General features: G+C 34.8%; 67 protein-coding genes (1 of these 67 running past the window's edge). 7 read left to right on the forward strand and 60 right to left on the reverse strand.

Annotated elements, in window-relative coordinates; translation table 11 throughout:
- Positions 1-1028: 1028 nt before the first annotated feature.
- From xpt to AABL87_RS00015, 3 genes are all read right to left on the reverse strand, one after another.
- Positions 1029-1595 carry a xanthine phosphoribosyltransferase gene (gene xpt / locus AABL87_RS00005; protein WP_006259458.1) on the reverse strand — a complete coding sequence of 189 codons (567 nt, stop codon included), beginning with the start codon at positions 1593-1595 and terminating at the stop codon, positions 1029-1031.
- 153 nt (positions 1596-1748) lie between these two features.
- Complete coding sequence (locus AABL87_RS00010; RefSeq protein WP_006266962.1) at positions 1749-3083, reverse strand: MATE family efflux transporter; 1335 nt, start codon at positions 3081-3083, stop codon at positions 1749-1751.
- A 70-nt stretch (positions 3084-3153) separates the two neighbouring features.
- Positions 3154-3816 carry a class I SAM-dependent methyltransferase gene (locus AABL87_RS00015; RefSeq protein WP_006266961.1) on the reverse strand — a complete coding sequence of 221 codons (663 nt, stop codon included), beginning with the start codon at positions 3814-3816 and terminating at the stop codon, positions 3154-3156.
- A 130-nt stretch (positions 3817-3946) separates the two neighbouring features.
- On the opposite strand from AABL87_RS00015, the gene AABL87_RS00020 reads away from it, so the two are divergent.
- On the forward strand, positions 3947-4915 hold the full coding sequence (locus AABL87_RS00020; protein ID WP_006264741.1) for an AraC family transcriptional regulator: 969 nt from the start codon (positions 3947-3949) through the stop codon (positions 4913-4915).
- Here the strand turns inward: AABL87_RS00020 and AABL87_RS00025 are convergent.
- From AABL87_RS00025 to rpsL, 40 genes are all read right to left on the reverse strand, one after another.
- Entirely contained in the window at positions 4912-5790 is an 879-nt protein-coding gene (locus AABL87_RS00025; protein ID WP_341276747.1) for a hypothetical protein, read from the reverse strand. The two genes, AABL87_RS00020 and AABL87_RS00025, sit on opposite strands and share 4 nt — an antisense overlap.
- A 172-nt stretch (positions 5791-5962) precedes the next feature.
- Positions 5963-7405 (reverse strand): HmuY family protein, encoded by a 1443-nt coding sequence (locus AABL87_RS00030; protein WP_341276748.1) that lies wholly within the window; start codon positions 7403-7405, stop codon positions 5963-5965.
- Positions 7405-9528, reverse strand: a complete 2124-nt coding sequence (locus tag AABL87_RS00035) for a TonB-dependent receptor plug domain-containing protein (RefSeq protein WP_286384204.1) — start codon at positions 9526-9528, stop codon at positions 7405-7407. Before AABL87_RS00035 ends, AABL87_RS00030 begins: the two co-directional genes overlap by 1 nt.
- A 144-nt stretch (positions 9529-9672) precedes the next feature.
- Positions 9673-10611 (reverse strand): citrulline utilization hydrolase CtlX, encoded by a 939-nt coding sequence (gene ctlX / locus AABL87_RS00040; protein WP_016650415.1) that lies wholly within the window; start codon positions 10609-10611, stop codon positions 9673-9675.
- Positions 10612-10621: 10 nt separating this feature from the next.
- Positions 10622-11536, reverse strand: a complete 915-nt coding sequence (locus tag AABL87_RS00045) for a dimethylarginine dimethylaminohydrolase family protein (RefSeq protein ID WP_006262065.1) — start codon at positions 11534-11536, stop codon at positions 10622-10624.
- A 108-nt stretch (positions 11537-11644) separates the two neighbouring features.
- Complete coding sequence (locus AABL87_RS00050) at positions 11645-12931, reverse strand: citrate synthase (RefSeq protein WP_006266956.1); 1287 nt, start codon at positions 12929-12931, stop codon at positions 11645-11647.
- A gap of 339 nt (positions 12932-13270) precedes the next feature.
- Complete coding sequence (gene eno, locus AABL87_RS00055; protein WP_006259468.1) at positions 13271-14563, reverse strand: phosphopyruvate hydratase; 1293 nt, start codon at positions 14561-14563, stop codon at positions 13271-13273.
- Positions 14564-14659: 96 nt separating this feature from the next.
- Entirely contained in the window at positions 14660-15784 is a 1125-nt protein-coding gene (carA, locus tag AABL87_RS00060; protein ID WP_016650413.1) for a glutamine-hydrolyzing carbamoyl-phosphate synthase small subunit, read from the reverse strand.
- A gap of 105 nt (positions 15785-15889) precedes the next feature.
- The gene (gene rplQ / locus AABL87_RS00065; RefSeq protein ID WP_006259470.1) at positions 15890-16366 is read right to left on the reverse strand and encodes a 50S ribosomal protein L17; all 477 of its coding nucleotides are present in this window, start codon (positions 16364-16366) and stop codon (positions 15890-15892) included.
- 32 nt (positions 16367-16398) lie between these two features.
- Entirely contained in the window at positions 16399-17391 is a 993-nt protein-coding gene (locus tag AABL87_RS00070) for a DNA-directed RNA polymerase subunit alpha (RefSeq protein WP_006259471.1), read from the reverse strand.
- A gap of 25 nt (positions 17392-17416) precedes the next feature.
- A complete protein-coding gene (gene rpsD / locus AABL87_RS00075; RefSeq protein WP_006259472.1) occupies positions 17417-18022 on the reverse strand; it encodes a 30S ribosomal protein S4 in 606 nt (201 codons plus the stop codon).
- Between the two features lie 89 nt (positions 18023-18111).
- Positions 18112-18495, reverse strand: coding sequence for a 30S ribosomal protein S11 (gene rpsK, locus AABL87_RS00080; RefSeq protein ID WP_006259473.1), 384 nt, complete (start codon positions 18493-18495; stop codon positions 18112-18114).
- An 11-nt stretch (positions 18496-18506) separates the two neighbouring features.
- Positions 18507-18881 (reverse strand): 30S ribosomal protein S13, encoded by a 375-nt coding sequence (rpsM, locus tag AABL87_RS00085; RefSeq protein ID WP_006259474.1) that lies wholly within the window; start codon positions 18879-18881, stop codon positions 18507-18509.
- A gap of 2 nt (positions 18882-18883) precedes the next feature.
- Positions 18884-19000: a type B 50S ribosomal protein L36 gene (gene ykgO / locus AABL87_RS00090; protein WP_002987490.1), complete on the reverse strand. Its 117-nt coding sequence runs from the start codon at positions 18998-19000 to the stop codon at positions 18884-18886.
- A gap of 13 nt (positions 19001-19013) precedes the next feature.
- Entirely contained in the window at positions 19014-19229 is a 216-nt protein-coding gene (infA, locus tag AABL87_RS00095) for a translation initiation factor IF-1 (protein WP_002987492.1), read from the reverse strand.
- 5 nt (positions 19230-19234) lie between these two features.
- Positions 19235-20581 (reverse strand): preprotein translocase subunit SecY, encoded by a 1347-nt coding sequence (gene secY, locus AABL87_RS00100; protein ID WP_006259476.1) that lies wholly within the window; start codon positions 20579-20581, stop codon positions 19235-19237.
- A gap of 16 nt (positions 20582-20597) precedes the next feature.
- A complete protein-coding gene (gene rplO, locus AABL87_RS00105) occupies positions 20598-21050 on the reverse strand; it encodes a 50S ribosomal protein L15 (RefSeq protein ID WP_006259477.1) in 453 nt (150 codons plus the stop codon).
- Positions 21051-21061: 11 nt separating this feature from the next.
- On the reverse strand, positions 21062-21244 hold the full coding sequence (gene rpmD / locus AABL87_RS00110) for a 50S ribosomal protein L30 (protein ID WP_006259478.1): 183 nt from the start codon (positions 21242-21244) through the stop codon (positions 21062-21064).
- A 12-nt stretch (positions 21245-21256) separates the two neighbouring features.
- On the reverse strand, positions 21257-21781 hold the full coding sequence (rpsE, locus tag AABL87_RS00115) for a 30S ribosomal protein S5 (protein WP_006259479.1): 525 nt from the start codon (positions 21779-21781) through the stop codon (positions 21257-21259).
- A gap of 6 nt (positions 21782-21787) precedes the next feature.
- Positions 21788-22138, reverse strand: coding sequence for a 50S ribosomal protein L18 (gene rplR / locus AABL87_RS00120; RefSeq protein ID WP_006259480.1), 351 nt, complete (start codon positions 22136-22138; stop codon positions 21788-21790).
- An 11-nt stretch (positions 22139-22149) separates the two neighbouring features.
- Entirely contained in the window at positions 22150-22692 is a 543-nt protein-coding gene (gene rplF, locus AABL87_RS00125; protein ID WP_006259481.1) for a 50S ribosomal protein L6, read from the reverse strand.
- 17 nt (positions 22693-22709) lie between these two features.
- Positions 22710-23108, reverse strand: coding sequence for a 30S ribosomal protein S8 (gene rpsH / locus AABL87_RS00130; protein WP_006259482.1), 399 nt, complete (start codon positions 23106-23108; stop codon positions 22710-22712).
- 21 nt (positions 23109-23129) lie between these two features.
- On the reverse strand, positions 23130-23399 hold the full coding sequence (gene rpsN / locus AABL87_RS00135; protein ID WP_006259483.1) for a 30S ribosomal protein S14: 270 nt from the start codon (positions 23397-23399) through the stop codon (positions 23130-23132).
- Between the two features lie 2 nt (positions 23400-23401).
- Positions 23402-23953: a 50S ribosomal protein L5 gene (rplE, locus tag AABL87_RS00140; protein ID WP_006259484.1), complete on the reverse strand. Its 552-nt coding sequence runs from the start codon at positions 23951-23953 to the stop codon at positions 23402-23404.
- Between the two features lie 2 nt (positions 23954-23955).
- On the reverse strand, positions 23956-24273 hold the full coding sequence (gene rplX, locus AABL87_RS00145) for a 50S ribosomal protein L24 (protein WP_006259485.1): 318 nt from the start codon (positions 24271-24273) through the stop codon (positions 23956-23958).
- A gap of 12 nt (positions 24274-24285) precedes the next feature.
- Entirely contained in the window at positions 24286-24654 is a 369-nt protein-coding gene (rplN, locus tag AABL87_RS00150) for a 50S ribosomal protein L14 (RefSeq protein WP_006259486.1), read from the reverse strand.
- Between the two features lie 2 nt (positions 24655-24656).
- Positions 24657-24914 (reverse strand): 30S ribosomal protein S17, encoded by a 258-nt coding sequence (gene rpsQ / locus AABL87_RS00155; RefSeq protein ID WP_006259487.1) that lies wholly within the window; start codon positions 24912-24914, stop codon positions 24657-24659.
- Between the two features lie 17 nt (positions 24915-24931).
- Entirely contained in the window at positions 24932-25123 is a 192-nt protein-coding gene (rpmC, locus tag AABL87_RS00160) for a 50S ribosomal protein L29 (RefSeq protein WP_006259488.1), read from the reverse strand.
- Between the two features lie 13 nt (positions 25124-25136).
- Entirely contained in the window at positions 25137-25556 is a 420-nt protein-coding gene (rplP, locus tag AABL87_RS00165; RefSeq protein ID WP_006259489.1) for a 50S ribosomal protein L16, read from the reverse strand.
- 18 nt (positions 25557-25574) lie between these two features.
- Positions 25575-26294, reverse strand: a complete 720-nt coding sequence (gene rpsC / locus AABL87_RS00170; protein ID WP_006259490.1) for a 30S ribosomal protein S3 — start codon at positions 26292-26294, stop codon at positions 25575-25577.
- An 8-nt stretch (positions 26295-26302) separates the two neighbouring features.
- Positions 26303-26713 carry a 50S ribosomal protein L22 gene (rplV, locus tag AABL87_RS00175; protein WP_006259491.1) on the reverse strand — a complete coding sequence of 137 codons (411 nt, stop codon included), beginning with the start codon at positions 26711-26713 and terminating at the stop codon, positions 26303-26305.
- Between the two features lie 9 nt (positions 26714-26722).
- The gene (rpsS, locus tag AABL87_RS00180) at positions 26723-27001 is read right to left on the reverse strand and encodes a 30S ribosomal protein S19 (protein ID WP_006259492.1); all 279 of its coding nucleotides are present in this window, start codon (positions 26999-27001) and stop codon (positions 26723-26725) included.
- A gap of 11 nt (positions 27002-27012) precedes the next feature.
- Positions 27013-27837, reverse strand: coding sequence for a 50S ribosomal protein L2 (gene rplB / locus AABL87_RS00185; protein WP_006259493.1), 825 nt, complete (start codon positions 27835-27837; stop codon positions 27013-27015).
- 6 nt (positions 27838-27843) lie between these two features.
- Positions 27844-28134: a 50S ribosomal protein L23 gene (gene rplW / locus AABL87_RS00190; protein WP_006259494.1), complete on the reverse strand. Its 291-nt coding sequence runs from the start codon at positions 28132-28134 to the stop codon at positions 27844-27846.
- 7 nt (positions 28135-28141) lie between these two features.
- Entirely contained in the window at positions 28142-28771 is a 630-nt protein-coding gene (gene rplD, locus AABL87_RS00195; protein WP_006259495.1) for a 50S ribosomal protein L4, read from the reverse strand.
- On the reverse strand, positions 28771-29388 hold the full coding sequence (rplC, locus tag AABL87_RS00200; protein ID WP_006259496.1) for a 50S ribosomal protein L3: 618 nt from the start codon (positions 29386-29388) through the stop codon (positions 28771-28773). Before rplC ends, rplD begins: the two co-directional genes overlap by 1 nt.
- 112 nt (positions 29389-29500) lie before the next feature.
- On the reverse strand, positions 29501-29806 hold the full coding sequence (gene rpsJ, locus AABL87_RS00205; RefSeq protein WP_006259497.1) for a 30S ribosomal protein S10: 306 nt from the start codon (positions 29804-29806) through the stop codon (positions 29501-29503).
- Between the two features lie 12 nt (positions 29807-29818).
- Positions 29819-31954, reverse strand: coding sequence for an elongation factor G (gene fusA, locus AABL87_RS00210; RefSeq protein ID WP_006259498.1), 2136 nt, complete (start codon positions 31952-31954; stop codon positions 29819-29821).
- A gap of 21 nt (positions 31955-31975) precedes the next feature.
- Positions 31976-32452 carry a 30S ribosomal protein S7 gene (rpsG, locus tag AABL87_RS00215; RefSeq protein WP_006259499.1) on the reverse strand — a complete coding sequence of 159 codons (477 nt, stop codon included), beginning with the start codon at positions 32450-32452 and terminating at the stop codon, positions 31976-31978.
- A 25-nt stretch (positions 32453-32477) separates the two neighbouring features.
- Complete coding sequence (gene rpsL, locus AABL87_RS00220; protein ID WP_002987523.1) at positions 32478-32858, reverse strand: 30S ribosomal protein S12; 381 nt, start codon at positions 32856-32858, stop codon at positions 32478-32480.
- A 461-nt stretch (positions 32859-33319) separates the two neighbouring features.
- On the opposite strand from rpsL, the gene rlmB reads away from it, so the two are divergent.
- Both rlmB and AABL87_RS00230 read left to right on the forward strand, forming a co-directional pair.
- The gene (gene rlmB / locus AABL87_RS00225; protein WP_006259500.1) at positions 33320-34054 is read left to right on the forward strand and encodes a 23S rRNA (guanosine(2251)-2'-O)-methyltransferase RlmB; all 735 of its coding nucleotides are present in this window, start codon (positions 33320-33322) and stop codon (positions 34052-34054) included.
- 3 nt (positions 34055-34057) lie between these two features.
- Entirely contained in the window at positions 34058-35104 is a 1047-nt protein-coding gene (locus AABL87_RS00230) for a hypothetical protein (protein ID WP_006264736.1), read from the forward strand.
- Positions 35105-35126: 22 nt separating this feature from the next.
- Here the strand turns inward: AABL87_RS00230 and AABL87_RS00235 are convergent, their stop codons facing one another.
- Complete coding sequence (locus tag AABL87_RS00235; protein WP_006259502.1) at positions 35127-35870, reverse strand: rhomboid family intramembrane serine protease; 744 nt, start codon at positions 35868-35870, stop codon at positions 35127-35129.
- A 737-nt stretch (positions 35871-36607) separates the two neighbouring features.
- Here AABL87_RS00235 and AABL87_RS00240 point away from each other — a divergent pair.
- Positions 36608-37885, forward strand: a complete 1278-nt coding sequence (locus tag AABL87_RS00240; protein WP_036471834.1) for a replication-associated recombination protein A — start codon at positions 36608-36610, stop codon at positions 37883-37885.
- A gap of 14 nt (positions 37886-37899) precedes the next feature.
- Here the strand turns inward: AABL87_RS00240 and AABL87_RS00245 are convergent, their stop codons facing one another.
- The 3 genes from AABL87_RS00245 to AABL87_RS00255 form a co-directional block, all read right to left on the reverse strand.
- The gene (locus tag AABL87_RS00245; protein WP_006259505.1) at positions 37900-38598 is read right to left on the reverse strand and encodes a YjjG family noncanonical pyrimidine nucleotidase; all 699 of its coding nucleotides are present in this window, start codon (positions 38596-38598) and stop codon (positions 37900-37902) included.
- Between the two features lie 55 nt (positions 38599-38653).
- On the reverse strand, positions 38654-39346 hold the full coding sequence (radC, locus tag AABL87_RS00250; protein WP_341276749.1) for a RadC family protein: 693 nt from the start codon (positions 39344-39346) through the stop codon (positions 38654-38656).
- 165 nt (positions 39347-39511) lie between these two features.
- Positions 39512-40873 (reverse strand): UDP-N-acetylmuramate--L-alanine ligase, encoded by a 1362-nt coding sequence (locus AABL87_RS00255; protein ID WP_286395570.1) that lies wholly within the window; start codon positions 40871-40873, stop codon positions 39512-39514.
- 106 nt (positions 40874-40979) lie between these two features.
- On the opposite strand from AABL87_RS00255, the gene AABL87_RS00260 reads away from it, so the two are divergent.
- The gene (locus tag AABL87_RS00260; RefSeq protein WP_073145607.1) at positions 40980-41279 is read left to right on the forward strand and encodes a hypothetical protein; all 300 of its coding nucleotides are present in this window, start codon (positions 40980-40982) and stop codon (positions 41277-41279) included.
- Between the two features lie 49 nt (positions 41280-41328).
- Here the strand turns inward: AABL87_RS00260 and AABL87_RS00265 are convergent, their stop codons facing one another.
- The 13 genes from AABL87_RS00265 to hpt form a co-directional block, all read right to left on the reverse strand.
- Complete coding sequence (locus AABL87_RS00265; protein WP_341276750.1) at positions 41329-43650, reverse strand: hypothetical protein; 2322 nt, start codon at positions 43648-43650, stop codon at positions 41329-41331.
- Positions 43610-44614 (reverse strand): hypothetical protein, encoded by a 1005-nt coding sequence (locus AABL87_RS00270; protein WP_341276751.1) that lies wholly within the window; start codon positions 44612-44614, stop codon positions 43610-43612. The genes AABL87_RS00265 and AABL87_RS00270 overlap by 41 nt, the downstream gene beginning before the upstream one ends.
- 85 nt (positions 44615-44699) lie before the next feature.
- Positions 44700-46853, reverse strand: a complete 2154-nt coding sequence (locus AABL87_RS00275) for a S46 family peptidase (protein ID WP_006259510.1) — start codon at positions 46851-46853, stop codon at positions 44700-44702.
- Between the two features lie 65 nt (positions 46854-46918).
- Positions 46919-47320, reverse strand: coding sequence for a monovalent cation/H(+) antiporter subunit G (gene mnhG, locus AABL87_RS00280; protein ID WP_006259511.1), 402 nt, complete (start codon positions 47318-47320; stop codon positions 46919-46921).
- Positions 47313-47588 carry a cation:proton antiporter gene (locus tag AABL87_RS00285; RefSeq protein WP_006259512.1) on the reverse strand — a complete coding sequence of 92 codons (276 nt, stop codon included), beginning with the start codon at positions 47586-47588 and terminating at the stop codon, positions 47313-47315. Before AABL87_RS00285 ends, mnhG begins: the two co-directional genes overlap by 8 nt.
- A complete protein-coding gene (locus tag AABL87_RS00290; protein WP_006262079.1) occupies positions 47585-48067 on the reverse strand; it encodes a Na+/H+ antiporter subunit E in 483 nt (160 codons plus the stop codon). Before AABL87_RS00290 ends, AABL87_RS00285 begins: the two co-directional genes overlap by 4 nt.
- A 7-nt stretch (positions 48068-48074) precedes the next feature.
- Positions 48075-49586, reverse strand: coding sequence for a proton-conducting transporter transmembrane domain-containing protein (locus AABL87_RS00295; protein WP_006264730.1), 1512 nt, complete (start codon positions 49584-49586; stop codon positions 48075-48077).
- Complete coding sequence (locus AABL87_RS00300) at positions 49583-49936, reverse strand: Na+/H+ antiporter subunit C (protein ID WP_006259515.1); 354 nt, start codon at positions 49934-49936, stop codon at positions 49583-49585. The genes AABL87_RS00295 and AABL87_RS00300 overlap by 4 nt, the downstream gene beginning before the upstream one ends.
- Before the next feature lie 11 nt (positions 49937-49947).
- Positions 49948-50391: a Na+/H+ antiporter subunit B gene (locus tag AABL87_RS00305; protein WP_006259516.1), complete on the reverse strand. Its 444-nt coding sequence runs from the start codon at positions 50389-50391 to the stop codon at positions 49948-49950.
- Positions 50381-52687, reverse strand: a complete 2307-nt coding sequence (gene mbhE / locus AABL87_RS00310) for a hydrogen gas-evolving membrane-bound hydrogenase subunit E (RefSeq protein WP_341276752.1) — start codon at positions 52685-52687, stop codon at positions 50381-50383. Before mbhE ends, AABL87_RS00305 begins: the two co-directional genes overlap by 11 nt.
- Positions 52688-52850: 163 nt before the next feature.
- Positions 52851-53852, reverse strand: coding sequence for a GTPase ObgE (gene obgE, locus AABL87_RS00315; protein WP_006262082.1), 1002 nt, complete (start codon positions 53850-53852; stop codon positions 52851-52853).
- Between the two features lie 88 nt (positions 53853-53940).
- Entirely contained in the window at positions 53941-54516 is a 576-nt protein-coding gene (locus AABL87_RS00320; RefSeq protein WP_006259519.1) for an adenylate kinase, read from the reverse strand.
- A 30-nt stretch (positions 54517-54546) separates the two neighbouring features.
- Complete coding sequence (gene hpt / locus AABL87_RS00325) at positions 54547-55080, reverse strand: hypoxanthine phosphoribosyltransferase (RefSeq protein ID WP_006259520.1); 534 nt, start codon at positions 55078-55080, stop codon at positions 54547-54549.
- Positions 55081-56102: 1022 nt separating this feature from the next.
- Between hpt and AABL87_RS00330 the strand changes: the two genes are divergently transcribed.
- Both AABL87_RS00330 and purE read left to right on the forward strand, forming a co-directional pair.
- Positions 56103-57257: a 5-(carboxyamino)imidazole ribonucleotide synthase gene (locus AABL87_RS00330; RefSeq protein ID WP_286415803.1), complete on the forward strand. Its 1155-nt coding sequence runs from the start codon at positions 56103-56105 to the stop codon at positions 57255-57257.
- A 5-nt stretch (positions 57258-57262) separates the two neighbouring features.
- Positions 57263-57671, forward strand: the 5' portion of a protein-coding gene (gene purE, locus AABL87_RS00335; RefSeq protein ID WP_341276753.1) for a 5-(carboxyamino)imidazole ribonucleotide mutase. It continues 71 nt past the right edge of the window; the window shows 409 of its 480 coding nt (coding positions 1-409); it begins with the start codon at positions 57263-57265; its stop codon lies off the right edge, out of view.

The following is a 57671-nucleotide window of genomic DNA, read 5'->3' on the forward strand; positions in this document are numbered from 1 at the left end:
TATTTGTATGCTGTCAATCCAATATGTTTATGAACGTTGTCTTCTTATTTCTAAGTCTCACTTGTTTTTCAAAGCGAGTGCAAAAGTAAAAACTTATTTCGAATTAGCAAAACTTTTCTAGAAAATATTTCTCTTTATTTTTTCGCTCAACTCCCGTTTTTACTGAAGCGGACTGCAAAGATACCACCTTATTTTTTACTTATCCAAATTTATTTATATAAATTTTTTAAAGCTTATTTTTAGTCGTTCTTGCTTCACTTTTTGTTTATGATCGTCTGCTCTTCGAGACATTGTTACCGTAGCAACTACTTCTCTAATGCGGATGCAAAAGTAGTATCTTTTCTCTTACTTCCAAACTTATCTTTGTCTTTTTTTCAATGTTTTTAAAAAGTATTTCATAACTCATTATTATACCACCTTTTACAAGCGAAAGTTTTTTTGTCTTTTTTTAATGGTTATAGCGTTATGGCGTCTCTATACTATATATACGTAAGGTTGGACGGTAGAATGTATTTAATATTATACTCTATTATATATATGTAATAATTGAGAATATACCTTCTTATACCCTTTCTGTCTATTTCTAAATGTTACTTTATCCTATATAGAGGTGTTTTATCTACTTTTTACAGTTGATCTACTTATATAGGTATGCTTTTTTAGAAGAAAAGTCCCTTATTATATGGCTATTATCTTGTTTCGAAGAAAAACAGATGTACTTTTTTTATTCTCACATTGAGCAATTACCACCACAAACAACTGTTTATCAACAAGTAAGGTATATTACCTGTATTATCTTTCTAAAACCAAAACACTTCTGTATCCCAGTAATAGCAAGCCTTTATGCCTACTTCTTCAACACCGCTTCAACATTTCTCCAAGATTGCTCTATCTGAGCACCTCTTTCTTGAAGCAATATTGAAGAGGTCTTGTCGCACTCTTGAAGAGGGGTAACTTATGATGACAATAAAAAAGCCCTAGACTATATGATCTAGGGCCGTATATGAATATAAAACTATTCTAAAATATTATCTAATCGTAATCGTGCAGTTAGACAGATCTTCTATTATTGCTAAAGATTCTACTCTTACTCCTTGCTCTTCTATTAACTTACGTCCGTCTTGAAATGCTTTTTCTATAATGAATCCCATTCCTACTAAATTAGCACCAGACTGTTTTATTAAATCTAGTACTCCTAAAGCAGCATTACCATACGCTAAAAAGTCATCTACAAATAAAACATTGTCTGTAGGCTGAAGAAAATCATTACTTATAACCACATCATACGTTCTATCCTTAGTAAAAGAGTGTATCTGTGTATGTAACATATTCTCCATTGTGCTAGGTTTTTTCTTCTTAGCAAATACCACAGGAAGATTTAATAAATATCCTGTCATAATAGCTGGAGCAATCCCACTAGCCTCAATAGTCATAATTTTATTCACATTAGTTCCTGCAAATCTTCTTACGAATTCTACTCCAATAGATTTCATTAGTACAGGGTCCATCTGATGGTTGATAAAACTGTCTACTTTTAAAATTCCTCCTTCAAAACATCTTCCATCTTGCAAAATTCTCTCTCTTAATAATTCCATATATGTTGTGTTGTATAATTATAAAATGAAAAGGACGACTAAACTTCCTTTGAAAATTGCAAGCGAATTTACGCATAATCCTTTTATCCCTATCCTAGTTCCTTTAAATTCTTTACTCAAGCAAGAAAAAACAGTCTCTATTCTTCTATTAATTTATACCATCCTCTTAAAACTACGTCTTAACACAAAAATCACGACAATAAAAATAGCCCAATCGATCAAAGCACTTGCCCAATAAATACCATTAATCCCAAAAATACGGGGCACAACTAACATAATAGGAACATACAACACTAGCTGTCTAAAAAGCGCAACCAAACTAGCTGGCCTCGCATTCTCTACAGATGGAAACCAAACCATACCCATGAATATAGCTGGCAACACCAACAAAACACTCATATATACACGAAAATTAATCAATTGATCTATTGAAAATAATTGGTTTGGTATCATTAAGGATAAGACATCCTGAGGAAAAAACATTACTAAACACCAGAAGGGTAATAATAGCCCTACTCCAGTCCAAGTAAATAATACATATGATCGCTTAGTACGAACATAATTCTGGACACCATAATTCATCCCTGCTACTGGCTGAAGTGCACGCATCAATCCGAACATAGGTGTACACAATAATAAATAAAAACGATTAACAGCAGTAAAGAAGGTAATGTCACTATCTGTACCATACTTAGACAAGGCATTAAAAATGACTATATTCTGAATGACAACCATCACCATCATAATCATGGCAGGCATTCCTAGCTTAATAATAAGTCTAGTAATCTGCTTATCATTAAAAAATGACCAAACATTAGTCTTAAAAGAAGATTTAGAAAAATGATAATACCCTATACCTAGAATAGTATAAACAATCATCGATACATTAGTAGCCCAAGCAGCACCTACTACCCCACCTCCTAATATAGATATAAAAATAGGCTTAAGTACTATATCGATTATTAACCCTATCGCTATCATTAGAGCTGCAGTCTTCATCTTTCCTTCTGCGCGAATCATCATATTCAACGCTAAACCATGTACCCAAAAGAAAGTACCTAATAGAATAACCTTATAATACTGGGAAGCTAAAATAGCTATCTCCCCTCTGCCTCCCATCAAATAGATTAGTTCATCGGCAAAAATATAGGCGGGAAGCATAAAAGCCACGGAGAATAAAATGCTAAGAAAATTAACTGAACCTAAACATCTAGCCAAATTACTCTGATCATCTGCTCCTATCCAAATACTAATAGCGGCACCTGCACCCGTGCCTATAAGGCTACCGATAGCTTGTCCAATCTGTGCTAAAGGAAAAGCGATCCCAACAGCTGCCAATGCTGTATCATTAATCAGGTGCCCAACAAAGACACCGTCTAAAAAGTTATTTAGCCCAAATAAGACCATCGCTATAATAGCTGGCCAAGACATCTGCCACATCACATTAGACAAATTGCCTTTTAAAATCAATTGTTTCTGTTTATCCATATTTATAAGTGAATGATTTAATAATTTTCACTGATAAACATTAGAAACAAGGATAAGAAGATTTCTCTCTTTACAACTTAGTCGCTTTTAGAATAACAAATGGACGCACAACAGCTTGTCCTAGCTTATTAGTTGTATTCTCCATATACTGCCATTGTTCTATATTATAGAAACCAATATTAGTCAATAAACGAATAAGCCACTCTGTCTTATGAAAATGGAAGACTTCTTCTGTAGCGAAAGCTTGTTTTAGAGCAAAGTCCTTCTGAATATACGATAAAGTTAATTGTCCTTCTGAACGTAAAATACGATATATCTCTTGAAAATACTTATTTGGCTCTTCCCAAAAATAAATAGTATTAACCGAAAAGAAACCGTCAAAAGATTTGTCTTCAAAATCCATTCTTCCTGTATCATTCCCTAAAGACAATTTGACTTTACTTTCTTTTATTAGCTCTTTATTGAATTCTGTTGCTTCACTTAACATGACATCAGATAACTCAATACCTTCATAACTCAAGCTTTTTTCTTTAGAAAACAAATATGGCAAATGGCGACCATTACCAAATCCTAATTCTAGAATATGCATCCCTGCTTTAATGTTTAAACGGTCAATAGTTTTATAAATCATATTGTTATTGGATGCATACATCCTATTTCCAACCCTAACTCCATCATCTCCACTAGGACATCTAAGCTGTTTTGCTAATTCAATATTATCCATTGGCTCCATATACTATAAATTTTGACCAAATATAGTTATTTAGAATTAATCTTAATAATTATATTTGTGCAAATTTCCTTCATGTAACTAAAATAGTTGTTACCTTAAAAGGAGTAAACTTTACGCAAAACGGATTATTATGGAAATGATCATTAAGGACATCAATACAAAAGAGATCTTACTAGAGAAAAGATATCAAACTTTATACTCAGAAACAGCTAATCTAGATAAATGTAAGACCATACGCATCCACAATGATATAGTAGAAAATAAAGTAACAGAGTACTATAATCAGAATTCTATTCTAATCTTCGGGATGATGAATATAAAAAAGGATATCTCTATAGAGATGTATACAGATGAACCATTTTATGAAATGCACTTTTGTATAAATGGTAGATCAGCCTTTAATTCGACTTACAACAATGTAAAGTTTAATAAAAATCAACACAACCTATATTTACAAAAAGAACTACAAGGTACTTTTAAACAAAATGAAAACAGCAATGAATATATGGAGGTACTATTCCCTCAAGACCATGTGGACTCCTTAATTAATCAATATGAAGGTCTGATCCCTCCTATCAATAAAACAAACAACCAGTTATTCCAAAACAATGCTTTAGTAAACGTAGAAATAAAAGCAGTTCTTACCGAAATTTATAACACAAATAGAACTGGTGTCATGAAACAATTATACTTAGATGTAAAGAGTAAAGAATTACTCTTATTGCAATTCGAACAATATATACGATTAAATTCCAATAAGGATTTGACAAAAATATCTCTATCTGATAAACAAAAACTGGCAGAAGCTAAAGAACACATAGAACAAAACTATCAAGCCCCTCTTAGTTTATCAGAACTTGCACTAGAAGTGGGATTAAATGATTATAAACTAAAGAAAGGCTTCAAAGAGGTCTACAATACAACAGTATTCGGATATGTGTATCAATTAAGAATGGAATACGCTCATAAATTGTTGCGCAACACAACTATACCTATCAAAGAAATAGCTCACTACTGTGGATACGAGCATGTACAACACTTCACTTCTGCCTTTAAACGTATGTATCAAACTACACCAGCTAAATACAGAGAGGCTTAGAATTTCTTCTTTAAGGGGCTTATCAAATTTCTTTTGAAAGCTCTGACTTCCTTTTTAGGATATGGTAGTTTAGTGATATCAACATCTCCTACCCCTTGAACTCTAACCATAATCTCAAGAAGAGTAATTTTGGCTCTAGTGTTCTCTTGTGTGATGACAAACTTAACTAAATTAGACTGATAGTAAACACTATCTCTCTTCTCCTCTTCTATATCTAGTAATCTACCTAGTACATATTGATCGTTTAGTTCATAATGTATCAAATCATTAACCGAGTCAATTACAATAGGTCTTTGAACAGGAGTAAGTTTATTATTCCACTTCTGCACTTTTTCTACTTGAACTTCATTTAATTTTTGAATCAGTTCTCTCTTCGTTCCTTTAAAATAATACTCTTGGTCCTGAATAGGATAAAAAGTAGATACTTTAGGAATCTGAGAAGTTGCCATAAAAGAAAAAATAGAAAGATAAATCACTCCTACTTTGGCACTGCGATATGATCTATGGATAGTAACATTATTAAATACATAATAGCACAACACCACACTGACTAAAGCCATATAGTCAGTATAATCAACTACCCGTCCGATAGATAATCCAAAACCATTAAGCCATGATAACACAGGGGTAGATAAAGGACTTTTAAACCATATAAACAATAACACTGTACTTATATGAATACCTCTAGTATATTTTGGAAAAAAGGCAGACCAAAAAAAAGGGAAGATAAATAGTCCTGTAAAATCTGATAGTTTGCCCGTTATCACATTAGAAAACTCTTCTTTCAACCAAAAATCATTACACAGAAGCAAAGCTAGGCATACTAAAAATAAAGGATGTAGAATCTTATTAGAATGTGTAACTATAGGCATCATAGACAGATTAAAAACTTAAAAGTAATAAAAAAACCCCAAGAGCGACAATCTTGGGGTTTTCTAACAAAAATAAACTAACAACTCAATAAACAACAAATACTTGAAGTACTGTATGATTACATTGAATCACATACATAACCTGCGACAACAAATAGTTATGTAATATTATTAATTACCTTAATAGGCTATATTCAAATCTTGGGTATCCACGTTCACCTTTTTCATTCATAAAGCTTAGTACACGCATCTTATAGTAATTACCTTTTGAATCTTTAATTACGTAAAAGATATTGGTGAATAATTTTTTATCATTCGCTACATCTCTCCATGTACCACCTATAGTACGCAAGTCTAAAGACAGTGCTCCTTTATCTACATCGGCTAAAGAGAAACTCTTATACATTGTTTTATCCTTTTCAGGTATTGTAACTTTATAAGCAGTAACACCCGCATATCTATTGTTTACAATAAAATCAGAATAACCATAAGAACCTTTTGGGTCACCATTTTGATCAACCGTATTTGTAAATACAGTAAAGTTTAAATCCCATTTTTGTTTACTTGGTTCAACATTAACAATTTTATTAGTATCAAAACTAAAGAAAACAAAGTTATAAGATGAATTCTTCTCTATAAACACTTCCTTATGTGTACTATCATTTAAATCTGCATACTGCAGTAGATAACCTTGATCTTTTCTTAGTATTCTAATCTTCTTCCATCCTCTTGTATCACCAGTTACATTTACAGAACCTGCAGCAACACTAGAAGTACCAGGTTTAAAACCTAAGTTTACTAAATAAACTTTATTTTCATCAGAGTTAAGTTTTACCTCCTTAATTGCTGTTGCTGATAATTCACCAGTAGGAGCATCTATATAAGCAACATTAGCTGGATCAAATGTACCTATCTGTACCTGAGTTTTTAGACTCGTTACATCACTTTCTCTCACTTTATCAATATCTGTACTTGATAAAGCACTTGTGGCCATATAAATAGATCCGTTCAATTTAACTCTAAACTCTTTATCTGCATAAAAGGCTAAGTCCCAAGAATCACGTTGTACAGGATACATTGCCTTTCCTCCTAAATCTACGTATACTTGCTTTGGTTGACTTGGTCCTCCAATAGGAGGTGTTAACACTCCTCCGATAGCAGTATCAAAACTAACCACCATCACATTATATCCTTGAATCTTAGGTTCTTTTATTGAATAATTAACCTTCACTATATCAAACTGGACTGTCTTATCAGAACGATCATAAGGATATATTAGGTTATTAAATACAAAATTCACTTTACGATCGCCTTTAGCGAAAGGAATAGTTAATATACCCGCTTTAGCACTTGGAATAGTATTATAATCTACATCATATTTTGCATTTACTTCAGAAACTCTCATCTCAATACTTCCCGCTTCGGCAGCCGGTTCAGAAAAAATCACATTTAATTCTTTCTTATCTACGATTTCTCCATAACTGATAGATTGTTCTTCATAAGCTACAATAAAATCCCTTGTGTCACTATTACCATTCTTAGAATCCTTTTCACATGATATCATCATAAAAAGAGATACGATAAATATGCTAATATGTAATAAACGTCTCATCATCATTAAAAACCTAATTTATATTGTAATTTTACAAAGAAGCTTCTTCCATATCCCAGTGGTTGTGAAGGAGAAGAAGAGCTATGCGCTGTTCCAGAACTTGTTGTTGATGTTAAATCTTTAACATCAAATATATTTCTTACCCCAACTGTTGCAAACAACATATTCTTAAAGAAAGGCTGGCGGACACTAAAATCCATCCAAGAATAGCTTTCTTGCTTTCCTTTCATATAGTATTCACCAAAAAGATCTGACTCCATCTTATAACGATATTCTTCCCCATTAAATTTATAATATAACGAGAACATAGTCCCTGTAGATGGCAACTTATAACTAACATTAGCTGTCACTTCAGGAGTATATAAGAATTTATCTGTATCACTAGGAGCACCATATATTTGCTGAGCAGCACCTGAATAGGTAAAACCAAGACCTACATCTAATGTTTTCCAACGCAACTGATTCAAGAAAGTTACCCCTATATTTCTATAACGATTAACATTATGATATTTATACTTAAGTCCTGATGGATCAATAATCTGAATTACATCAATCTTATCTTGTACATTCAAAAAACGTCCAGTCAAACTACTACTAAATTCAATATCTTCACTAAATTCTACTGCTTTTTTAATATTCAAAAAGAACGTCTTCCCTTTCTCAGGGTTTAAATTTGGATTACCTTGTAAATCATGATTAACATCTACAAAATACGTATACAACTCTTCATAATTAGGCAAACGAGGTGATGTACCTACAGTAGCACGAATTTCATAATCATTTGGCAATACATATTTAAGCATTAAACTCATAGCATGCTGACTGTCAAAAGTATTTGAAGTCATTAAACGATATCCTGGACGAATCATGAAATTAGGCATAACGTCAATCTCTGATGAAGCATAAAAATCATAACTTCCTAAAGATCTGCTTTGAGGAGATTCTCCTAATGATTCGCTCATTAATGAATACCCTTTACTATTGGCTACTTCATATCCTACTTGGAATCTAGCTCTCTCCCATTTAATAAAATCACTAAAAGTTCCTCTCGAAAAGAACACTTCTCTACTTTCACTTTTATATGAGTTTTTATCAAATTTCTCGTCATACTTAATTCTATATCTATAAAAATCTATCTCCCTCTCTTGTTTCTGATAAGTAAAAGACAAATCAAAACGGAAAAGATCTTGAAATTTACCAGAAGTATTTAGAACATTAGACCATCTCTTTGTATTCGTAATACGATCTTTAGCAATAGGATCAATCGTTTCAAACACGGGATCCTCATTTACCTCAAAGGTCTTACTATAATCCTTCATTCTCTCATCAAAGTATTCGAACTTATAGAATACACGATAAGACTTATGGTGGTAATTCAGAAGAGCCTTTACATTATTTTGATTCTTTGGTAACCATTCGTGTCCCCTTTTATCTTCATCTCCATAATAAGTAAACCCTTTTCTATCATTAAACCATCCTTTAAAATCATTATGAGTATAACTAACACTTGCATATAAATTATCATTTATATTATGTCCTATCGTTAGCCCCTGAATATGCTTTCCTTTATTCTTCAAATTATATTCATCACCAACAGTCTCTTCTTGTGTAAAGAAATTTACGTTCCAATCATGAATATTATTTTTCTTAGTAATGATATTTATAATTCCTGTTACTGCATTCGCTCCATAGTCTACCCCCATGGCTCCTTCTACAATTTCTACTTGTTCAATATCATCTAAGTTAATCTGAGTAAGGTCTGTATTATTACCAAAGCCTTCATCAGAAATCATAGGTACATTATCCACTAGTATCGTAAAATACTGGGCGTCTAAACCAAACATCTTCACAGTAGATCTACCTGTACCAGCATTTGGTAGTATAGATATATTCATCACTTGATTTAATGCGTCAGCTAATGTTACTGCCCCTAAATTTTCTAAACGTTGCCTATTCAGAACTGTCACATTATTAACAGCCTTATTTATAGATTGTGGACTATACTGTCCAGAGATAACAATTTCTCCAAGATTAGCATTGGGTGGCGTTATAGTATCTTGTACTTGAGCAAAAGTAAATGCTGGAATTGCACAAAAAGCACTCAGTACAAATATGGTATTACGCTTCATTTATTCTTTTTGTTTTTTATTTAGATGATTTCTTGATTGCAAAGATAGAAAAATATCTTATTTAAAATGAATTTAAATAATTATTTTGTAAATAAAAAAACGAAGCTATTGCTTCGTTTTCAGTATATCAAAATAAATATCTATCTAATTCTTAGGTAAGAACACTTCTGCCATCATACAACGAGCACTTCCACCACCACAAGCTTCTATAGTATCTAAGCTACTATGTAAGATTGGACAATGCTTTTCTATTGCTTTTATTTGATTAGCGTCTAAACTATTATAAGCTTGCGTTGACATTACTAAATAACGTTGATCGTTTGCTCCTTTTACTTGTAACATATTACCAGCAAAATTATTAACTTGTTCTTCCGTAATAGTAATAACTTCTTTTCCTGTGCTCTTTAAACTATTTAAGACTGTTTTTCTCTCTTGTTTATCATCAATACAATCTGCGCAAATCACAGCAAATGTTTCGGCTAAACACATCATAACATTAGTGTGATAGATATGTTTTCTTTCTCCATCTACTGTTTGAAACGCTTCAAAAATTACTGGGTCTGTCTCAAAATCTTCACAAAACTCAATAACTAAACCTTCATCAGCACGTGGTGATAATGCACAATACGTCTTTTCATTAGCTCTGTCTAATAATAAACTTCCTGTACCTTCTAAGAATAAGTTATCTTCTTCTGCCGATGTATAATCCCATATATCATCATCGATTTCAAAACCTTCTTTCTCCAAGATATCAAATATATCCTCTCTTCTCTCCAGTCTTCTATTCTCAGCAAACATTGGGTAAAGAACCACTTCTCCACTTTCGTGAAAAGAAATCCAGTTATTCGGGAAAATACTATCTGGTGTATCAGGATCTACAGTATCTTCTACTACAATAACATTAACTCCAACAGCTCTTAATTTTTCTACGAAAGCATCAAATTCTTGTTGAGCTTTTGCATTAACTGTAGCAGGAGTTGTATTATCAAGTACTTTTTGATAATAGTTATTTACCGCAGTTTGTTCGTTCATACGAAACGCCACAGGGCGAATCATTAATATTGTATTAGTAGTTTGATTCATAACATATATTTTAATCACGTATCAAAGGTAGTGTAGAACATCTTAATAACCCCTCTTGTTTTGCAATTTCTGCATAAGGAATCTCTTCTACAACGAAATTATTATCTCTTAACCAATTATTCAGTCTTGTAAAATTACGTTCAGACACAATAACTTCTGGGCTAATAGAAAATACATTCGAAAACATATGATACATTTCTTCTCTTTCAATGTGGAATAAGTTGTCTTTACCGAAAATTTCAACTAATTGATAGTATTCTTTCTCATCATAAAAACCACCTTTATAGATTATTCCTTTATCATTTCCGATTGGTTGAAAACAACAATCTAAATGCAATGCATTATCACGTGGTTCTGTTCTAGACTTCACCAAGTCAAATGATAAAACTGTTTTATTAGGGAATAATTCTTTAATAAAATCAACACCTAGTTGATTTGTTCTTGCTGTAATATATTCTTTATAATCTGGGCGTTTATAGCTTCCTATAAAAATATAATCATTCCATGGCATTACATCTCCTCCTTCAAAGTGTACTTCTTCTGGAGCAGAGATTATAGATGCAGGATCAATTTGATCTAACACATACTGTATTGCATGTAATTCACGATCTCTATCTGGTAGGATATTCGCTTTAATGAATTTATCTTCAATCACAAATCCAATATCACGAGTAAAAATTTGATTGTAGTCTTCAATGATTTCAGGTCTATACACCTTTACATCATATTTTTCGAATACTTTATTAAAAGCATCCATTTCTTGAATCATGTCAGATTCTACAGGATAAGTACCTGCTTTAATATGCTCTAACGACTTAGGGTCGTAAGCTTCTTCTACTGTAGGTGTGGGTCCGATACTATTAGCTGTACCTAGGACCACAGCCCGCAATCTCGAGGTTTCATTCTTAACGTTTAACTTAAGCATAAATATTGATTTTCCACAAATATAACAAAATACTCTCTACTTAATTCTTTACAAAATAAAAAAGGCACCCTTAATTAGGGTACCTCTTCAACAAATATAAAATAAATATTATTTTCTGTCTTTCATAGGAACAAATGTTCTTAATGCTTCACCAACGTATAACTGTCTAGGTCTTCCAATTGGCTCTTTATTAATTCTCATTTCCTTCCACTGAGCGATCCATCCTGGTAAACGTCCAATAGCAAACATAACTGTGAACATTTCAGTAGGGATACCTAAAGCTCTATAAATAATTCCTGAGTAGAAATCAACATTAGGATATAAGTGTCTTTCTACGAAATAAGGATCTTTAAGAGCTGCTGCTTCCAATTTTTTAGCAATGTCTAAAACTGGATCATCAACACCTAATTTTCCTAATACTTCATCAGCTGCTTTTTTGATAATTCTAGCTCTTGGATCAAAGTTTTTATAAACTCTGTGTCCGAATCCCATTAAACGGAAAGAATCATCTTTATCTTTAGCTTTATTTAAATATTTCTCTACATCACCACCATCATTCTGAATTGCTTCAAGCATTTCTAATACAGCTTGATTAGCTCCTCCATGTAATGGTCCCCATAAAGCAGAAACACCAGCAGATACAGATGCAAATAATCCAGCATGAGAAGAACCTACCATACGCACTGTAGATGTAGAACAGTTTTGCTCATGATCCGCATGTAAGATAAATAACTTATCAATTGCATTTTTTACGATTGGATCGATTTCATAAGGTTCTGTTGGCAAAGCAAACATCAATCTTAAGAAGTTATCTACATAGCTCTTAGTATTATCATAATAGTTTAGAGGATATCCTTTAGCTTTTCTATAGGTCCAAGTTGCTATTACTAAGAACTTACTCATTGTCTTACATACAGCCTCATATAATGACTTAGAACAATCAGCGTCAACTACTTTAGGATTAAATGCAGTTAAAGCACTAGTCAAAGAAGCTAACACTCCCATCGGGTGTGCCGTCTTAGGGAACCCATCAATGATATTCTTCATTTCTTCATTAACTAATGAATACTTTCTGATATCATTCTCGAATTTCTCTAATTGTTCTTGAGTTGGTAACTCTCCGAAGATAATCAAATAAGAAACTTCTAAGAAATTAGAATATTCTGCTAATTCTTCAATAGAATATCCTCTGTATCTCAAGATTCCTTCTTCTCCATCTAAGAATGTAATTGCACTCTTGCATGCACCAGAATTTTTATAACCTGGGTCATAAGTAATAGCTCCAGTTAAAGCACGTAATTTCAATACATCAATTGCTACTTCATTCTCAGTACCAACTAATACAGGAAACTCATGTCTTTTACCGTCAACCTCTATATAAGCTGTTTTAGACATATTGTTATTATTTTATTTTTTCTATAAGTTTTACTCACTACTAGCAAACATATTCTAGTAATTTTTCAGTAGGAAAGATAGGAATTATTATGCATACATACAAGTCATATTCGTAAAGTAATCATTAAAAATGAACAAAAAACCTCATTTTAGAGACTAACAAAACGAATGAAAAAATAAGGCATACTAAATAATCATAAACACATTGGATTAGTTAAAAAAAAACATTATTCACAATAATTTATTTTTACAAAATACCAGCATAACCGTGCCCATGTACTATAAAATAAAAAAGCGGTAGATATGATATCATATCTACCGCTTTTTATTTATAAAGGATTATCTTTTTACTTTAAAAGCATTCCCCTGAGGATAATAAGCGATATCACCTAATTCTTCCTCTATTCTTAATAATTGATTATACTTAGCCATACGATCAGATCTAGACGCAGAACCAGTTTTAATTTGTCCACAATTAAGAGCAACAGCTAAATCAGCAATAGTACTATCTTCTGTTTCACCTGAACGGTGAGACATAACAGAAGTAAATCCAGCATTCTTAGCCATGTTAACAGCAGCTATAGTCTCAGTAAGTGTTCCTATCTGATTTACTTTAATCAAAATAGAGTTACCAATACCTTCATTAACACCACGCTCAAGTCTAGCTACATTAGTAACAAATAAATCATCACCTACTAACTGAACTTTATCACCAATCTTATCCGTTAAATACTTCCAACCATCCCAATCATCTTCGTACATACCGTCTTCAATAGATACTATTGGATACTTCTCAACTAACTCAGCTAAGTAATCCGCTTGCTCTTGAGAAGTACGTACTTTACCTAATTCACCTTCGAATTTAGTATAATCATATTTACCATCTACATAGAACTCAGAAGCCGCACAATCTAAAGCGATCATAATCTCATCTCCAAATCTATAGCCTGCATTCTCAACTGCTAATTTAATAGAATCAAGAGCATCTTCAGTTCCTTTTAAAGTAGGAGCAAAACCTCCTTCGTCACCTACTGCTGTACTTAATCCTCTCTCGTGTAAAACGTTCTTCAAATGATGGAATATCTCAGTCCCCATTTGCATAGCATGTGTAAAAGTAATTGCTTTTACAGGCATGATCATAAACTCTTGAAATGCAATAGGAGCATCAGAGTGAGACCCACCATTAATAATATTCATCATTGGAACTGGTAGCGTGTTTGCAGAAACACCACCTACATAACGATATAATGGCATTCTTAACTCATTTGCTGCTGCTTTAGCTACTGCTAAAGAAACACCTAAAATAGCATTCGCTCCTAAATTTCCTTTATTACTAGTACCATCTAATTCAATCATCAATTGGTCAATAGTATTCTGTTCGAAAACACTAACACCTACGATGTGCTCAGCAATTACATTGTTAACGTTATCAACAGCTTTTAATACTCCTTTACCTAAGAAAGCTTTACCACCATCGCGTAACTCTACTGCTTCGTGCTCACCCGTAGAAGCTCCAGATGGAACAGCAGCACGACCTAACATACCACTTTCAGTAATAACATCTACTTCTACTGTAGGATTCCCTCTAGAATCTAATATTTGACGTGCATGCACACTAATAATTGTACTCATAAATTGTGTCTTAAAATTTAGTATAAACAAATTTACAACTTTAATTGAACTTACTTAATACAGATAAGAAATAAAGTTTATATATAACGAAAGGAACTACACTGTAGCTCCTTTATTATTTTTTATATTCTCAACAAACTCATCAAATAAATATCTTGAGTCATGTGGACCAGGACTTGATTCAGGATGATATTGAACAGAGAAAACATTCTTATTCTTCATCTTCATACCTGCAACAGTACCATCATTTAGATGCACATGAGTTAACTCAAGATTAGCATGTTTAGCCAACTCCTCTTTATTAATAGCGAAACCATGATTCTGTGATGTGATTTCACCTTGAGTAGAACCTAGATTCATCACAGGATGATTTACTCCACGATGTCCACTAAACATTTTAAATGTACTAACTCCTTGAGATAATCCAATCAATTGATGACCTAAACAAATACCGAAAACAGGAAGCCCTGAATCTATAACTTTATTAACCGTATCAAGAACTCCTAATTTTGCTAAAGCTTGTGGATCACCAGGTCCGTTAGATAGAAAATATCCATCAGCACCAAATGCAACTAATTCATCATAAGAAACATTATAAGGAAACACCTTTACATAACAATCTCTCTCTTCGAAACAACGCAAAATATTTGTTTTAATACCAAAATCAACTGCCGCAATTTTATGAGACGCATTAGGATCACCAAAGTAGTAAGCTTCTTTAGTAGATACTTTAGAAGATAACTCTAAGCCTTCCATTGAAGGAACATTTTCTAACATCACTTTTAACTCCTCAATTGATTTACCATCTGTTGAGATGATAGCATTCATAGCACCGTTGTCTCTAATATGAGCTGTAAGAGCACGTGTATCAACATCAGAAATAGCTATAAGATTAGCCTTCTCTAAATAAGTCAATAAATCCGATTCTGAATTTGGACGTGAATGATAATAACTAAAGTTTTTACAAACTAAACCAGAAATCTTAATTCCATTAGAATCAACTTCGTCAACATTAACCCCATAGTTACCAATGTGAGCAGTTGTTGATAACATGATTTGACCAAAGTAAGAAGGATCTGTAAAGATTTCTTGATAACCTGTCATTCCAGTGTTAAAACAAATCTCTCCGAATGCTGTACCTTCTACACCAACCGACTTACCAAAAAAAACAGTTCCATCTTTTAAAACTAAAACTGCCTTCTTTCTTTCTGAATATTCCATTGTATTGTTGTGTTGTATTAATTTTTAGCAAAAATAAAAAAAAAAGGACATCCTTATAAAGAATGTCCTTAATATTATAAATAACAAAAATAAATTTTGTTGATACTATTCATTAGTTTCAGCTTCATTAGAAGTTGCCTCAGTCGCAGGAGCTTCAGCAGCTTTCTTTTTACCTCTACGAGTAGATGATTTTTTAGCTTCTTTCTTAGCAACGTTGTATAATTCGTTGAAGTCAACGAATTCAATCATAGCCATATCAGCGTTATCTCCTAAACGATTACCTAACTTAATAATACGAGTATATCCACCTGGACGATCTCCTACTTTTTGAGCTACTTCTCTAAATAGTTCAGTAACTGCGTCTTTGTCTCTCAAATAAGAGAAAACAACACGACGGTTATGAGTATCGTCAGTTTTAGCTTTAGTTACTAATGGCTCAATAAACTGCTTTAAAGCTTTAGCTTTAGCTACAGTAGTATTGATACGCTTGTGCTCGATTAAAGAACAAGCCATATTAGCAAGCATAGAGTTTCTATGTCCTGCTTTTCTACCTAAGTGATTTATTTTCTTTCCGTGTCTCATTTCTTACTAGAATTTAGACTTTGCAGTCTAGTTTATTCTTTATCTAATTTGTATTTTGATAGATCCATCCCGAAATTAAGTCCCTTAACAGCTACTAACTCTTCTAATTCAGATAAAGACTTCTTACCGAAGTTTCTGAATTTCATCAAGTCATTTTTGTTAAATGATACTAAGTCTCCTAATGTATCTACTTCAGCCGCTTTCAAACAATTCAATGCTCTAACTGAAAGATCTAAATCAACTAGTTTAGTTTTTAGAAGCTGTCTCATATGAAGAGATTCCTCATCATACGATTCAGTTTGTGCAATCTCATCTGCCTCTAAAGTAATTCTCTCATCTGAGAATAACATAAAGTGGTGTATTAATGTTTTTGCAGCTTCAGTTAACGCATCTTTTGGATGAATAGAACCATCGGTAATGATATCAAAAACTAACTTTTCATAGTCAGTTTTTTGCTCAACACGATAGTTTTCGATAGCATACTTAACGTTCTTAACTGGAGTATAAATTGAGTCAGTAAAGATAGTACCAATAGGAGCATTAGGTTTTCTATTCTCTTCAGCTGGTACGTAACCTCTTCCCTTCTCAATAGTAAGATCCATATTAATAGTTACATTACTATCCATATTACAGATAACTAATTCTGGATTCAGAATCTGGAAACTAGAAATGAATTTCTGGAAATCACCTGCAGTCAACTGTTCTTTACCAGAGAAAGAGATACTAACAGTTTCATTATCAACATCTTCAATTTGACGTTTAAAACGAACTTGTTTTAGGTTAAGAATGATTTCAGTAACATCCTCAACTACACCAGCGATAGTAGAAAACTCATGATCTACTCCTTCAATACGAACTGAAGTAATTGCATATCCTTCAAGAGAAGAAAGAAGAACTCTTCTTAATGCATTACCTATTGTCAATCCATATCCCGGTTCTAAAGGTCTAAATTCGAATTTGCCTTTAAAATCGGTCGAATCAATCATGATAACTTTATCGGGCTTTTGAAAATTAAATATTGCCATATTTGTTTCGACTGAATGTCAATTATTATTTGTTGTACAACTCTACGATTAACTGTTCTTTGATGTTTTCAGGAACTTGAAGTCTTTGAGGTACAGAAACAAATGTTCCTTCTAACGTTTCAGGATTCCAAGTAATCCACTCGTAAACAGCGCTAGAATTAGATAATGAACGTTCGATAGTCTCTAGAGATCTTGATTTTTCACGAACAGCAACTTTATCACCAGGTTTCAATTGGTATGAAGGAATATTTACTAATTCCCCATTTACAGTAATATGTCTATGAGAAACGATTTGACGTGCAGCTCTACGAGATGGAGCAATTCCCATTCTGAATACTACGTTGTCTAATCTTGACTCACATAATTGAATTAATACCTCACCAGTAACTCCACGAGCTGCAGCAGCTTTTTTGTATAAGTTTCTGAATTGTTTTTCTAAAATACCGTAAGTATATTTAGCTTTTTGTTTTTCCAATAACTGGATAGCATATTCAGATTTCTTACCTCTTTTTCTTGCTAAACCATGTTGTCCTGGAGGGTAATTTCTTTTTTCTAAAGACTTGTCATCTCCGAAAATTGCTTCACCGAACCTACGTGCGATTTTTGTTTGTGGACCAGTATATCTTGCCATTTCTTAATAAAATTGAAAAAAGGTAGGGATTATGAATTCAGGTCACTTTCCTCCGATAATCTATTCCTACCTTTGGTTATACTATAAAATTAAACTCTTCTTCTCTTTGGAGGACGACATCCGTTGTGTGGCATTGGAGTAATATCGATAATCTCTGTTACTTCGATTCCACCATTATGTAAAGATCTGATTGCAGATTCTCTTCCGTTTCCAGGTCCTTTTACATAAACTTTTACTTTTTTCAATCCTGCCTCAAGTGCAACTTTACCGCAATCTTCTGCAGCCATTTGAGCAGCGTAAGGAGTGTTCTTTTTAGAACCTCTGAATCCCATTTTACCTGCTGATGACCAAGAAATCACTTCACCTTTTTTGTTAGTTAATGAAATGATGATATTGTTAAACGTCGCATTAATATGAGCTTCACCTGTTGACTCAACAAGTACTTTACGTTTTTTTGTATTCGCTTTAGCCATATTACTACTTATTATTTAGTTGCTTTTTTCTTGTTAGCAACAGTTTTTCTTTTACCTTTTCTTGTTCTAGAGTTGTTCTTAGTTCTTTGTCCTCTTAATGGAAGACCAGCTCTATGACGGATACCTCTGTAGCATCCGATATCCATTAAACGTTTGATGTTTAATGAAATCTCTGAACGTAATTCTCCTTCAATTGTGAATTGACCTACAGCTTCACGGATAGCTCCGATCTCGTCGTCATTCCAATCTTGAACTTTTTTATTTTCGTCAACTTTAGCTCTTTCTAGAATTTCTTTAGCTCTACTTGAACCAATTCCAAAAATATAAGTTAAAGCAATGATTCCTCTTTTGTGTTTAGGTATATCTACCCCTGCGATTCTTGCCATAATTATCCTTGTCTTTGTTTAAATCTAGGATTCTTTTTATTAATAACGTAAAGTCTACCTTTTCTACGTACTATAATGCACTCGGCACTTCTTTTTTTAACTGATGCTCTTACTTTCATTTTAATAGCCTCTTTAATATCTATAAGTAATTCTTGCTTTGGTCAAATCGTAAGGGCTCATCTCTAATTTTACTCTGTCACCAGGTAATAATTTGATATAATGCATACGCATCTTACCTGAGATATGGGCGATTACTACGTGTCCATTTTCTAATTCCACACGGAACATAGCATTTGATAATGCTTCAATAATTGCTCCGTCTTGTTCTATTGCTGATTGTTTTGCCATAAAAACTAAGCTGTTGCTCTTCTATTTTTACCACTTGTCATCATGCTATCATACTGTTTGTTCAGTAAATAAGCATTGACTTGTTGAATTGTATCGATTACAACACTTACCATAATCAATAACGATGTTCCTCCATAAAACATTGCCCAACCTTGTTGAACTCCTAATAAACTTACCACGATTGCAGGGAAAACTGCGATTAGTGCTAAGTAAAGAGAACCTGGGAATGTTATTAAAGACATGATTCTATCTAAGAAATCACCTGTCTCACTACCTGGTTTAACACCTGGTATAAAACCGCCACTTCTCTTTAGATCATCAGCCATCTTATTAGTAGGTACTGTAATTGCGGTGTAAAAGTACGTAAAAATTATGATTAATAAAGCAAAAAGTGCATTATACTCCCAACCAAACACATTATGAAATGTTGTACTGATTGATTTAGCAGTATCTGAAGTTGACAAACCTGCTACTGCAGCTGGCACAAACATGATCGCTTGAGCGAAGATGATTGGCATAACTCCTGATGCATTTAACTTTAATGGAATCCACTGACGATTACCGCCTAACATAGATTGATCATAAGTTCCTGAAGCACTTCTTCTTGCATACTGAACCGGTATACGTCTCACAGCAAGAGTTAAATAGATACAAGCAACGATGATTAACAACCATAAAATTACTTCTATAACCACCAACATAGGTCCTCCATTATTTTCTGTAATTCTGGATTGGAATTCTTGGATGAAAGACATTGGAAGTCTCGCAATAATACCAACCATAATTAATAATGAAATTCCATTTCCAATACCTTTATCAGTAATTTTTTCACCTAACCACATTGCAAAAACAGTTCCGGTCACTAGTATAATTACTGAAGAAAACAAGAATGAGAAAGAATTGAAACCTAACAAAAATGCATCCGGTGGTAATTGCACATACAAGTTATAGATGTAACTAGGTCCTTGTAATAAAGTAATACCGATTGTCAACCATCTTGTTATTTGGTTCATCTTCTTTCTACCGCTTTCTCCATCATTTTGTAGCTTTTGTAGATAAGGAACCGCGATTCCCATCAACTGAACTACTATGGAAGCAGAAATATAAGGCATAATACCTAATGCAAATACAGATGCTTGCGCAAATGCACCACCTGTAAAAACATTTATTAACCAACCGATACCTTGATCAGTTTGATCAGTTAAAGCTTGCAATTTCGTTGCGTCAATACCTGGAAGGGTAACTTGTGTACCAAAACGGTACACAAGCAATAACCCTAAAGTTATCAAGATTTTGTTCTTTAACTCTTCAATTTTCCAAATACTGGCTAATGTTTCAAAAAACTTCTTCATCTTGTTTATTAAGATTTTATAACGTTACAATTTCTCCACCAGCTGCCTCGATTGCCTCTTTAGCAGATGCTGAAAACTTGTGTGCAGAAACTTTTAATTTTGCTTTTATCTCTCCACGCCCTAAAACCTTAACTAAACTATTTTTAGAAGTTAATCCTAACTCAACTAAAAGAGCAAAATCAACAGTGTCTTTTACTACTCCGCTATCAACTAAAGACTGTAATCTTTCTAAGTTGATAACATCATATTCTACTCTATTGATGTTTTTAAAACCAAATTTAGGAACACGTCTTTGAAGTGGCATTTGTCCTCCTTCAAATCCGATTTTTCTTGAATATCCTGAACGTGATTTAGCACCTTTGTGTCCTTTTGTAGAAGTTCCTCCTTTACCAGACCCTTCACCACGACCAACACGTTTGTTTTGGTTGTGTACTGAACCTTTTGCTGGTTGTAAATTACTTAAATTCATACTCTACAATATTATTTAGCCTCCTCTACAGAAACTAAGTGTTGAACTTTACTTACCATTCCTAAGATTGCAGATGTAGCATCATGCTCCACCACTTGACCAATCTTACGAAGTCCTAAAGCCTCTAATGTTCTCTTTTGTACAAGAGGACAATTAATTTGGCTTCTTACTTGTTTTACTTTAATTTTTGACATAACTCTCTCAAATTAACCTTTAAATACTTTTTCTAAAGAAATTCCTCTTTGTTTTGCAACTGTAGAAGCACTTCTTAAACGTAATAAAGCGTCAAAAGTAGCCTTCACCACGTTGTGAGGATTTGAAGATCCTTGAGATTTAGATAATAAATCTTTAATCCCAACAGATTCTACAACCGATCTCACAGAACCTCCAGCGATTACTCCAGTACCCAAAGATGCAGGCATCAATAATACTCTTGCTCCACTGAATTTTCCTTTTTGTTCGTGAGGAATAGTATGACCATTTAAAGGAACTCTAACTAAGTTTTTCTTTGCATCCTCTACTGCTTTAGCGATTGCTTCAGAAACGTCTTTTGATTTACCCAAACCATGACCCACTACACCGTTTTCGTCACCTACTACTACTACAGCAGAGAATCCAAAAGCTCTTCCCCCTTTAGTAACTTTAGTAACACGGTTTACACTAACCAAACGATCTTTAAGATCAAGACCAGTTGGTTTTACAAATTCTACGTTTTTATAATTTTGATACATAACTAATTAGAATTTTAATCCAGCTTCTCTAGCGCCTTCAGCTAATGATTTAACACGACCGTGGTATAAATAACCTCCTCTATCGAAAGATACAGTTTCTACACCAGCTTTCAAAGCTTTCTCTGCAATTAGTTTCCCAACCGATGCAGCAGTTTCAATATTGGTTCCTCTTGTTATCCCAGCTTCTCTTGAAGATGCTGCAGCTAGAGTTACTCCATTCACGTCATCTATGATTTGCGCATAGATTTCTTTATTACTTCTGAATACAGAAAGTCTTGGCTTAGCAGCAGTACCGCTAACGATCTTTCTAATTCTGAATTTAATACGTTGTCTTCTTTCAGATTTTGTTAATGACATAGTCTTAATTTTTAAGCTGATTTACCTGCTTTTCTTCTTAACTCTTCACCCACAAACTTGATACCTTTTCCTTTGTAAGGTTCTGGTTTACGGAATGAACGGATTTTTGCTGCTACTTGACCAACTAATTGTTTGTCAAATGAAGTTAATTTAACGATTGGATTTTTACCTTTTTCAGATATAGTTTCCACTGTAACTTCTTTTGCAATATCCATCACGATATTATGAGAGAAACCTAAAGCTAAATCTAACTTTTGTCCTTGATTAGCAGCACGGTATCCTACCCCAACCAATTCCAAACTGATAGTAAATCCTTCTGAAACTCCTTTAACCATATTGTTGATTAAACTACGGTATAATCCGTGTTTAGCTCTTTCAATCTTATCATCAGAAGAACGCTCAACGATTACTTGGTCTTCTTCAACTTTAATACTAACTGTATCAAACTTTTGAGAAAGCTCTCCTAATTTACCTTTTACAACAATCTCTCCTTCTTTAACGTCAACCGTTACTCCAGCAGGTATTGCTATTGGACTTTTACCTATTCTTGACATCTCTTAGTCTTTTTAAATTAGTATACGTAACAAACTACTTCTCCACCAACATTCAATTGTTTCGCTTGCTTTCCAGTCATCAATCCTTTTGATGTTGAAACGATAGCGATTCCTAATCCGTTAAGGATTCTAGGAAGATCTGCTGCAGAAGCGTATTTACGCAAACCTGGTTTACTAATTCTTTGGATATCTCTAATTACAGACTCTTTTGTGTCTTTATCATATTTCAAAGCTATTTTGATTGTTCCTTGAACTGAACTATCATCAAATTTATAGCTTAAGATATATCCTTGATCGAATAATATTTTCGTGATTTCTTTTTTGAAGTTTGAAGCTGGAATTTCAACCACTTTGTGGTTAGCTCTCACAGCGTTTCTAACTCTTGTAAGGAAATCTGCTATTGGATCTGTATACATGTTTTTACCTTTAAATCTTAATTACCAACTTGCCTTTTTTACTCCAGGTATCAATCCATTATTTGCCATTTCACGGAATGTAACACGAGAAATACCGAATTGACGCATATACCCTCTTGGTCTTCCTGTTAACTTACATCTGTTGTGTAAACGAACTGGAGAAGCATTTTTAGGTAACTTTTGTAATCCTTCATAGTCACCAGCTTCTAAAAGAGCTGTTCTCTTAGCAGCATATTTATCTACTAATGCTTGTCTTTTAACCTCACGGGCTTTCATTGATTCTTTAGCCATACTTAATTCTTTTTAAAAGGTAATCCTAATTCAGCAAGTAAAGATTTCGCTTCTTTATCTGTTTGAGCAGATGTTACGAAAGTGATATCAAAACCAGCGATTTTGTTAACTTTATCGATATTGATTTCAGGGAAAATGATTTGCTCAGTAACACCTAAGTTATAATTTCCTCTTCCGTCAAAACCATCAGATTTAATACCTGAAAAGTCTCTTACACGTGGTAAAGCTGAAGTTACTAAACGATCTAAAAATTCATACATTCTCTCTCCACGTAACGTTACTTTTGCCCCAATTGGCATTCCTTTTCTTAATTTAAAAGTAGCAACGTCTTTCTTAGAGATAGTAGCTACTGCTTTTTGTCCTGTAATTTTAGTTAACTCCTCAACAGCGTAATCAACTAATTTTTTATCAGAAACAGCAGCACCAACTCCACGGCTAACAACGATTTTCTCAAGTTTTGGAACTTGCATTACGTTTTTATAACCGAATTCCTCAGTAAGAGCAGAGATAACTCTGCTTTTATATTCTTCTTTAAGTCTTGGTATATAAGCCATAACTATAATACTTGATTTGATTTTTTAGAAACTCTAACATTTTTTCCGTTCTCATTTTTCACGATAGCTACTCTAGTAACTTCGTTCGTCTTAGGATCTACGATCGCTAAGTTAGAGATTTGGATTGGAGCCTCTTTTTTAACAATTCCACCTTGAGGGTTAGAAGCACTTGGCTTCACGTGTTTAGAAATGATATTCACCCCTTCAACAATAGCTTTGTTCTTTTCACGTAATACACGTACAACTTTACCTTCAGTACCTTTATGGTCACCAGCGATAACGCGTACAGTATCTCCTGTTTTTATCTTTAGCTTAATCATGTTTAGAACGAATTATAACACCTCTGGTGCTAATGATACAATTTTCATGAATTGTTTTTCACGAAGTTCTCTCGCAACCGGACCAAAAACACGAGTTCCTTTCATCTCTCCAGCAGCATTTAACAATACACATGCGTTATCGTCAAATCTGATGTAAGATCCGTCAGCTCTTCTCACTTCTTTTTTAGTACGAACTACAACTGCAGTTGAAACGCTACCTTTTTTCACGCTTCCGTTTGGAGTTGCTTCTTTAATTGAAACTACAATTTTATCACCTACAGAGGCATAACGACGTTTCGTTCCTCCTAAAACACGGATAGTCAAAACTTCTTTTGCACCCGTATTATCTGCTACTTTAAGTCTAGATTCTTGTTGTACCATAATTATTTCGCTCTTTCAATGATTTCAACTAATCTCCAACATTTTGATTTAGATAATGGACGTGTCTCCATAATCTTTACTGTATCACCAATGTTGCAATCATTTGTTTCGTCGTGTGCAACGTATTTTTTCGTTTTCAACACGAACTTACCATATAATGGGTGTTTTACTCTCTTTACTTCAGACACAACAATAGATTTCTCCATTTTATTGCTAGTAACAACACCTATTCTCTCTTTTCTTAATTTTCTATTTTCCATCTTTCGGCAGAATACAATTATTGTAACTCTCTTTTACTTAACTCTGTATTCACTCTTGCAATACTTCTTCTTACGTTTCTCAACTGTAATGGATTCTCGATTGGAGAGATTGCGTGAGCAGATCTTAAGTTATTATATGTGCTAGTCAACTGTACCAGTTGCTCTTGTAATTCAGCTACAGATAGATTTACTATTTCTGATTGTTTCATGATAAAAATTTTATTATGCTTCGAAATCTCTAGCAATTACAAATTTAGTTTTTACAGGAAGTTTTTGAGCAGCTAAGCGTAACGCTTCTTTTGCTACTGAAATTGGCACTCCACCAACTTCGAACATAATTTTTCCTGGCTTTACCACAGCAACCCAGTATTCTACTGCACCTTTTCCTTTACCCATACGTACCTCTAGAGGCTTTTTAGTAATAGGTTTGTCTGGGAAAATTTTAATCCATAACTGCCCTTCACGTTTCATGAAACGAGTAGCAGCGATACGCGCTGCCTCGATTTGACGTGAAGTGATAAATGCAGAGTCCATAGATTTGATTCCAAACATACCATTTGAAAGTTCATGCCCTCTTTGAGAAATCCCTTTCATTTTACCTTTCTGTACCTTACGGTATTTTGTTCTTTTAGGCTGTAACATTTTTCTTCAGTTTAAAAATTACTTTCTTTTGCGTGGGTTAGATTTACCTTTTGGAGATCCTGCTGATTTAGATTGTTTTTTATCCATTCCAGCTAACGGAGAAAGATCTCTCTTACCGTAAACCTCACCTTTCATGATCCACACTTTAATTCCCATTCTACCATAAGTAGTGTGAGCTTCAGCAAGTGCATAATCGATGTCTGCTCTGAAAGTTGACAACGGAATTCTTCCTTCTTTGAAAGTCTCAGAACGAGCCATTTCAGCACCGTTTAAACGACCAGAAATCATAACTTTGATTCCTTCAGCATTCATTCTCATCGCTGCAGCCATAGCCATACGGATAGCTCTACGGTAAGAAATTCTGCTTTCGATTTGACGAGCGATACTAGCAGCCACTAAGTATCCGTCTAATTCAGGACGTTTGATTTCAAAGATATTGATTTGAACTTCCTTATCAGTAATCTTTTTCAATTCCTCTTTTAACTTGTCTACCTCTTGTCCACCTTTTCCGATAATGATACCAGGTCTAGCAGTAGTGATAGTAACGGTTACAAGTTTTAAAGTTCTCTCGATGATTACTTTAGATACACTAGCTTTTGATAAACGAGCATGGATATACTTTCTGATCTTGTGATCTTCAGCGATTTTGTCACCGTAGTCATTTCCACCATACCAGTTTGAGTCCCATCCTCTGATAATACCAAGGCGATTCCCGATTGGATTAGTCTTTTGTCCCATACTGCTTATTAATTGCTTTGTGTGTTATTATTAGATCCTAATACGATTGTTACGTGATTAGAACGTTTTCTGATTCTGTGTGCTCTACCTTGAGGTGCAGGACGAAGTCTTTTTAACATCATTCCTCCATCTACTCTGATTTCTTTAACGATCAATCCAGCTTCTTCAATGTTAGCGTCGCTGTTTTTCGCTTGCCAGTTAGCAATTGCAGACAAAAGTAATTTCTCTAAATTACGAGAAGCATCTTTTGAACTGAATTTTAATATATTTAGAGCTTTTTCTACTTTCTGTCCTCTTACTAAATCCGCTACTAAACGCATTTTTCTAGGAGAAGTAGGGCAATTGTTTAGCTTTGCAAAAGCAACTTGCTTGTTAGCTTCTTTAATTTGCTCAGCTCTTTCTCTTTTACGAACTCCCATAGCTTCTTATTATTTTTTACCTTTATTCTTTGCACCAGCGTGACCTCTGAACGATCTTGTTGGTGAAAATTCCCCTAATTTATGTCCTACCATGTTCTCTGTTACATAAACAGGAACAAACTGACGACCATTATGTACTGCGATAGTTTGTCCAACGAAATCAGGTGTAATCATTGAAGCTCTTGACCAAGTCTTGATAACTCCATTTTTTCCACTTTCTACGTTTACTTGAACTTTCTTCTCTAATTTATAGTGAACATAAGGTCCTTTTTTTAACGAACGTGCCATGTCTTAATCTTTTATTTCTTTCTACGTTCAACGATATACTTATTACTCGACTTAACTTTAGAACGAGTTCTGTACCCTTTAGCAGGCATCCCGTTTCTAGAACGTGGGTGTCCTCCTGACGAACGACCTTCTCCACCTCCCATTGGGTGATCTACTGGGTTCATTGCTACCGGTCTAGTTCTAGGTCTTCTACCTAACCATCTTGATCTACCTGCTTTACCAGAAACGATTAATTGGTGATCGTGGTTAGACACTGCTCCGATAGTAGCCATACATTCTAATAAAATCAAACGGATCTCTCCAGAAGGCATTTTAATAGTAGCATATTTACCATCTCTAGCAACTAACTGAGCGAAAGTACCTGCTGAACGAGCGATAACTGCTCCTTGTCCAGGACGTAATTCGATACAAGATATAACAGTTCCTAAAGGAATTTTGCTTAAAGGCATTGCATTACCAACTTCTGGTGACGCATCTACTCCTGAAACTACAGTTTGTCCAACTTTCATACCGCTTTGTGCAATAACGTATGATTTAGCTCCATCTACATAAGCAATCAAAGCGATGAATGCTGTACGGTTTGGATCATACTCAATTGACTTAACAGTAGCTGGGATACCAACTTTAGTTCTTTTAAAATCAACTATACGGTATCTTTGTTTATGACCACCACCCATGTAGCGCATGGTCATTTTTCCTTGACTATTTCTACCTCCAGATTTTTTTTTCGGTGCTAGTAAACTACGCTCCGGCTTATCAGTTGTTATAGCGTCAAAACTATTTACAACTCTAAAACGCTGACCTGGGGTAATAGGTTTTAATTTTCTAACTGACATTATTTATTAGATATTTGAATAAAAGTCTATACTATCTCCTTCTTTCAATTCAACTATTGCTTTCTTGTAAGCATTAGTTTTAGCGTTGATCATTCCACTTTTCGTGTACTTAACAGAACGCTTTGCAGCATAGTTCATAGTATTCACGTTAACAACAGAAACTCCATAAGCAGCCTCAACTGCTTTTTTAATTTCAATTTTGTTCGCTTTTCTATCAACAACAAACCCAAAACGGCCAAAAGTTTCGCCGTCTTTAGTTATTTTTTCTGTAATTATAGGCTTAATTAAAACACTCATGTTCCTATTATTTACTTAAATTTTCTACAATTCCTGCTACAGAACCCTCAGTTAACACTAAACTTCCAGCATTCAAAATACTGTAAGTACTTAATTCAGAGTTAGTTACAACAGCAGCCTTCCCTAAATTGCGTGATGACAAATATACATTTTTATTTGATTCACCAAACACAAATAGAGATTTTTTATTTTCCAATCCTAAACCTTTCAATACGTTGATGAAATTCTTAGTGCTTGGAGCCTCGAAATTAAAGTTCTCAACTACGATTAAATTTGATTCTTTCACTTTGATAGAGAAAGCAGATTTTCTCGCTAAACGTTTTAAACTTTTGTTTAATTTGAAAGAGTAGCTTCTTGGTCTTGGCCCGAAGATTCTTCCTCCTCCACGGAAAACTGGCGATTTAATACTTCCTGCTCTTGCAGTACCAGTTCCTTTTTGTTTTTTAATCTTACGCGTACTTCCAGAGATCTCAGCTCTTTCTTTAGCTTTGTGAGTTCCTTGTCTTTGATTTGCTAAATATTGTTTAACATCAAGATATACTGCGTGATTATTTGGTTCTATACCGAATACTGAATCTAAAAGCTCAACTTTTCTACCAGTATCTTTTCCTGTGATATCTAAAACTTTTACTTCCATTACTTCTGAACGATTACATAAGAGTTTTTGTGTCCTGGAATTGCTCCCTTAACCACAAGTAGATTTTTATCAGCTACTACTTTTAAAACTCTAAGGTTTTGTACTGTTACATTTACTCCTCCAGTTCTTCCTGCCATGCGCATTCCTTTGAATACTCTTGATGGGTAAGAAGAAGCTCCAATAGATCCTGGCGCTCTTAAACGGTTCTTTTGACCGTGAGTTACCTGACCAACTCCACCAAAACCATGACGTTTTACAACCCCTTGGAATCCTTTTCCTTTAGATACACCTTGTACATCTACATATTCACCTTCTATGAATAAATCTGCAGTGATCACATCACCTAATTTATACTCTCCAGCAAAATCTTTGATTTCAACAACTTTTCTCTTAGCAGATGTTCCAGCTTTTTTAAAGTGACCTAACTCAGCTTTAGTAGCATGTTTATCTGTCTTGTCATCGAAACCAAGTTGTAACGCTTCATACCCGTCAACCTCAATGGTTCTGACTTGGGTAACGACATTAGGACCCATTTCGATTACTGTACATGGAATGTTTTTTCCATTCTCATCGAAAATACTAGTCATGCCGATTTTTTTACCAATTAACCCAGACATAAATATTAATTATTAATTATAAAATTTTATTTTATTTTCTAAAAGAACTAAGTATTGGTGACTATAACACCAATACTTAGCCTTTGATATTCTTATTGAATCTTGTTATTTATCACACTTTGATTTCAACTTCAACTCCACTTGGTAACTCTAATTTCATTAAAGCATCAATAGTTTTAGAAGATGAAGAATAGATATCTAACAATCTTTTGTATGAACTTAACTCAAACTGCTCTCTTGCTTTTTTGTTCACGTGAGGAGAACGAAGAACAGTAAAGATTTTTTTATGAGTAGGTAATGGAATAGGTCCAGTTACTACTGCTCCTGTACTTTTTACAGTTTTTACGATTTTCTCTGCTGATTTATCAACCAACATATGATCGTAAGATTTTAATTTTATTCTGATTTTTTGACTCATTTTACTCTAAAATTAAGCGTTACCTTTTGCTTTAGTGATTACTGCCTCTGAAATGTTTGATGGTGTTTCAGAGTAGTGAGAGAACTCCATTGTAGAAGTTGCTCTACCAGATGATAATGTTCTTAATGTAGTTACATATCCGAACATTTCTGATAATGGAACAGAAGCTTTAACAACTTTTGATCCAGCTCTATCATCCATGCTGTTGATTTGTCCACGACGACGGTTCAAATCTCCAACGATATCACCCATGTTTTCTTCAGGAGTCAATACTTCTAACTTCATGATAGGCTCTAAGATGATCGCACCTGCAGCTTTAGCAGCAGCTTTGTATCCCATTTTAGCAGCTAATTCGAACGATAATGCATCCGAGTCAACCGCGTGGTAAGAACCGTCAGTTAAAGTTACTTTCATAGAATCCATTTCGAATCCAGCTAAAGGTCCTTGTTTCATCGCCTCTCTAAATCCTTTCTCTACAGAAGGGATATATTCTTTAGGAACGTTACCACCTTTAACTTCATTCACGAACTGTAATCCAACGAATGGTTTTCCATCAACGTCATCAGCAGGTCCCATTTTGAATACGATATCAGCAAACTTACCACGTCCACCAGATTGCTTTTTATAAGCTTCTCTATGTTGTGCTTCACGTGTAAGAGCTTCCTTATACTCAACTTGTGGCTCTCCTTGATTAACTTCAACTTTGAACTCACGTTTCATACGGTCGATCAATACGTCTAAGTGTAACTCACCCATACCAGAGATTACAGTTTGTCCAGACGCTTGGTCAGTTTTAACTGTAAAAGTTGGATCTTCCTCAGCTAATTTAGCTAAAGCAGTACCCATTTTATCCATATCCGCTTTTGTTTTTGGCTCAATAGCGATACCGATTACTGGGTCTGGGAATATCATACTTTCTAATACGATAGGTTTTTTCTCATCACATAAAGTATCTCCAGTTTTGATATCTTTAAATCCTACTGCAGCTCCAATATCTCCAGCCTCAATATATTCAACCGGGTTTTGTTTGTTAGCGTGCATTTGGTAGATACGAGAAATACGCTCTTTGTTTCCAGAACGAGTATTCAATACATAAGATCCAGCGTCTAAGTGTCCTGAATAAGCTCTAAAGAATGCTAAACGACCTACGAATGGGTCAGTAGCAATTTTAAATGCTAATGCAGCGAACGGCTCAGTAACCGATGGCTTACGTACGATTGGCTCTTCAGTATCAGGATCTGTACCTTCGATAGCTTCCTTATCCATTGGAGAAGGTAAGTAACGACATACAGCGTCTAACATGAACTGAACACCTTTATTTTTGAATGAAGATCCACAAGTCATAGGGATGATGCTCATATCAAGAGTAGCAGCACGTAAAGCTACGTGGATTTCGTCCTCTGTGATTGAGTCCTCATCTTCCATAAATTTCTCAAGAAGATTTTCATCATAAGCAGCAATCTCTTCGATTAATTGACCTCTGTATTGTTTTACATCGTCAACCATCTCTGCAGGGATCTCAACAACGTCAAAAGTAGAACCATGATTCTCATCATGCCATACGATTGCACGGTTTTTCACTAAGTCAACGATACCTTTGAAATCAGCCTCATCACCAATAGGTAAAACGATTGGCACAGCGTTAGATTTCAACATATCTTTAACTTGTTGACATACTGCTAAGAAGTTAGCTCCTTGACGGTCCATTTTATTAACGAACCCCATACGTGGAACTTTATAATTATCAGCTAATCTCCAGTTAGTTTCAGACTGAGGCTCAACACCATCAACTGCACTAAACAAGAATACTAATCCATCTAATACACGTAAAGAACGGTTTACCTCTACAGTAAAGTCAACGTGTCCAGGAGTATCAATAATATTGAAGTGGTACTCCATAGATTCAGGTATTTTAGCACCTTGAACTGTTGGGAAATTCCAAGTACATGTAGTAGCTGCTGATGTAATAGTAATACCTCTTTCAGCCTCTTGCTCCATCCAGTCCATTGTAGAAGATCCTTCGTGAGTCTCTCCCATTTTGTGGTTTTTACCTGTATAGAACAAAATACGCTCTGTAGTTGTTGTCTTACCAGCATCGATGTGTGCAGCGATACCAATGTTTCTTGTATATTTTAAATCTCTTGCCATTGTATATAGTTTCTGTATGGATTAAAATCTAAAGTGAGAGAATGCTTTATTAGCTTCAGCCATTTTATGAGTATCCATTCTCTTTTTAACAGCAGCTCCTTCTTCTTTAGCAGCAGCTAAGATTTCAGACGCTAATTTTCCAGCCATAGATTTCTCATTTCTTTTTCTCGCATACAAAATCATCCATTTCATCGCCATAGAAATTTTTCTATCTGGACGAATTTGCATTGGAATTTGGAATGTAGCTCCACCTACACGACGAGAACGAACTTCTACGTGTGGCATAACATTAGTTAATGCATCTTTCCAAATTTCTAATGAAGATTTTTCTTCATCTTGTTTTTTCTCCTCAACGATCTCTAAAGCATCATAGAATACTTTAAAAGCTGTTGATTTCTTACCGTCCCACATTAAGTTGTTTACAAAACGCGTAACTAATTGATCATTAAATTTTGGATCTGGTAAAAGAGGTCTCTTTTTCGCCTGTCTTTTTCTCATGTCTTCTTCTTAAACGTTTAAACGATTATTTTTTGTCTTTAGGACGTTTTGCTCCGTATTTAGATCTTCTTTGTGTTCTACCGTTTACTCCAGCAGTATCCAAAGCTCCACGTACGATGTGGTATCTAACACCTGGCAAATCTTTTACCCTTCCACCTCTAACTAATACTATCGAGTGCTCTTGTAAATTGTGTCCTTCTCCTGGGATGTATGCGTTTACTTCATTACCATTTGTTAAACGTACCCTTGCAACTTTACGCATTGCAGAGTTTGGTTTTTTAGGTGTAGTAGTATAAACACGCGTACAAACTCCTCTTCTTTGAGGACAAGAATCCAAAGCAACCGATTTACTCTTCTTAGTCAATTGGGTTCTCCCTGTTCTTACTAATTGTTGAATTGTTGGCATAATGTTTATTAATAATTTCTACAATATATTATTCCGCACTATATACGGGGTTGCAAATGTATAACTATTTTTTATTTATTCAAACCTCAAAGCATTAATTTTCAACATAATTAATTTTTTTTATCAACAATTCTCCTTTTACCTCTTTTTTTCTCTTTATACGATAGTTATTCAAAAGTTATCAACATTATTTCTCTCCCTTTTTAGTAATCCAGCATTTGTTCTAAATCTTCTCTTTCACTATTCAATAACACCAAAAAAAATAAACCTTAGCACTCTTCTCCCTTTTATACATCACCACAAAAAACATTCCTCTTTACAGCTTTATAACACAACAGCACACCTCTTATTATACATTATAGTATATACTATCTAATATTTTTATAAATACCATTAAATCCAAATACTTAAAATCTATCTTTGCACGTTTTTTAAATTATATTATTAAGTAACTTTGCCCCATGGAACAGGACAATCAGATATTTGGTATTCGTGCAATCATCGAAGCCATAGAAGCAGGAAAAGATATAGATAAGGTATTCATACAGAAAGAAGCTTCTGGAGAGTTAATGAGTTCTCTTCTTAAGACACTAAAGAAGAACAACGTAAACTTCTCTTATGTACCAATCGAGAAACTAAATAAACTAACTAATAAAAACCATCAAGGAGCTGTAGCGAATATCTCCCCTATCTCTTTTACTTCATTAGAAGTACTAGTAGAAGGTGTATTAGAGAAAAAAGAGAAACCTCTTTTCGTCATCCTTGACCAGATATCAGATGCTCGTAACTTCGGTGCTATTATACGTACAGCTGTATGCTGTGGTGCAGATGGTATCATTATATCTAAGAATGGAGCTGCTCCGGTAAACGGAGATACAGTAAAAACATCTGCGGGTGCTGTATTTAATATTCCTATCTGTAAAGTAGACCATATTAAGGACGCTGTATTCTATCTACAAGGGTCTGGTGTAATAACACTAGGTGCAACAGAGAAAGCAGAAAAAGAAATCTATGATGTAGACCTAAATGTGCCTGTAGCCATCATTATGGGAAGTGAAGATAAAGGTATCAACCCATCTGTACTTAAAATCATAGACGAGAAAGCAAAGTTACCGATGTTTAGCACAATAGATTCACTAAACGTATCTGTAGCGTGTGGAGCATTTTTATACGAAACAATCAGACAAAGAAGATAAGATTTGAAAGACGTAAAGGTATTATTAAAGAAGCCTAACTACCCTGTTAGCGATGAGTTCATGGCATACTTAACCAAGTATAAGCGCACTACTAAAACTAGTGTGATCTATGATGACTTATTGCGATTCAGTGGTTATATCAATATCGAGGACAGCAACGGTAATGATACACTGTGGTTACGTGTATATTATCCAGAGTTCGAGTATAAAGAGATAGAAGCTAGCCTTACTAAGATATATACCTTACTTCACTCTGATGGTGACATCGAGACACTACAGTATCTAACTATTGATCATATTGACTTTTGTTCGTTTGGTAATTCTAAACCATTCCGAGTGAAAGTTCGAAATATACTCAATGACAATATCACCAACTTCTATGTAAAGAGAGCCGATGCCTCACGCATATACGGATTAGAACTAGAAGAGATGCTGTCTCCGAATACGATGAATTATCTCGTACACAATGACACCTTAATAGAAGAACACATATTAGGCATACCTGCTGATGTATTTATCACAAATCACCTACCTAAATGTACTGAAAGTGAAAAATCACAGATCGCTAAAGAGTTTGTCAAGTTTAATGAACGCTGTATGATCGGTCTACTGGGTGATATGAGATCTTATAATTTCGTCATTATACCTACTCATGACTTCGATCAGGTAGTCTATAGAATCAGAGCTATCGACTTCGATCAGCAGAACTATGAAGGCAACCTCAAGTTCTACCTTCCTCAGTTCTTTAAAGAGAACTATACTATCGTGAAGATGGTATTAGAGAAACTAAAACATACTTCGATAGAACAGTATCGACGAGAAGTGAGATCTGTGATCGTAAGAAGAGTACTGAGTAATAAAGAGAGACTAGACGAACTAATCCACGTGATGATACAGGATACAGTCTCTACTCCAGAACATGTAGAAGAGTTAAAAATGTCCTTACACAAATTAACTCACGAGAAGTCTTTCAAATATTGTAAAAATATGGGAGAGATACTCGAAACAGCAATAGACTTCGTAGTCAAAAACTATAAAAGCACCTTCTAAGGTGCTTTTATAGTTTATATCGTTATCTAATTTGATACTGAGAGATCAGTACTGGTAATGTCTTTCTATAAGGATCTTTACTCTTCTTTTGTTTCGGTATGATAATAAAGTTGCCATGCTCATCGAAGCACCTCATAAAGGGGTCTGACTGAGGATCAAAGTTAGGGTCTTGCCACTCATACTTATACCCCTGCTCTATATGCTCAGGAGATGAAACTACAAAACTAAGAATCAATCCTGTCAAAAAACCACTCAAATGTCCTTCCCACGAAATACCGCTCTCTACATGGGGAAACATATACCACACCGTACCCCCATATAGCACTACGATAACCAGCGATAATGCCATCAGTCTATAATATCGCGTCTGTACTCCCTTAAAGAACATAAAGCTCACTAGCACATAGACTAATCCACTAGCACCGATATGATAACTATCTCTACCCATCAACCATGTACCGAAACCTGATAGCAGAATCCCTAAGATCAGTACCACCAACGCTTGTTTCTTATAAAAATACTGCAACATTAATAGCAGTGCAAAGAGGGCTATAGAGTTATTATACAAATGCTTTATCCCACCATGTATAAAAGGACTAAACACAATTCCCCTTAACCCCACTACCGTTCTCGGCAATACGCCATACTCGTGTAACTCATAAAAATTATTCCAATCCATCCAATACACTCCCCATATCAGTACAACGACGAATAAGGGTAGTAAAATTAGATTAATAGATAATGGAGGTAATTTCTCTTTACTCATATATTCATTCCTTTCTCCTTAAGTACATCTTACTATATAAGGTGCATATTTACTCCCTATACCAAACCTATCCATAAACACCCCTTGTAATGAAAGGCTATTATACATAGTACTCAAATTTTATATAGGTTAAATATAACTCATTTTATAACGAATTGTTTTTTCATTCACACCATTTTAGCATTGAAAAGAATATCACCCTCCTTACAAACAACTCTATACAGTAACTAACCTCTAAAAAAAGCAATTCACTTTTTTATTTATAATCACATATTCAGGTCTAAAAAAGGATAATAAACAATATCATTACCTCTTTTTTTTTGAAAAAGGGTCTAAAACAAGTCCATAATCCCTAAATCAGTAAAAAAACAAATCATTTTTTTTATTCAACAAAACAAACAAAAGACTAAATATCAACCAATTACACAACACCCCTTAAAAAACAAAATATTGAAAACATACCGCCAGCCTAGTAAAATAGGCTCTTAATTTGAATTCCTTGGACAATAATAGGACAATAAGCAATGAATACTGGACTAGAGAAGCCCTTTGTCCAAGAATACTTCTTCTATACTCCCCGCATTCTCCTTCAAGTAAGAATAAACATCAACATTAGCTTATGCACAGATATTCATGCTCTAATCAATAACTACTGCGCCTTAAACATTCCATTACTGAAAAACATCGTTATCTAAAAAAGAGATTGTATTTTTGTGAGAAGAGATTTAATTACGATAATGGAAGCACCTTTAGCAGAACGAGTACGCCCACATACACTGAGTGACTATGTCAGTCAAGAACACCTCGTGGGAGAGAATGGTATCTTAACGAATCAGTTAAAAGTTGGGTTTATCCCATCCTTAATCTTTTGGGGACCTCCAGGTACAGGCAAAACTACTCTGGCAGAGATTATCGCAAAAGAAAGCGAGAGACCCTTCTATGTATTGAGCGCAATTAACTCAGGGGTTAAAGATATCAGAGAAGTAATCGAGAAGGCAAAGTCTAACAGTGGTCTATTCACTGCTAGGAACCCTATCCTATTCATCGATGAGATACACCGCTTTAGTAAATCTCAACAAGACTCTCTACTAGCTGCAGTAGAGCGTGGCTGGGTCACGCTAATCGGTGCTACAACAGAGAATCCGAGCTTCGAAGTTATCCCTGCTCTTCTCTCTAGATGTCAGGTCTACACACTTAATGCGTTTACAAAAGAAGACCTACAGCACCTCCTAGAGCGCGCTATGAATAAAGATCTATTCTTAAAAAAGAAAAAGATAACCCTGACAGAGACAGAAGCTCTATTTAGAATATCTGGTGGAGATGGTCGTAAGCTACTAAACACCTTCGAGCTTATCATCAATGCTACTCATGATAACGAGATAGAAATCACCAATGAACGCGTAATGCAAGTAGTACAAAAGAATACTGTACTATATGATAAGACTGGTGAGCAGCACTATGATATCGTATCTGCTTTTATCAAGTCTATCAGAGGTAGTGATCCTAATGGGGCTGTATATTGGCTGGCAAGAATGATAGAGGGTGGTGAAGATGTGAAGTTCATCGCACGAAGATTACTTATAGCTGCATCAGAAGATATCGGGAATGCTAATCCGACTGCACTCATTATGGCAAATAATACCTTCCAGGCCGTATCTGTCATAGGATACCCTGAGAGTAGAATATTATTAAGCCAATGTGCTATCTATCTAGCTACATCCCCTAAGAGTAACTCTACCTATCTAGCGATAGGCAAAGCACAGCAACTCGTCAAACAAACAGGTGACTTATCTGTACCTATACACTTAAGGAATGCACCTACTAAACTAATGAAAGAACTAGGGTATGGCAAAGAGTACTTATACTCACATGACTATACAAATAACTTCGTAGAACAAGAGTTTCTACCAGATGAGCTAGAAGGCACTGTACTCTATGAACCAGGTGTGAACAATAGAGAGAACAGCACTCGAGAGTTCTTGCGAAACAGATGGCAATTTAAATACAACTATTAAATAGAAAGACCTGCTTATAGCAGGTCTTTTAGTTCTATTAATTTCTGTACGTGATAGATCTGAGGGGTTACTTTTTCTTTAGATTGACTGTAGTAGATTGCATCCATTCCTACTCCTAGCGCTCCTTCTATATCCGCTAAGAAGTTATCACCTATCATCACGGAGTCTTTCACTCCTGCCTTTGCTTTATCTAAAGCATAGTTAAATATCTCAGGATTTGGCTTACTCACTCCAGCCATTTCAGAATTAGTCACTGTCTGAAAATAACCTGATATTCCTGATCGATCTAACTTTTTGCCTTGTACTTCATTAAAACCGTTAGTAATAATATGAAGTTTATATTTGTCTTGTAAGTAGTCTAATACTTCTATCGCACCATCAAATAAATAATTATGATTAGGCATAGCCTTTAGATAATTATCCCCTAGTAGCAACATCTCTTCTGTAGTAGACTGATACCCTAACTTAGCAAAGGTATCTCTGATTCTCCCTATTCTAAGCTCTTCTTTACTTACCTGATTTAGACTATACTTGTCCCAATACTCATTGTTGATTGCAACATAGTGGCTTAGAAAAGCCTCTGTGCTAAAAGGTAATTTTAATTCTTCAATAACATCATTAAAAGCTAAAGCAGAGTTCTTCTCAAAATCCCATAAGGTATGGTCTAAATCAAAAAAGATATCTGTCTTACTCGTTAAGCTTTTTACTCCCATTTTTTATAATCTTTTGTTTGAATTACAAAAGTAGGTATTTTAGAACTAAATCTACTTATAAAATACTCTCATCTGCAAAGCTATAATAACTGTATTCCGTAATAATCAAATGATCTAGTAACTGTATGTCCATAATACGCCCTGCTTCTTTAATCTTCTTAGTGATCTGTATATCTGCATCACTAGGCTTGACCTTACCACTAGGGTGATTATGCGTTAAGATTATCCTGACAGCCTTCTGCTCTAGTGCTGTCTGAAATAACAGTCTTATATCTACTACAGTACCGGTGATCCCTCCCTTACTCAATGGAGCTTTATACTTCACCTTATTAGAGTTATTCAGATATAACACCCAAAACTCCTCGTGTTCTAGATCACCTATGATAGGACTAATTAGTTCAAACACATCACTGCTAGTAGTGATGATAGGTTCTTCTATACGCTCACTTAATCTCCTCCTCTGCCCTATCTCTAAAGCTGCAATAATCGCAATAGCCTTCGCTTCTCCTATTCCTTTAAACGCAGTGAGCTTCGAGATACTCTGTTTCGCTAATACACTTAGATTATTATTATACATCGCTAATATACGCTTACACAGCTCTACTGCAGACTCCTCTCTATGCCCTGAACCTATGAGTATCGCTAATAGTTCGGCATCACTTAAGGAAGTCTTTCCCTTCAGCATTAGCTTTTCTCTAGGTCTATCATCTTCTGCCCATTGTTTGATCGTGATCTTTTGGTGTTCCATAGTCATTGTTTTATACTATTCTATCGTACAAAAACTAAACCTAATGAAGTTATTCTATATAAAGCTTCTATTAAAAAGCAGTCAGTATTCAAACAAAAAAAGGTTATCAAATACAGCTGTACTTGATAACCTCTTTAATAGTATTATAATAATGACGTATGCCGTCTATTTATTCTTTACTTTCTCACTAAAAGCTTGCATATCTAATCCACCATAGTTACCTGAACTCATGAATAACAATACAGCATTGCTTAAGTCTAATTGCTCTAAATATTGTTTGAAATCAGCAGCGTTAGTATACGTAGCTAACCCTGGTCTATTAAATGCTGTCTGCATCTGCTCTTGAGAGATCTCTGGCATATTCTTAATCTTAAGCGCATCTAAAGAATAGAATACCACTGCTTCGTCTGCCTTAGCTAACGCACCTTCATACTGTGATAAGAAGGCCGAGTTAAGACTACTGTATGTATGTAGTTCTAGACATGCGATTACTTTCTTATTAGGGTACTGTGCCTTCACTGCTTCTGTTGTAGCGATCACTTTACTCGGTGAATGTGCAAAGTCTTTATAGATCACTGTTTGGTCTGTCTCTACTAACTTCTCTAGTCTCTTAGATGCCCCTTTAAATGATGCGATAGCTTCGTAGAAATCTTCTTCATCTATCCCCATATTCTGACAGATCCACTTCGCTCCACTTATATTACTAAGGTTGTGCTTACCAAAAACCTCTAACGGCATAGGCCCGTCATTCGTATCTAAATAGGTCTGCTCATTCTCGATAGTATAAGAAGGTGTAGTATAAGGTATCTTTCTAATCGGATTAGTAGCTTCTTCTACTAGTTGGTTTACCACAGCGTCTTCTTCGTTATAGACTAAGATTCCACCATTCACTAACTTTCCAATAAAAATCTTAAACTGCTCTACATAGTTTTCAAAAGTTGGGAATACATTGATATGATCCCATGCGATACCACTTAACAAGGCGATATTCGGCTGGTAGATATGAAACTTAGGACGAAGATCTAATGCTGATGATAGGTATTCATCACCTTCTATTAACATAAATTCATTATCTGAAGTAAGGTTTACCATTCTATCGAAGCCTTCTAACTGTGCCCCTACTAGATAATCTACTTCTACATTATGATAATGCATCACATGTAATATCATAGAAGTAATGGTAGTCTTACCATGAGACCCACTTATCACTACACGTGTTTTATTCTTAGAATGTTCGTAGATAAACTCAGGGTAAGAATAAATAGTCAGTCCTAATTCTTTTGCTTTTAGCAATTCTGGGTTATCCCCCTTAGCATGCATCCCTAGAATAATAACGTCTATCTCTTCTGTTATCTTCTCTGGGAACCACCCTTCTTCTTTTGGTAATAATCCCTTAGCTTCTAATCTAGACTTAGAAGGTTCAAATATAGTGTCATCACTACCTGTTACAATATCTCCTTTTGCATGTAAGGCTAATGCCAAATTGTGCATTGCACTTCCTCCGATTGCGATAAAATGTATACGCATTATATAAGTTTTTTACTGTCAATTCTACTAGTTGTAAAATTACAATTTAAATAACAATATGAAATTCTTTTTCTTTATATTACATTCAATTTTTAGCTAATATACCATGCAACATGATAAATCCTATTACGAAATAAACAACAACAGAGATACGAGTCTTGTTTACTACATTATCTCCTTTGTATGTTCGGTTATTGCATTCTTTATCTGTTGGATTCCTTTTGTCAATTTTATCTCTATCTTTTTTAGCCTTATTGGTCTTGCCTTCGGAATCGCAGCCTATCGAAGAGCTAAAAAAGCTCTTGTCAGTACTACTATGCCCTTAGTTGCTATTATTATTTCACTGTTTCCACTAGTAATCTCTATAGGCACTACATCGGTACTACTCATCTATATCAATAAATAGATACTTTATAAATATAAAAAGCTCAAGTGACCTTGAGCTTTTTTCATTCTTAATAATTCAGTCCTAAATACTTTCTAAAGTAACCACATTCTTTAATTACTTCTTGGTAATATTTTGTATCACTATACTTAGCAGCTAATTCTGAGAAGCCATTCCACTTCTTAAACATGACATCATCACCCCATGCTCCCATATAATAATCCTTATTATGATAGGTCTGTACATAGAATTCATTTCGCTCAAGCTTAGCATCGAAGTAAGCTAGCTTTGCTTTTTCTTCTTTTGTAGTCGCATGTTGCTTAGCTATCGCATAGTACTTTCTAGCATTATTCATATTCAAGATGCTAGACTTATTCTCCATACCGATACTATTACTGCCATACTCATCCCAAATACTGTTGTAATACAACACGCGTGCATTACCAAAATATGTAGCATTATAATAAGCATTACCTACTAACAATGCATTGCTAAATACATCTGTACCATTAGCAATATTCGCCTTCATATCTCTTAGCTTCTCTAAGAATGATAACTTCGTATATACCGTAGTCTGCTTAGCTGCATGATCACAATCATTACAGTCCTTGATCTTTCCGTTAAATGGATTACCTAAAAGAGTAGCTGTGTTATACATCAACACCGTGTACTCATCATCATAGGTATTCTTCTTCTTGATAGGTTCTGCCTTCTTCATTTCTACAATAGCCTCGTCTATCTTATCTTCATAGAACAAATGAATCGCTCTACTCTCATAGATATCACTAAGATTATATTGATATAAAGATGTAAACAACTTTTCTATCTCTGAATGATCCGTTTTTAACAAGAAACTCTCCATAGCACCAGACTGTTTCTTATCCTTATAAAAAGCTACACCTTGAGAGTTTAATATCTCTGCCATGATAGCATTGCCTTGCTCTTTATAAGTAGCTGATAAAAATTGTCTAATCCAACCTGCTGCATACTCATATCTAAAAGGATCACTATAGTCATTCTTCACTAGGTCTGTATAGACCCATTTCAGTTCTGGCAATAGTTTTTCTTCTGTACTCTTATCTAGTTTTTTGACTTGAGATACAGTATTAATCAAGGCAAATAATCGGATTTGCTCTGCTAATAATTTATCTCCTTTTTTAGAATAATCACTTGCTTCCTCTATTTGCTTAGTGGCACTCTTGTACTCTCCTTGAAAGATATCCATATACCCTGCTGCTAACTTCCACAACACTGGATTGGCTACTTCTTGTGGTTTATCCGCGACAGACTTTATCCACTTCAGTGTATTCTGATCTATCTTCTTCTTAATCGCCTTGAAATACTCATCACGAGATTTAAAACTACTTTCTGCAAATACATTCACTTCCTGCTCTTGCATGTTCACCCATCTCGTCAAGATGTAATCTATATGCGGGCTCTTCGGGTTAACCTCATAGGCACGCTTCATAGATTCACCTAGGTCATCATAGTATCCCATTATAGACCATATCGCTGCTTTCACATCTCTATCGTCTGTATTCTCCACTATTTTTGTAATAGCCGCTTTATCAAGAGGCTTAAAGTTATACAAAGCAACTTGACGCATAGAAGGTTCTCTATCAAAAACAGTAGCGTATAGTAGGTTTGACTTCGCAAAATTAGCTAGCTCATAATACGCCCCTGCGACATAAGACATCGCTCTATAATACAGTGTATTTTGAGGTTGACTACTCGCTGTAGATTCAAAATAAGCAATCACACTACTCTTATCTGCTGAGTAGAACTTAGCTTTCATTACCTGAAACCACATTCTATTAGCAAAAAAAGTATCCTTCTTATCCATCTTCTCATAGAAGCTCTGTACTTTATTGGCATAGTCTGTTGGCAATTGCTCTTTGACTTGTTGCTCATAGTTCCAATACTCGAACTCTTGAGCTGAATACTGTTCTACTGTTTTGGCAAAGTTTAGGAAGTTAATAAAGTTCTCTACTTTCTTATTCTTTAAGTCTAAGTCATAGATACTACTTCGTTTCTTTCCTTTTCGCAGTTCACTATATATAGTATACATCGTGTCTATCTCAAACTCATTAGACACTAAACATTCCTTCACTACATCCGCTGGTACAGTATTCCCTAAATATTGTGTCCACTCCTTAACAATATCCTCATTATACATACCTGCGTTATACATGTATGCACCATCATAGAACTTCTCATAAGGTGCAAAAAACAAAGGCTTATATGAGTTATCTACAAATGCTTCTGGTGTAAAACTTGAAACAGAGGAATAACTCCACCACCCATCAGCACATCCGTATGAATACACACCTGCTCCTAACAGCAGTGATAAGCTACTCGCATACAACAATCTTTTTCCAAACTTCTTTTTCATAATAAGGGATATTTCTTGAATTTAAATCATATAGTATAATTTCAGAGGGGCACTTCCCACTTGCCTTCTCTAAGTCTTTTTTCATCTCTAACAACTGCTCACTAGTAGTCGTTTCTACTTTTATCTGGTCGCCAACTAAAAACAATTGTCCAAAGTACATTCCTTCTTTTGTCACACTATATCTAGTCTCATCTATTCTTTTAAAAGCACTTATTTTATCCACTTCATCTGTACGAACTCTACTGATCAAGCGAACTACTTTATTAGCTCTAGTATGTACTACCCATGAATAAATAGGAAAAGCATACTTCAGTTCTAAAGGATAATCGGCCAATGCACCTATATATTTGCTCCCTATATTACGGTCATAAATAGAGTTCAACGAATCTGCTGAGATAGTCCCCATATTATAGTACATCAGTACACCATAGTCTACTTTTGGTATTCCTGTCTTAGCAGCGTACTTCACTTGGTGTAGTCTAATCGTAGATGACACCTTCCACTGACTTTCTTTCTTAATTGACTCTATCAATTCAAAAAAAGAATCCTTACTCTTTAAGCTCCAATCAGAGTCTAATTGTATCTCACTTATCTGTATATGGTTGTGTTTATTAATCTGATTGATATAGTCTATTATCTTTTTTGACAATTCTCTATCTACCTTACTATTCACTAAGACTTCATTCTTGATATACACAACAGGAACAATCTCTACATCAAGAATAGAGTCTTTAAACAGTATAGGTCGTATAGGTATAGGAGAATCACCTTGTAGTCCAATATCAAAATAGCGAATATAAAGCTTGTCCACTTCTAACTCTTTAAGCGTAGTTCTTTCTAGTGAGTCTAACTGAAAGTTAGTTCTCCAATAGTAAAAAGACAACTTCGTCTGCAAGTCCTTATCTCCCTTAGAGACACAACTAACCAAGAATATTAAACAGATAAATAACACATACTTTTTCATGATGTAAACTTAATTCAGGAAACATTTATGCACAAAAAAAAACGCCTAAATAATTTAGGCGTTTTGTGAATTTTAACTAAACGAACTATTTTACAATAGTCATCTCGTCTACAATATGTTTAGCGTCAGCGAACTTATCTATAATGAATAGTACGTAACGAATATCTACGTTAATTGTACGTTGTAATTTAGGGTCATAAATAACGTCTCCTGCCATAGCTTCGATATTACCATCAAACGCAAGTCCGATTAATTCTCCTTTTCCATTTAATACTGGAGAACCTGAGTTACCTCCCGTGATATCATGGTTAGTCAAGAAGTTTACAGGCATATGTCCTGCTTTATCAGCATACACACCATAATCTTTCTTATTATATAAGTCGATTAGTTTTTGTGGTGCTTCGAACTCTTCATCACCTACTTTATGTTTAGCAACTGTACCTTTTAAAGTAGTAAACCAGTTCTCTGCAGCATCATTTACTTTATTTCCTCTTGGTAGGTCTTTTACAGTACCATAAGTTAAACGTAAAGTAGAGTTTGCATCTGGATAGTACTTACCTGTAGGGTTACTTTTTTGTACTCCATCTACAAATAATCTATATGCTTTTTGGAACTTATCTTCTAATGCAGTTACATTATCAGGCATAGCTCTATAATGATCCATAATAGCTACAGATAACTTAAACATTGGGTCACGAGAAATAGTCACTCCTTTAGGATCTGCTAAGAAAGCATCAATAGCCTCTTGGTTAGCAAATACACTCTTTTCAAAAATCTCATCTACATACTTTTCAAAATCACCATTGTATTCTTTGTTGATTTCAGCTACATAAGGAGCGATGTCATATCCTGTAGATTTAGTTGCATAAAGAGCTAATTGTTTAGCTAACATTTCTCTTTCTAATGGCTCATAAGTACTACCATAGATACTCTTGATATACTCTTTAAACTCAGGTAACATCTCAGCACGTTTCTTATCATCACCAGCAGCATACGCTTCCATACCTCCAGCTAAACGATATGGCGCAGCTACTAAATTAGAAGTACGCAACATTGTCATTAAGTAATTATCATGACGAGACTTCTCATTAGTCGCTTTATACCATGCATTAATGTCTGCTATTACATTTCCGTATTTAGCAACGTTCTCTTTTTTAGAAGCCCATTTATGGAAATCTTTTTCAGCTTTTGTTTTAGTCGCCACAGTCTGGTGTTGAGTCAATGCATCAATCATACCTTGACGGTTCTTCCAGTAGTTAGCTACACCAGCATATTTAGATGCATAGTTAAGGCGTACTGCGTCATTTGCAGCCATATACTTTTTCATTACATCCATTCCTAACTTAGATCCTTCAACCCAAGCTGGATAAGCGAACTTAATGTTTTGCTCTACTCCTTGTGCAGGCATCCATCTATTTGTTCTACCTGGATATCCTAATATCATAGAGAAGTCACCTTCTTTTATACCTGTGATAGATACAGGTAAGTGGTGTTTAGGAACCATTGGTACATTATCTGCAGAGTACTCTGCAGGATTACCATCTTTATCCGTATAAACACGGAACAAAGAGAAGTCACCTGTATGACGTGGCCATTCCCAGTTATCAGTATCACCTCCGAACTTACCGATGCTGTTAGGAGGAGTTCCTACTAAACGTACATCATTATAATCTTGGTATACGAAATAGTAGAATTCATTACCTTGGAAGAATGATTTTACAGAAACAGTATATTTTCCATCTCCATCATTTTCTTTTTGAATCTTAGCGATTTCTTGGTTGATTGCTTTCTCTCTTTCGATTTCAGACATCTTATCATTAACAACGCTTAAGATACGCTTTGTTACATTGTCCATTCTCACAAAGAAACGAACAGAAAGACCTTTAGCAGCTCTCTCACTTGCTTTATCTTTTGCCCAGAATCCATTCGTTAAGATATCGTCTTCTGGTGTAGATAATTTAGCTATTTTATCATATCCACAGTGGTGGTTAGTCAATACCAAACCTTGATTAGATACAATCTCTGCTGTACATCCACCATCAAATTGTATAATAGCATCTTTCAACGAATGATTATTGATACTATATATTTCTTCAGATGTCAACTGTAGTCCCATCTTCTCCATATCGCGTTGGTTTAAACGCTCTATGAACATTAAGAACCACATCCCTTCATCAGCTTTTACCGTAGTAGGTATCGCTAATATGAATGCAGTTAAAAATAAAACGATTTTTTTCATATTAATTAGTATGTTAGAAATGCGAAGATAAATTTAATTCTATAAATCTTCCTCAATTGTTGTAATTATTCTTTGTCTGGTGATTGTTTATCAGCTGTTAACTTTTCCTCTCTACAAGCGTCTAAAGGGATATTATTATGGTTATCATATCGATTCTGTAATTCATCTACTACAGACTTATCCCATAGCTTTATCCCTGTAATATAAGCCGTTCTTGCAATCAAGAATGCTGCAACAGGAGAAGTGATAAACAAGAAAAATATAATAGCTAACACTTTAGTCGTTGTTGAAAATTCTGCAAAATGTATAGCTGCCGCTGTAAGAATACACCCGATACCTAAAGTCGCTGCCTTAATCGTAATAGACAGTCTAGTATAGAAATCAGGCATACGTACTATTCCTATGGAAGCTATTAACACAAATACTGCTCCTACAGTACTTAATATCATTATTAAAATATCAATCATCTCTATTTCTCTTTAATAAATAATAGGCAAAAGCCACTGTACTCAAGAATGCTATTAATGCCAATATCATTGCTACATCTAAGAATATTGGGTCATTAGCAATCAAGCTAAACACTCCAATAACCCCTACCCCTACTGTAATCAGTAAGTCTAGAGCGACTACTCTATCTGATACACTTGGTCCTTTTAGAAATCTTATAAATATGAAGATTAAAGACAAGCTGATGATAGGCATAATTACATATATTAAATAATCTTCTACTGTCATCGCAATATCTCTAATAGTTTAGTTTCTGTTCTCTCTTTCATATTCTTAATAAACTTGTGTTTATCTCTCAAATACATAGTATGTATATAAACATAACTTTTATCTTCCGCAATATCGATCACCATAGTACCCGGAGTTAAGGCAATGATATTGGTCAACATCGTAATCTCAAAATCTGTCTTAGCATCTAGATTATACTTAATGATACCAGGTGTCGTATGATAATTAGGTGTCATTACATCTATCGCCACACGTAAGTTAGCCTCCATCATATCATAAATAAAATAGAGAATAAAGATCATAATCTTCGGTACACGATAAAAGTATTCCTTATCTGCTTGCTTAGATCGTCTTGTTAACATCCATAAAATAAAGAATCCTGCCGCACCTCCAAAGATGAAGTTAGAATAATTCAACTGTCCTGTTAAAGCAACCCAGACAAATGTCAATAATAAATTAAGTAAAAAATACTTCAACATAATCTGCTTATTTTAAATGATGCATTACTGATTCTATATAGATTGACGGATTCATTAGTTCGTATGCTACACGCTCTGCTACTTTAAATACAAAAGAGGCATTAAACCCGATCAACAAGGATACTACAGCTAACCCAATAACTGGTAATACTAAAGCTATTTTACCTCTAGTATGGAACGGTGCGAAATAGTCTACCTCTTCCGCATTCGGCTTTGGCAAATCTTTCCAAAACACTTCTGACCAAATACGAGCTACAATAAATAAAGTAATAAAACTCGCAAATATCAATGTCCCTAATAACACATAACTCTCCTGCTTAAAGGCTTCTTGGAACAAAAGAATCTTTGGCCAGAACCCAGACAACGGTGGTATACCTGCTAGAGAGAATAGGATAATCGCAAAGACGATAGACAACTTAGGGTAATCCTTATAGAACCCTCCTAATCGATAAATATCTTGTGTTACACGTATTTTCTGTATCAGACCACTCATCATAAAGAAGTTACTCTTCACAATAACATCGTGGATTAGATAGAACACTACTCCTACAAAAGCTAGCTCTGTATAAATACCAATACCTGCTATCAGATACCCTATATGACAAACAATAAAGTAAGATAGTATTCTTCTAATATTACGCTTATTGATCACTCCTAGTGCTCCACTTATCATGGTAAGAATAGCAATAACTATAAATACTTGTAATACAAAGTCATCAGGTTCGAATACTACTGTGAATACTCTTATCATAGAATACACTCCCATCTTAGTCAACAATCCTCCAAACACAGCACCGATAGCTGATGGTGGTGTATGATAAGACGATGGCAACCAGAAGTACATTGGGAACACTGCTGACTTAATACCAAAACCAACAAAGAACAACAATGCGGTTACTGTTACTAATCCTCTATTCTCCACTGCTGCTACATGTTCAGGTAGGTCTGCAATATTCAGACTACCTGTTATCCCATATAGAATCCCGATGGCTGTTAAGAAGATTACCGAAGCTAACATATTCATGGTTACGTACTTCACAGCACCTTCCATCTGTCTCTTTTTTCCTCCTAATGTCAATAAAACAAAAGAAGAAATAATCACTACTTCAAACCACACATAAAGATTAAATATATCTCCTGTCAAAAAGGCTCCCATCAACCCCATAATTAGGAAGTGATAGATAAAGAAGTGTCCATATCGTATACGGCTAATATTAGTCGCAGCCGTTGAGTATATACCTACAGCTAATGACACTATAGCAGTAAGCATCACCATCGTAGCGCTCAACATATCACCTACGAAGGTAATTCCAAATGGTGCTTCCCAGCCTCCCATTTGTAAAGTCATATTTCCATTTTCCCATATTAGGGTAAACAACCTCAAACTCACAAAGAAGCCGATGATGTTACCTATTACACTCACAGTCTTCTGTGCCTGTACATTCTTCCAGAAGAACAACAGTACAATAGCCGTCAGCATATGTGCTAATATAGGAGCTAATATAAAGTTCGAAATCATATATCTAAATCTTGGATATTAAGTGAATCTAAATCATCAGTTCCTGTTGTCTCATGTACTTTCTTCAATAGAATAATAGCAAAAGCTGTCAACCCAAAACTGATAACTATGGCTGTCAAGATTAGTGCTTGGGGCACTGGGTCTGCATATACATCTGTAAAATGCTTACTCTCTCCGTTAATGATTGGTGCTTTCCCTTTGGTTAACTCCCCCATTAAGAAGATCAATATATTGGCGCCATTACCTAGCATCATAAACCCTAAAAGTAACTTAACCATACTTCTACGCAAGATCAAGTATATACCTGCAGAATATAAGATTCCAACTAATAATACTAATAGTAATTCCATACTTATCTCTTTTATTCACTTTCTGAAATAGTTAATAATATAGTTAGCACAACACCAACTACCACTAAATAGACTCCAATATCAAAAAACAAAGCAGTCCCCACTGAGCCTATAACTGCTACATTATCTGCGAACCATACTCCTGTCATAAAAGGTCTTCCCAATATCACAGGCAAAAAACCACTTATAAAAGAAATTGTCAAGCCTATAGGTATCAACATACGTGGCGGAATCTGAAACAGTCTCAATGTTCTTCTAGTCGTATAAGCAAAAGCGTGTAACACAAATGCTATAGACGCTATCAATCCTCCAACAAAACCTCCTCCTGATAAATAATGTCCTCTCAGTAATACAAAAAGAGAGAATAATAATAACAGAGGCAATAAATAATTAGTCGCTGTCCTCAATATCGTTGAGTCCATCTTCTTTATATCGTACTTAGTCTTATTCTTCATCTTCTCTATATTTTAACATACTGAATACTCCTAATGCTGCGATAGATAATACTATCGTCTCTATCATGGTATCAAATCCTCTAAAGTCAACTAGAATAACATTCACCACGTTCTTACCTTTAGCTAGCACATATACGTTTTCTGCATAATATCTACTGATATCCTTATCTGCTGGAGATACTAAAGCTTGTAAAGTAATAATAGAAATCAAAACACCGAATGCAATAGAAATAACTGCATCTCTAAACTGTATCTTCCTATTACCTAGTTTTAAGAATGGAGGTAACTTAAACAGTACCAAAATAAATAGTACTGTAGTCAATGTATCAATAGCGAACTGCGTCATTCCTAAATCAGGCGCGCCGTAGAATACGAATATTAAACAGATACAATACCCTACTACTCCAGTAGCTGCAATTGCTGTCAATCTTGATGATGTATTTATTGCAAAGACAATTGCTACTACCGCAATTAAGAATACGACTAACTCATAAGCTCTAAACTCAGACAGCCCTGTCGTGTTCACACGTAGTGGTACATCTGCAAATAACTTATATCCTACTAATCCCACAAAGAAAACAATGATTACTGCTAGATAAGATCTTAGATATCCGTTGTGGAAGATCCAAGTATAACGATAAGCTAATACTCTGAAGAACTCTACGATGATAGAGAATATATTCTTAGGAGATACTTTTTCGAAGTTCTCTACTACACATAGCGGGTTCTTCCATCTCTTAAAGATGATATACACTATCGTACCCAGCACGATCGTACATCCACTTAATAATAAGCTAGTATTTACACCATGCCATATCGCTAGTGGCATCTCTACTACAGAACCGTACATAGCACTAAAGGTCGCTATGATGATTTCGTGATACGCTATAGCTGGTAATACTCCTAATAGTAAGGTAAAGAATCCTAATACTACAGGAGGAGCTATAAGTGCCCAATCAGGTTGATGAGAGATACAGACATTCTTAGTCGCTTTACCGAAGAAAGGTTTTATACCAATTAAGAAACCTGAGCCCGTCAAAAACACATTTGTGAAGAATAAGGCACCTACTAATATTATCGCTAAAGTCTCATCCATATAATGAAGTCCACTCTCATAGATCAACTCTTTCCCAATAAACCCAAAAGTCAGAGGAATACCTGCACATGATAATGCAGCAACAACAGCTGCAACACTTAACAGAGGGAAATACTTACGCAGTCCTCCCAACTCGTTAATATCACGGGTATGTAAAGCGTGATCTATAATACCTGTAATCAAGAAAAAAGCTGCTTTATACAATGCGTGTGCTAATACGAATACCGCCATAGCATATAGCGCTATCTGAGTACCTATCCCTAACAAGAACATTAATAGTCCTAAGGCAGATATAGTAGAGTAAGCTAATATTCCTTTCATATCTTTTCTAAAGACACTGTGAAAAGCGCCGAATAGCATCGTCACACCACCTACTACCAGTAAGATTGTGTTCCACTCCATCTTACCTCCTAGTATAGGAGTGAATCTAGCTACTAAATATACACCTGCCTTCACCATCGTAGCAGAGTGTAGATACGCTGATACAGGTGTAGGAGCCTTCATCGCTCCTGGCAACCAAAAGTGAAAAGGGAATTGTGCAGACTTAGTAAAAGCTGCTATGAATAAGAAAATGATAATTAATAAGTAGAAAGGACTCTCTCGTAACACATCACTCTGTCCTAATAACTCGTGTATAGAATATGTTCCGGATATAGTTCCAACTATGACACCAAAGGACAGTAAGAAGAATCCTCCTAACCCTGTAATGGCTAAAGCCCATAATGCACTCGTTCTAGATTCTTCTTCTTCATTATTAAAACCAATCAAGAAGAATGAGCTTATACTCGTAAGCTCCCAAAAAATAAACAAGGTGATTAGATTGTCAGAAGTAACGACTCCTAACATTGCTCCCATAAAAACAGTGAGGTAGCAAATAAAACGGTGTAACAGAGGATGCCCTCTTAAATAAGAAGAAGCATATAAATATACCAATGTTCCAATTCCAGAAATCAATAATCCAAACAAAAGTGATAGACCGTCTATTTTAAAGTCTAAATTGATACCTAATGAAGGAATCCATTCAGTGCTAAATAGGACACTATTAAATCCGTCTTTTACAGAACGTAAAAAAGATAATAGATATAAAAAAATTGAAAATGGAAGTAGGGATATTAATGCTACAAATTTAGTTTGTACAAACTTCTTTAGAAATAACACTCCAAAAGCAAGTACAAAAGTGAGAAAAATTAATGTTAGCATATTTTGTTTATTTCTCTAAATATATATTTTCAGTTTGATGTAAATATATACAAAAAAAACAAATTTTAACTTATAACTTGCCGTATAACAACAAATAACATTCACATTTTTCTCACCTTCCTCCTGCCAATAGGGAATAAAAGGTAATTCCCTTAATTTAATATTATTTATTCAACATTTCCCATAATTTATCCTTTAACTCCATCAGCCCTTGTTGAGCCACAGAAGAGATAAACATATATGGTACTCCATCTAATTCAGCATCTAGCTGTTCTTTTAATTCTGATTTAAGCTCATCATCTAGCATATCACACTTAGTAACTACTAAAAGACGATCTTTATCCAGCATTTCTGGATTATATCTTCTTAGCTCATCTATTAAGATGTCATACTCTTTTTTAATATCATCAGCATCCGCAGGCACCATGAATAACAAAGTAGAGTTTCTCTCGATATGTCTTAAGAAGTAATGACCTAAACCTTTACCTTCTGCAGCTCCTTCGATAATACCAGGAATATCTGCAATCACAAAAGATTTAAAATCTCTATACGACACGATACCTAAGTTAGGCTTCAGTGTTGTAAACGGATAATCCGCTATCTTTGGTTTAGCTGAAGTAAGTACAGATAGTAATGTAGATTTACCTGCATTAGGGAATCCTACTAATCCGACATCAGCTAATACTTTTAATTCTAATATCACATCTAGTTCTTCACTAGGCAACCCAGGTTGCGCATATCTAGGAGTCTGGTTAGTAGATGATCTAAAATGCCAGTTACCTAATCCTCCTTTACCTCCTTCGGCTACGATTCTCTTTTCACCGTGTTCTGTAATTTCGAATAATACTTCACCTGTCTCTTTGTCCTTCACTACAGTTCCTAATGGCACCTCGATAATTCTATCGTCACCATCTGACCCTGTACTTCTAGAACTTCCTCCATCACCACCGTGACCTGCTTTAATATGACGTGCAAATTTAAGGTGAAATAAAGTCCATAAGCCTTCGTTTCCGACTATGTATACGTGACCTCCGCGACCTCCGTCACCACCATCAGGTCCACCTTTTTCAATAAATTTTTCTCTGTGTAAGTGTGTAGATCCTCTACCTCCCTTACCAGAAGCTACATATATCTTTACGTAATCGACAAAATTCCCTTCAGTCATTTCCTTTAATTTTTTTCGTCCTTATTGCACCATACAATAGGAATTGGGCGGCAAATGTAATATTTTTTAGCGAATGTTATAAAGTACCTTATATTAAAGTATCTATAACTTTGCTTAAACGTCCTGTAATTTCTTCGATAGAACCTATTCCATCTACAGCGTAGAATTTATTTTTTGCTTCGTAGAACGCGATAAGAGGAGCTGTCTTCTCATTATACTCTGTATAACGTGTACGGATCTTAGCCTCATCTTGGTCATCAGCTCTACCACTAGTCTTACCTCTCTCTAGGATACGTGCTACTAATACATCATCATCAGCCTCTAAACCTACAGTTCCTGCAAAAGTGATTCCTTTCTCATTCAATAGTTTTTCTAATGCTTCAGCTTGAGCAATTGTACGAGGAAAACCATCAAATAAGAATCCTGATTTATCCATATTCTTGCTCACCTCTTCTGCCAACATATTAATTGTAACACTGTCCGGAACTAGTTCTCCTTGATCCATATATACTTTAGCTTGTTTACCTAGCTCAGTATCGTTTTTTAAGTTAAAACGGAATACATCTCCTGTAGAGATATGTGTTAAATTATACTTTTCTTTTAAAAACTCAGCCTGTGTACCTTTCCCAGCACCTGGTTTTCCAAATAAAACTATTGCAATCATTATTTATTGTTTATTCTGTTAGTCTAATCTTTATTCTTTAATTTGGTATATCTCTGGTATATTTCTACCGTACTTATCATAGTCCATTCCATATCCTACGATAAACTTATTCTCAATCTCAAAAGCTACATAATCTAAATGAATATCTTTCGTATAAGCCTCTGGTTTTAAACATAACGTACATATACGTACTTCACTAGGTTTATGTTGATCAAATAATTTCTTTAACGCTACTAGTGTATTCCCAGTATCTACGATATCTTCTATAATAACTACTCTTCTATCAGTAACATCTATATCAAGTCCTAATAACTGATTAACTTGATTAGTTGATTGAGTTCCTATATATGAAGCCATTTTAACGAAACTCATTTCACATGAGCCTTTATAATGCTTCACCAAATCAGAAATAACCATAAACGAACCGTTTAGAACCCCTATAAATACAGGAACATCTCCGTTCATATCCATTTCTATTTGTTCTGCGATTTCACGCAATCTAGTATCAATCTGTTCCCTAGAAATAAAAGGAACAAACACTTTATCCAATACTTGTATTTCCATTGTGTCGAAGTTGTTCGTAATTTGCAAATATACAAAAAGAATACAGGTTTATTCGTTTCTATGCAAAGGATTTAACCTAAATAACCAAAAAATAAACCTCAATAATTTACTTTTTGGCCATTTGTTTTTAAAAACAAAAAACGTAGCGCTATTACACGCTACGTCTAAAACAAACTAATTCAATCTAACTCTAAAACCAAAGTTTATAGTTCTATCGTTGAGATTATTTTCACTACTTAAAACGTAATTTCAATTTTAATGAGCCAATTCACAACTCATAACCTACCAAATATAAGTTAATTTTTTTAACTAAAAAATATTTATTTAATATTTTATTACCATACTGAAATCAAAAATAACCAATCAATACCCCATAAAACTACAACTATCATCAAACAAACAACATATTAACTAAAAATTAATCACAAAAACCTCCTTTATTAACTATACAAATAACACTTCTTTAAAAAACTTTTCACACTATTTCTTACGAGAATATAATTCTATTCTTATCAAACTCTCATTATCTCTTCTACGATAGCTTGTCATACTTAGATATAGCGGATAAAACTCTTACTTCCACATAAAAAATATCTCAATCCATCATTAATACATTCATACCCTTTGAACTATTCCTCTATTCTCCATTCATATATACCTTGATCAGTAAGTGATATCAATCTGCTCGGGTAGTGATAGGCTATTTTTGGTACTTTTAAGCCGACCAAATGCCTATCACTAGCCGACCACATGCCGACCACCTCTCCCAAAAAGGTAAAAAAGACACATCTTCCCCTATAATCTTTACACCTATATTATATATCACCTCCATCCAATAACATACTCTAGATAACCAGACTAAGCTCTTCAAAATCATTTTTAAATAGAATAAGCACTTTCCAAAATCAATGTTCATTACATCTTACCCTTAAATATAAAACCAAACTAGGCATGAGGTGAATTTTAGACTTACTCTTTTATATTTTTAAATTATCTTTGCTCAATAACAATACAACTACACAATGAATTACTTTTCTACTGATTTCCGTTTGGGAATATTAGGAGGAGGTCAATTAGGTAAAATGCTCCTATATGACACTCGTAAATTTGACATCGCTACCAATGTACTAGACCCTAGTAAAGATGCCCCTTCTCAGTATGGAGCACATCAGTTCTTCCAAGGGGATTTAATGGATTTTGAAACTGTTTATCGCTTTGGTAAAACAGTAGATGTCTTAACGATCGAAATAGAAAATGTCAACTTAGACGCACTAGATAAGTTAGAAGAAGAAGGGCTTAAAGTATTCCCTTCTCCTAAGACACTTCGATTAATCCAAAATAAAGGAAATCAAAAAGATTTCTATACTACTCATAATATCCCAACTGCTCCTTATAAGAGATTCTCTGATATAGAAGCTCTAAAAACAGCAGCTACAGCTAATGAAGTAACGATGCCATTCGTATGGAAGTCAGCTCAGTTTGGGTATGATGGTAATGGAGTAAAAGTAGTTCGCACGATTACTGACTTAGATGCACTACCTAATGTAGAGTGTATCGCTGAAGTGATGGTTCCTTTTAAAAATGAATTAGCTGTTATCGTAGCTCGTTCTGCTTCTGGAGAAATCAAAACATACCCTGTAGTAGAAATGGAGTTCCACCCAGAGGCTAACCAAGTAGAATATGTGATTTGTCCTGCGCGTATCGATAGCGCTGTAGCAGATAAGGCAAGAGCTATCGCTCTTCAAGTTTCTGAAAAATTTAATCATGTAGGTTTATTGGCTGTGGAGATGTTCCAAACGCAAGATGACGATGTACTAGTGAATGAAGTGGCTCCTCGTCCTCATAACTCTGGACACTACTCTATAGAGGCAAGCTATACTTCTCAGTTCGAACAACACATCCGTGCTATTCTAGATTTGCCTTTAGGGAATACAGATAGCAAAGTGGCTGGTATCATGGTAAACTTAGTAGGTGCTGAAGGCTATACAGGACAAGTGTATTATGAAGGAATGGAAGATATCTTAGCGATAGAAGGTGTGACTCCTCATATCTATGGCAAACGCGAGACTCGTCCTTTTAGAAAGATGGGACATGTAACGATCGTGAATAGCGATATGATTAAAGCTAGAGAAATAGCTCAGCAAGTAAAAGAAACTATTAAAGTAATCAGCAAATAAATCTTATGAAAATAGCAGTAGTAATGGGCAGTACATCTGATATGCCTGTAATGCAAGATGCAATCAATATTATTAAAGAATTCGGTGTAGAAGTAGACGTGGATATCGTATCTGCTCACAGAACACCTGAGAAACTAGTAGACTTCTCTTCTAATGCTCATAAGCGTGGTATCAATGTGATCATCGCAGGAGCAGGAGGAGCAGCACACTTACCTGGTATGGTAGCTTCTATGTCTCCACTTCCTGTGATCGGAGTACCTGTTAAATCTAGTAACTCTATCGACGGATGGGATAGTGTACTATCTATCTTACAGATGCCTGGTGGTGTACCTGTAGCTACAGTAGCCCTTAATGGTGCTAAAAATGCTGGTCTTCTAGCGATACAGATATTAGGTAGTCAAAATGAAGACCTTC

Source organism: Myroides sp. C4067 (assembly GCF_038039665.1).
GTDB lineage: Bacteria > Bacteroidota > Bacteroidia > Flavobacteriales > Flavobacteriaceae > Flavobacterium > Flavobacterium odoratimimum.

Excerpts from the sequence above, each read along its gene's own strand:
- xpt (WP_006259458.1), bottom strand. The coding sequence starts at position 1,595 with ATGGAATTATTAAGAGAGAGAATTTTGCAAGATGGAAGATGTTTTGAA.
- AABL87_RS00010 (WP_006266962.1), bottom strand. The coding sequence starts at position 3,083 with ATGGATAAACAGAAACAATTGATTTTAAAAGGCAATTTGTCTAATGTG.
- AABL87_RS00015 (WP_006266961.1), bottom strand. The coding sequence starts at position 3,816 with ATGGAGCCAATGGATAATATTGAATTAGCAAAACAGCTTAGATGTCCT.
- AABL87_RS00020 (WP_006264741.1), top strand. The coding sequence starts at position 3,947 with ATGGAAATGATCATTAAGGACATCAATACAAAAGAGATCTTACTAGAG.
- AABL87_RS00025 (WP_341276747.1), bottom strand. The coding sequence starts at position 5,790 with ATGATGCCTATAGTTACACATTCTAATAAGATTCTACATCCTTTATTT.
- AABL87_RS00030 (WP_341276748.1), bottom strand. The coding sequence starts at position 7,405 with ATGATGATGAGACGTTTATTACATATTAGCATATTTATCGTATCTCTT.
- AABL87_RS00035 (WP_286384204.1), bottom strand. The coding sequence starts at position 9,528 with ATGAAGCGTAATACCATATTTGTACTGAGTGCTTTTTGTGCAATTCCA.
- ctlX (WP_016650415.1), bottom strand. The coding sequence starts at position 10,611 with ATGAATCAAACTACTAATACAATATTAATGATTCGCCCTGTGGCGTTT.
- AABL87_RS00045 (WP_006262065.1), bottom strand. The coding sequence starts at position 11,536 with ATGCTTAAGTTAAACGTTAAGAATGAAACCTCGAGATTGCGGGCTGTG.
- AABL87_RS00050 (WP_006266956.1), bottom strand. The coding sequence starts at position 12,931 with ATGTCTAAAACAGCTTATATAGAGGTTGACGGTAAAAGACATGAGTTT.
- eno (WP_006259468.1), bottom strand. The coding sequence starts at position 14,563 with ATGAGTACAATTATTAGTGTGCATGCACGTCAAATATTAGATTCTAGA.
- carA (WP_016650413.1), bottom strand. The coding sequence starts at position 15,784 with ATGGAATATTCAGAAAGAAAGAAGGCAGTTTTAGTTTTAAAAGATGGA.
- rplQ (WP_006259470.1), bottom strand. The coding sequence starts at position 16,366 with ATGAGACACGGAAAGAAAATAAATCACTTAGGTAGAAAAGCAGGACAT.
- AABL87_RS00070 (WP_006259471.1), bottom strand. The coding sequence starts at position 17,391 with ATGGCAATATTTAATTTTCAAAAGCCCGATAAAGTTATCATGATTGAT.
- rpsD (WP_006259472.1), bottom strand. The coding sequence starts at position 18,022 with ATGGCAAGATATACTGGTCCACAAACAAAAATCGCACGTAGGTTCGGT.
- rpsK (WP_006259473.1), bottom strand. The coding sequence starts at position 18,495 with ATGGCTAAAGCGAATACAAAAAAACGTAAAGTACTTGTTGAGTCAACA.
- rpsM (WP_006259474.1), bottom strand. The coding sequence starts at position 18,881 with ATGGCAAGAATCGCAGGGGTAGATATACCTAAACACAAAAGAGGAATC.
- ykgO (WP_002987490.1), bottom strand. The coding sequence starts at position 19,000 with ATGAAAGTAAGAGCATCAGTTAAAAAAAGAAGTGCCGAGTGCATTATA.
- infA (WP_002987492.1), bottom strand. The coding sequence starts at position 19,229 with ATGGCAAAACAATCAGCAATAGAACAAGACGGAGCAATTATTGAAGCA.
- secY (WP_006259476.1), bottom strand. The coding sequence starts at position 20,581 with ATGAAGAAGTTTTTTGAAACATTAGCCAGTATTTGGAAAATTGAAGAG.
- rplO (WP_006259477.1), bottom strand. The coding sequence starts at position 21,050 with ATGAATTTAAGTAATTTACAACCAGCAAAAGGTTCAGTACACAACCAA.
- rpmD (WP_006259478.1), bottom strand. The coding sequence starts at position 21,244 with ATGTCAAAAATTAAAGTAAAACAAGTAAGAAGCCAAATTAATTGTCCT.
- rpsE (WP_006259479.1), bottom strand. The coding sequence starts at position 21,781 with ATGTATCAAAATTATAAAAACGTAGAATTTGTAAAACCAACTGGTCTT.
- rplR (WP_006259480.1), bottom strand. The coding sequence starts at position 22,138 with ATGTCATTAACAAAATCTGAAAGAAGACAACGTATTAAATTCAGAATT.
- rplF (WP_006259481.1), bottom strand. The coding sequence starts at position 22,692 with ATGTCAAGAATAGGTAAAAGTCCAATAGCAATACCTGCTGGAGTAACG.
- rpsH (WP_006259482.1), bottom strand. The coding sequence starts at position 23,108 with ATGTATACAGATCCAATAGCAGATTTCCTTACAAGAGTTAGAAACGCT.
- rpsN (WP_006259483.1), bottom strand. The coding sequence starts at position 23,399 with ATGGCTAAAGAATCAATGAAAGCCCGTGAGGTTAAAAGACAAGCATTA.
- rplE (WP_006259484.1), bottom strand. The coding sequence starts at position 23,953 with ATGGCTTATATACCAAGACTTAAAGAAGAATATAAAAGCAGAGTTATC.
- rplX (WP_006259485.1), bottom strand. The coding sequence starts at position 24,273 with ATGATTAAGCTAAAGATAAAAACAGGAGATACTGTACGCGTTATCGCT.
- rplN (WP_006259486.1), bottom strand. The coding sequence starts at position 24,654 with ATGGTACAACAAGAATCTAGACTTAAAGTAGCAGATAATACGGGTGCA.
- rpsQ (WP_006259487.1), bottom strand. The coding sequence starts at position 24,914 with ATGGAAAATAGAAAATTAAGAAAAGAGAGAATAGGTGTTGTTACTAGC.
- rpmC (WP_006259488.1), bottom strand. The coding sequence starts at position 25,123 with ATGAAACAATCAGAAATAGTAAATCTATCTGTAGCTGAATTACAAGAG.
- rplP (WP_006259489.1), bottom strand. The coding sequence starts at position 25,556 with ATGTTACAGCCTAAAAGAACAAAATACCGTAAGGTACAGAAAGGTAAA.
- rpsC (WP_006259490.1), bottom strand. The coding sequence starts at position 26,294 with ATGGGACAAAAGACTAATCCAATCGGGAATCGCCTTGGTATTATCAGA.
- rplV (WP_006259491.1), bottom strand. The coding sequence starts at position 26,713 with ATGGGAGTTCGTAAAAGAGAAAGAGCTGAGCAAATTAAAGAAGCTAAC.
- rpsS (WP_006259492.1), bottom strand. The coding sequence starts at position 27,001 with ATGGCACGTTCGTTAAAAAAAGGACCTTATGTTCACTATAAATTAGAG.
- rplB (WP_006259493.1), bottom strand. The coding sequence starts at position 27,837 with ATGTCAGTTAGAAAATTAAAACCTATTACCCCAGGTCAGCGTTTTAGA.
- rplW (WP_006259494.1), bottom strand. The coding sequence starts at position 28,134 with ATGAGTGTTTTAATTAAGCCTATAATTACAGAAAAAATAACTAAAGAC.
- rplD (WP_006259495.1), bottom strand. The coding sequence starts at position 28,771 with ATGGAAGTAAAAGTTTTAGATATCACAGGAAAAGATACTGGTAGAAAA.
- rplC (WP_006259496.1), bottom strand. The coding sequence starts at position 29,388 with ATGTCTGGGTTAATTGGTAAAAAAATCGGCATGACTAGTATTTTCGAT.
- rpsJ (WP_006259497.1), bottom strand. The coding sequence starts at position 29,806 with ATGAGTCAAAAAATCAGAATAAAATTAAAATCTTACGATCATATGTTG.
- fusA (WP_006259498.1), bottom strand. The coding sequence starts at position 31,954 with ATGGCAAGAGATTTAAAATATACAAGAAACATTGGTATCGCTGCACAC.
- rpsG (WP_006259499.1), bottom strand. The coding sequence starts at position 32,452 with ATGAGAAAAAGACAGGCGAAAAAGAGACCTCTTTTACCAGATCCAAAA.
- rpsL (WP_002987523.1), bottom strand. The coding sequence starts at position 32,858 with ATGCCAACAATTCAACAATTAGTAAGAACAGGGAGAACCCAATTGACT.
- rlmB (WP_006259500.1), top strand. The coding sequence starts at position 33,320 with ATGGAACAGGACAATCAGATATTTGGTATTCGTGCAATCATCGAAGCC.
- AABL87_RS00235 (WP_006259502.1), bottom strand. The coding sequence starts at position 35,870 with ATGAGTAAAGAGAAATTACCTCCATTATCTATTAATCTAATTTTACTA.
- AABL87_RS00240 (WP_036471834.1), top strand. The coding sequence starts at position 36,608 with ATGGAAGCACCTTTAGCAGAACGAGTACGCCCACATACACTGAGTGAC.
- AABL87_RS00245 (WP_006259505.1), bottom strand. The coding sequence starts at position 38,598 with ATGGGAGTAAAAAGCTTAACGAGTAAGACAGATATCTTTTTTGATTTA.
- radC (WP_341276749.1), bottom strand. The coding sequence starts at position 39,346 with ATGGAACACCAAAAGATCACGATCAAACAATGGGCAGAAGATGATAGA.
- AABL87_RS00255 (WP_286395570.1), bottom strand. The coding sequence starts at position 40,873 with ATGCGTATACATTTTATCGCAATCGGAGGAAGTGCAATGCACAATTTG.
- AABL87_RS00260 (WP_073145607.1), top strand. The coding sequence starts at position 40,980 with ATGCAACATGATAAATCCTATTACGAAATAAACAACAACAGAGATACG.
- AABL87_RS00265 (WP_341276750.1), bottom strand. The coding sequence starts at position 43,650 with ATGAAAAAGAAGTTTGGAAAAAGATTGTTGTATGCGAGTAGCTTATCA.
- AABL87_RS00270 (WP_341276751.1), bottom strand. The coding sequence starts at position 44,614 with ATGAAAAAGTATGTGTTATTTATCTGTTTAATATTCTTGGTTAGTTGT.
- AABL87_RS00275 (WP_006259510.1), bottom strand. The coding sequence starts at position 46,853 with ATGAAAAAAATCGTTTTATTTTTAACTGCATTCATATTAGCGATACCT.
- mnhG (WP_006259511.1), bottom strand. The coding sequence starts at position 47,320 with ATGATTGATATTTTAATAATGATATTAAGTACTGTAGGAGCAGTATTT.
- AABL87_RS00285 (WP_006259512.1), bottom strand. The coding sequence starts at position 47,588 with ATGACAGTAGAAGATTATTTAATATATGTAATTATGCCTATCATCAGC.
- AABL87_RS00290 (WP_006262079.1), bottom strand. The coding sequence starts at position 48,067 with ATGTTGAAGTATTTTTTACTTAATTTATTATTGACATTTGTCTGGGTT.
- AABL87_RS00295 (WP_006264730.1), bottom strand. The coding sequence starts at position 49,586 with ATGATTTCGAACTTTATATTAGCTCCTATATTAGCACATATGCTGACG.
- AABL87_RS00300 (WP_006259515.1), bottom strand. The coding sequence starts at position 49,936 with ATGGAATTACTATTAGTATTATTAGTTGGAATCTTATATTCTGCAGGT.
- AABL87_RS00305 (WP_006259516.1), bottom strand. The coding sequence starts at position 50,391 with ATGAAGAATAAGACTAAGTACGATATAAAGAAGATGGACTCAACGATA.
- mbhE (WP_341276752.1), bottom strand. The coding sequence starts at position 52,687 with ATGCTAACATTAATTTTTCTCACTTTTGTACTTGCTTTTGGAGTGTTA.
- obgE (WP_006262082.1), bottom strand. The coding sequence starts at position 53,852 with ATGACTGAAGGGAATTTTGTCGATTACGTAAAGATATATGTAGCTTCT.
- AABL87_RS00320 (WP_006259519.1), bottom strand. The coding sequence starts at position 54,516 with ATGATTGCAATAGTTTTATTTGGAAAACCAGGTGCTGGGAAAGGTACA.
- hpt (WP_006259520.1), bottom strand. The coding sequence starts at position 55,080 with ATGGAAATACAAGTATTGGATAAAGTGTTTGTTCCTTTTATTTCTAGG.
- AABL87_RS00330 (WP_286415803.1), top strand. The coding sequence starts at position 56,103 with ATGAATTACTTTTCTACTGATTTCCGTTTGGGAATATTAGGAGGAGGT.